This window comes from Myxococcus sp. AB036A, assembly GCF_006547355.1.
Lineage (GTDB): Bacteria > Myxococcota > Myxococcia > Myxococcales > Myxococcaceae > Myxococcus > Myxococcus virescens.
Genome location: NZ_VHLC01000022.1, coordinates 57,326 through 98,203, shown reverse-complemented (window position 1 = coordinate 98,203; position 40,878 = coordinate 57,326). Strand labels below are relative to the sequence as shown.

The following is a 40,878-nucleotide window of genomic DNA, read 5'->3' as shown; positions in this document are numbered from 1 at the left end:
GTGGGGTGGGCCCATGCGCGGGGGCAACAACCTGGTGCTGGACACGGTGCACGCGAGCGACGCGCAGGTGCCGGTGCGCATGGCCCCCATGGTGCTGGTGGGGACGGTGCTGACGCACCTGTTCGGCGGCAGCGCGGGCCGCGAGGGCACCGCGGTGCAGATGGGCGGCAGTCTGGCGGACCTGGTGGCGCGGCGCTTCCGGGTGGGCCCGGACACGCGCCGCGAACTGCTGGCCGCGGGCATCGCGGGTGGGTTCGGTTCGGTGTTCGGCACGCCTGTGGCGGGGGCGGTGTTCGGGCTGGAGGTCGTGGTGGTGGGGCGCATGGGCTACGAGGCCCTGCTTCCCGCGCTGGTGGCCTCCGTGGTGGGAGACATGGTGACGCGGGGGCTGGGCATCCACCACACGCCGTATCCGGCGCCGGGGGCGCTGCCGCTGACGGTGGTGGTGTTGGCGAAGTGGCTGGTGTTCGCGGTGGCGGTGGCCGTGGTGGCGACGGTGTTCGTGGAGTTGATGCACCGGCTGAAGAAGCTGCTGGAGCAGCGCGTGCAGGTGTTGCCGCTGCGAATGGCGCTGGGCGGTCTGGCGGTGCTGCTGCTGTGGCTGCTGGCCGGTACGGATGACTACCTGGGCCTGGGGGTACCGGGCATCCAGCGGGCCTTCGAGGACCCGGCGCTGCCCATGTCGGCGTTCGCGTGGAAGCTTGCCTTCACGGTGGTGACGCTGGCCGCGGGATTCCTCGGCGGCGAGGTGACGCCGCTGTTCTTCATCGGCGCGTCGCTGGGCAACGTCCTGGCGCGGCTGTTGGGCCTGCCGTTGGATTTGGGCGCGGCGGTGGGCATGGCGGCCCTGTTCGCGGCCGCGGCGAACACGCCGCTGGCGCTGTCCATCATGGCCGTGGAGCTGCTGGGGGCGAATGTATTGCCCCACGTGGCGATTGTGGCCACGGTGGCGTACCTGCTCACGGGGCACCGGGGCATCTATCCGTCACAGCGGATTGCCCGGATGAAACACGGAGGGCCGCTGCTGGAAAAAATCGTGGCCCTGCGGGAGCTGACTCGCGAGGACCGCGCCCCGCCCTCAGGGCCTGAGGGACGGGGCGGAGGCTGAGGGCTACGGCTCCGGGAAGTGGTAGACGTGTCCGTCGTCGCCGACGATCCAGAAGTTCTCGGCGGAGCTCATGGCGATGTCGCGGAGGGGCACGTTTGGCGCGCTTGGAGCGAAGGCTGGAGCCTTGGCCCAGCCGTGCGGAGTCAGCCGGTGCAGTCGTCCCCTGTTGCCGTCATTGCCCATGACATAGGCAGTTTCGGTTCCCGGCGGCACGGCAACACTGACGTAATTGACCGCGGGTCCCGCAGGCGGAAGCACCCGCTCCCAGTCCCTCGATTGCGAACTTCCTTTCACCACCAAGCCGCCGTCGCCCACCGCGTAGATGAGGGTCGTGCTCGCGGCCCACACCGCACGCAAGCTCCCTTCATAGTCCGCCGTTCCCTGAAGGGTCTGCGCTATCGGCGCACTCCCTCCCTGGCGGGTGTGGAGATTCACCATCGGCGTCATTGGTGCCGATTCCTCCATCGAGCCCACGGCATACAAGGCATCCGCCCCCAGCGCGTGGAGCCCCCAATACTTGCCCGGCGAATCATGATGCAGCGGGTCAGCCTTCCACTCGTAAAGCGCTCCCCCAGTAGAGCTAACGAATATCTGAAGCGGCTCTCCCACGCCCACGATGCCCGCGAAGTCGTCGCTGGCTTCGGGAAGGTTGATTTGTTGGGCCCTGACGCACGAGTCCCCGTTGTGCTCGGCAAGCCAGCCGCCCTGGCCCGCGATGACGACAGCACCGTTGCCAGGGTTGACCCAGGCTGCATGCCAATTCAGGGAGTTTCCCGGGGGGCCACATCCGGTTGCCGTATCGGCGTCGTGGCTCACGAACGGCGCCTCCGCAGACATCTTCACCGCCAGCGTTCCCTCCAGTCCCGCGACCCACACCGGGTAGCCGCTCGGGTGCACCGCTACCGCCCTCCACTGGCGTCCTGTCAGCGCCGCGTCCGAGACCCCTCGCAACGAGCCGCAGGACATCAGTTCATCCACCTGCCCATCGCAGTCGTTATCGAGGCCATCGCAGACCTCGGTGGCTCGGGGGTTCGTGGCGCTGTCGTTGTCATCGCAGTCCATCCCGGTCGGCGACGAGAACGGCGGCGGCGTCTCTCCTGGACATACCGTCGCAACCAGCCTTCCATCCTTCTTGGCCATGCCATCGCCGTCCGCATCCTCATAATAGAACGTCGCACGAGGAGCCTCGCACACCACTGACATCTCTGAACGAAAGCAAACCATCACCCCAGGACATACATTCCCGCAGCGAGTACCAAGGGCGTACGGCCCCTCCCTAAACGTCTCGTCAGCGCGACCATCACAGTTGTCATCCCGATAGTTACACTTCTCCTCGGCGCCTGGATGGATTCCAGACTGCCTATCATCGCAGTCGCCTCGCACCGTGGCGAACCCGGCCGGAACAACATCACAAACCATGCGCGGTTCCGCATCGTCCGCTGCATACCCGTCCCCGTCCGAATCCTCATATGCCACCAGCGGAGTTCCCGTACCGCAGGGGCTCCTCTCACACACGGCTGAAAGACAGACCCATCCCTCCTCGCAGGGAATCACCTCACTGCAGGGCTTTGGACGTTCATCCTGGCATGCCGTGAATAACACCATCAGTGCCACGCTCCAGCGCATCATCTTGCCTCTCCCTACTGCATGGCGACGTGTCGACCTCTTCCACGGGAAACCAGGCCCTGAGGACCTGTTGCTCCGCGCGACCTGCGCAGCTACCCAGAACATCGGCCATCATCGCACTTCGTCGAACTCAGCCACGCTGCTCCACTTCCCACACTGCATCGGAAGAAACGTGCTGAGGAAGGTGCGTACGGGCTCAAGCAGGAATACTGACTGGCAATCATCATGAGCCAAACTGATACCGCCCCAGGTCCGCGATGATGCCCGTGTGCAGCGCAAGCACGTACTCAAGATCGTCATAGAGGCGCACGGCCTCCGCGACATGTCGTTCAAATTCGCTACTGGCTCTGGCCGCATGCGCTGGAATGACAACCGACAGGCATGCGGCAAGAGACAGGCACCACCTCCAGTTCATGGCAACAAGCATGCCTGGAGCTTAGTTTAGACAGACACCACCCCATCAATCTATGGCTGTGCGGAGGCAGACAGCTCCGGGAAGTGGTAGACGTTTCCGTCATCGCCGACGATCCAGAAGTTGCTTGAGGAGGTCATGGCGATGTCGCGGAGCTGCACGCTTGGCTCGCCCGTAGCGAAGGCTGGAGCCTTGGCCCATCCGTGTGGGGTCAGCCGCTGTAGCCGTCCTGCATTGCCCTCGTTGCCAATGACGTAGGCATTCATGGTCCCGGGCGGGGCGGCCACACTGACGTAGTTGAGCACGGGTCCCGCAGGCGGGAGCACCCGCTCCCAGTCCCTCGACTGGCCACTGCCTTTCACCACCAAGCCGCCGTCACCCACCGCGTAGATGTGCTCCGCGCTCGCAGCCCACACCGCCCGCAGGCCGCCGTTGTAACCTGCGATCCCCTGGAGGTTGTACGCGGCTGGAATGCCCCAGGCGGGAGTGGTGGTGCGGGTGTAGAGATTCACCACCGGCGTCAGCGGTGACGACTCTCCTGTCGAGCCCACTGCATACAGCGCATCCTGACCGAATGCATGGAGCCCCCAGTACCGACCGGGCGAGTCGTGGCGCTGGGCAGCGCCTGTCCACTCATACAACTGGCCCAAGGTGGAGACTGCGAAGACTTGAACTGGATTTCCTACTCCAACGACACTGGAGAAGTAATCGCTGTTGCCAGGGAGGTTGCTCTGAAATGAGGAACAGGAGCCTCCGTTGTGCTCGGCCATCCAGCCGTCTTCACCGACCACGAGGACATAACTATTATTGGGATTGACCCACGCCGCGTGCCAGTCCAGCGTGTTTCCGGCCGGCCCACACCGCGTCGCCGTATCCCCGTCGTGACTCACGAACGCCGAAGTCGCGTCCATCTTCACCGCCAGCCTGCCACCCAATCCCGCCACCCACACCGGGTAACCACTCGGGTGCACGGCCACCGTCCTCCAATTGCCCCCTGCAAGCACGGGGTCCACCACCCTCTTCAGCGAGCCGCAGGACATCTCCTCATCCACCTGCCCGTCGCAGTCGTTGTCCAGCCCGTCGCAGACCTCCGTCGCCTGGGTGTTCGTGCCAGGGTCAGCATCATCACAGTCCAGCGTGTTCGCCGCCATCATCGAAGGCAGCGGCGCGCCAGGACACAGCTCGCCCACCGGCGCGCTGTCCTTCTCGCCCTCTCCGTCGCTGTCCGCGTCCGCGTAGAGCGGCGTCGGAGGCGTGCCGACGCAGACAGTCCCCGTCTGCGCGTCGTTGCAGGCATACGTCCCGTTGCAGAACTCCGTGCACGCCGTCCCCAACGCCCCCGGCCCCTCCGTGAACAGCTCGTCGGCGCGCCCGTCGCAGTTGTCATCCAGGCCGTTGCACGCCTCCACAGCGTTTGGATGGATGTCGGCCCGCGCGTCGTTACAATCCCCCGTCACCTCGACATGAAGTTCACTCGGCGGGTCACAGGCCTCCGTGCCGGGCCCATTGAGTCCAAAGCCATCGCGGTCCTTGTCCAGGTACCAGACCTTGTTGACGACCCCCGTTTCAATCTGGCCGTCGCAGTTGTCATCCAGGCCGTTACAAAGTTCCGGCGCGCCAGGATAGGCCTCCGCGCGCGCGTCATCGCAGTCTCCCAGGGTTGTGGAATAGCCAGCCGGAACGGCGCCACAGAACACGCGCGAAGGCGCATTCACCGCTGCGAAGCCGTCCCCATCCGCATCCGCATATGCCACCGTCGGCGTGGTTGAGCCACAGGGACTCTCCTGACAGGCACCAAAAACACATACCTGTCCCGCCCCACAGGCATGCCGCGCATCACATGCCAGGGGACGTTCCCCTTGGAGTTCCTCCAGGCTCGGGACGGAGCACGCGGTGAACAGCAGCAGCAAGGCCATGCTCCAGCGCATCATCGTGCTCCCCCTTGCTGCGTGACAGCCTCGTCCCGCTCTCCCAACAGGAGCCAGGTCACCAGGGCGCCCGCCGCCGCAACCCCGGCCGTACCAAAGAGGACGTTGGCCGTTCTCGCGCTGCGCTGCGCACGGCCGTGACGCTCCACGAGCTGTTCGTGGAACCTTGCCTCCCGAGCGTCCGAGATATGTCCTCGAGAAGAGACGCCGAAGACGGTTCCCGTACCGGTTGCCGCGATGCCAGCGCCCAGCAGCACCAGACTGGCAAGCGGCACTTGCCGCCCCCCGATGCGCCGCCAGGAAGCGCTCGACGTTGCTGTCCTGGCTTGGACCTCCACTGGGCTCGAGGCCGTGGCCTGTTCGGTAGGCGTCAGCGCGGCGGGCAGCGCTGAAGAGGCGTCCGCAATCGACTCCGTTTCCACCTCGGGCTGCTCGACGCGCACCGCTTCACGCGTGGGCGAGTCCTTTCGCCTACGCGCCAGCTCAGCCTTCGCGAGCGCACGCTGGGCCTCGAACTCCCGTGAGACCTTGGGGGAAACGCGCAAGGGAAGGCGAGCATCTGGCTCCAGCAGGAGGGCTGAGCGGAACTCGTCACGCGCCACCTGCCACCGCCCGAGGTCCGCGCTGATGATGCCGCGATGCAACGCAAACGTCACTCGATCGCGCGAGCCTCGGAGGCTCCCTCGGGCACGATCCAGTTGCTCGAGGGCACGCTCGTATTCGAGTTCATCATAGAGGCGCACGGCCTCCGCGACATGACGCTCAAAATCGCCATCAGCTCTGGCCGCATGCGCTGGAATGACAATCCATATGCATGCGGCGAGCGACAGGCACCGCCTCCAGGTCATGGCAACAAGCATGCCTGGACACTAGGCTAGACAGACAGCCTGGGCAAAACCCTGCCAACTCCAACCCATCAACCTATGGCTGAGTGGAGGGTTACGGCTCCGGGAAGTGGTAGACGTTTCCGTCGTCGCCGACGATCCAGAAGTTGCTCTCCGAGGTCATCGCGATATCGCGGAGCGGCACGCTTGGCTCGCCCGTAGCGAAGGATGGAGCCTTGGCCCAACCGTAAGGGGTCAACCGCTGCAACCGTCCTACGCTACCTTCGTTTCCAATGATGTAGGCATTCATTATCTCCGGTGGGGCAGCCACACTGACGTAGTTGAGCACGGGTCCCGCAGGCGGGGGCACCCGCTCCCAGTCCCTCGACTGGCCATTGCCTTTCACCACCAAGCCGCCGTCACCCACCGCGTAGATGTGCTCCGCGCTCGCAGCCCACACCGCTCGCAAGCCGCCGTTGTAACCTGCGATCTCCGGGAGGTTGTACGCGGTTGGAGTGCCCCAGGCGGGAGTGGTGGTGCGGGTGTAGAGATTCACCACCGGCGTCAGCGGTGACGACTCTCCTGTCGAGCCCACTGCATACAGCGAATCATTGCCGTTCGCATGGAGCCCCCAGTACCGGCCGGATGAGTCGTGGCGCTGGGCCGCGCCTGTCCACTCATACAACTGGCCCAAGGTGGAGACTGCGAATACTTGAGCTGGGTTTCCTACTCCAACGACACTGGAGAAGTAATCGCTGTTGCCAGGGAGGTTGCTCTGGGCTGGGGAACAGGAGCCGCCGTTGTGCTCGCCAATCCAACCGTCTTCGCCGACCACGATAAGATAACTATTATTGGGATTGACCCACGCCGCGTGCCAATCCAGCGTGTTTCCGGCCGGCCCACACCGGGTCGCCGTATCCCCGCTGTGACTCACGAACGCTGAAGTCGCGTCCATCTTCACCGCCAGCCTGCCATCCAATCCCGCCACCCACACCGGGTAACCACTCGGGTGCACGGCCACCGTCCTCCAATTGCCCCCTGCCAACGCGGGGGCTTCCACCTTCTTCAGCACGCCGCAGGACATCTCCTCATCCACCTGCCCGTCGCAGTCGTTGTCCAGCCCGTCGCAGACCTCCGTCGCCTGGGTGTTCGTGTCGGGGTCAGCGTCATCACAGTCCAGCGTGTTCGCCGCCATCATCGAAGGCAGCGGCGCGCCAGGACACAGTTCGCCCACCGACGCGCCGTCCTTCTCGCCCTCCCCATCGCTGTCCGCGTCCGCGTAGAGCAGCGTCGGATGCGTGCCGACGCAGACCGTCCCCGTCTGCGTGTCGTTGCAGGCATACGCCCCGTTGCAGAACTCCGTGCACGCCGTCCCCAGTGCACCCGGCCCCTCCGTGAACAACTCGTCGGCGCGCCCGTCGCAGTTGTCATCCGAGTCGTTGCACTTTTCCTCGGCGGTCGGATGAACGTCGGCCCGCTCGTCGTCACAATCCCCCGTCACATCGACATAAAGTTCACTCGGCGGATCACAGGCCTCCGTCCCGGGCCCCTTGCGTCCGAAGCCATCGCGGTCGCCGTCCAGGTACCAGGTCTTGTTGACGGCACCCGTTTCCATCTGGCCGTCGCAGTTGTCATCCAGGCCGTTACAGAGCTCCGGCGCGCCAGGGTAAGCCGCCTCCCGCAGGTCATTGCAGTCCGTCCCCCGGTTCATCGGACCACCCGGTGGGACGAAGCCGTCACCGTCCTCGTCAGCGGTGTGCAGGTTCTCGAGCAACCACTCCTGCCGGCCCGCGGAGGCGAAGCTGAAGGTCCGCTTCCGCTCATCCACCAACTGCTCCTCCGCGCACCCCTTCTCGAAAACCTTGACGGTGATTTCGACGTCCCGCGCCCAGTCCGCCTTCCGGAAGACGGCGACGTTCAACACCGGGTCGTTGGAGTCGAACTGGGACTCCTTGAATTCCGCCCGCTCCGTCTCACCGGTGCCACCATGGGCCTCCACCGTGATGCAGCCCTTACTGAATTTCGGGTGGTGGCCAATCTTGACGTGAACCGCGGCCTGCTTCGTGTCCGGCTCTTTCGAGTCCTTCTTGCAGGCCAGCAACAACAGAGGCAGGAGGAGGATGGCGGATTGACGCATAGGGTGCACTCTACCCCAACCCCCGGTGTGACTTGCTCAGAAGCCGACTCACCCCAAAGTCCGCCCAATTGAAAGACCATGGACATCTCACAGCAAGGATGAACTTCGGCACACCCACGTGTGCCTTTGCCATCACGGCTGTGAGGCCAACCGCCCTGGAGGCACAGTCTCCGTCCCACGCCAACGCAACTCGGGGGACGCCACCGCGAACCCTTCCGGCAACATCCGGAGAATGCGCTCACGCCGGTGCTTGGAGCCTTCCAGCCGCCGCTCCAGCAAGGCCTTCTGCGCGCGAGTCTCCTTGTCCAGAGGCGCGGGGCGCGCCGCCAGCAACGCCAGCCGCGCCGTCACCTCCTCCACCTCCCGGTCGATGAGCACTGGCTGGATGTTCCGCGACTCATTTCGCGCCCGCCCCACCGCGTTGTTCTCAATCCACACCGGCAGCACCGCCACTTCCTCCAGGGCCACCGACACACCGGGCATGGGCCGCACGAGCGACAGCCGCAGCAACATCGAGTCCCGCCGGTCGCCCCCCGAGCTCTTCGCCCCCGCCTCGTGCCGGTAGAAGCGGTCCTGGTTCGCCACCAGGTTGCCCAGCGAGTAAGCGATGAGCCCCTTGCGCCCATCCACCGTCTGGTACGACTCCAGCGGCTGGAGCACGTGCGGATGGTGTCCGATGACCGCCCTCGCCCCCGCGTCCAGCAGTGCGCGTCCCAGCTCGCGGTCCTCGGGCCGTGGCTCCCCTTTGTACTCCGTCCCCCAGTGCGCCAGCACGATGAGCGCGTCACACCGCGCCGCCGCGGCGCGCACGGCTTCCACGACCTGTTCGGGCTGAATCCCCCGGTGCGCTTCGTGCCCCGCATAGGGCACCAGCGCGACGTGCGGCGCCTGCGCATCCTTCGGATTGCTGAAGCCATTCAGCATGCGTGTGAAGGACAGGAACCCCACCTTCACGCCGCGCACCTCCACGAAGGCGGGCTCCCACGCGGCATCCTTCGTCGCGCCCGTGCCCGTATGGCGGATGCCCGCCGCGTCCAGGTGCCGCAGCGTCTCCAACATGCCCGCGGGGTGCTGGTCCCTCGCGTGGTTGTTCGCGGTGGAGACCACCTTCACCCCGGCCGAGGCCAGCGCGTGCACCATGGCCGACGGCGCGTTGAACAAGAGCTCCCGCGCGACCGCCTTCTTGTTGTCGGTGACGGGCGTCTCCAGATTCACGACGCCCACGTCCGCCGTGCGCAGCACGTCCGCGATGGGCCCGAAGACGTGGTCCCAGCCCTCATGGTTGAGCGAGGGCGCCCGGCCTCCGTCCGGTGGCGGCGCCCCGGTGCGGGCGTGCAGCCTCGCGACCTCCTTCACCTCGCCATGGGGAATCACATCCCCACCGAACACCAGCTCCACGCGCGTGGGGGCGGAGGCACAAAGCAGGGGCAACAGCAGCAGGACGGAGGCGGACACGCCTCCACCCTAGTCCAGACACCCGGCATCCCTGGAAGGCCCCCCGGGAGCTGGCGGACCGTGCCGCTCAGGGCCTGCGCTCAAGCGCCACGGCGCCGGCGAGCCACCGCGCCCACCAGCAGCGCCACCCCCGCCGCGCCCAGCGCACCCGGCGCCGCTGCACAGCCATCGGAATCGCGGACGTCCCTGCACGTCACCTCCGCGCTGATGGCGAGCCGCTGGTCCACGCCGTCCACCTGCACCGTGTAGGACTGCTCGACGAAGCGCTCGCTCTCAGACTCCTCCCTGCCGAAGATGAAGCCCGCCTCGTCACCTGGCGCGAGCGCCTGGGTGCACACACTGTCCGAACAGCCCGACAACGGCCAGTCGACCAGCGTCACCGTCTGCGCACAGGCGTTGCGCACGTTGCTCAGCCCGCAACTGACGGACGCGCGGAAGATGAGGCACGGCACCTCGGAGACGACGCTCTGGTTCGACGTGGAGCACGCGCACGGCTCCGCCCCCGCCTGGGCGATTCCCGACAGTCCCAGCACACTGGCGCAGCCCAGCCAGGTCATCATGCGCCGGGCGCGAACAAGCATTCCTTGCATCACTGCACCCCAACCGATTGCGCCGGCCCCGTCCGCGGCGCGCATCCTGTCCCGGACACGGCCGCGCGCCAAGTCACCGTTGCCGGGTGAGGGGTATCTCCTCCACCGCGCTACTTGGTCCCGAAGAGCCGGTCGCCCGCGTCGCCCAGGCCCGGGTGGATGTAGCCGTGCTCGTCCAGCCGCTCGTCGATGGCCGCGGTGTAGACGTGGACGTCCGGGTGGTGCTCGCGCAGATTCGCCAGGCCCTCCGGGCACGCCAGCAGACAGACGAAGCGCAATGAGCCGGGCTTGCTCTTCTTCAGCCGCTGGAGCGCGGCCACCGCCGAGTTCCCCGTGGCGAGCATCGGGTCACACACCACCACGTCCCGGTCCGCGAGCTGGCCGGGCACGCGGTAGTAGTACTCCACCGGCGACAGCGTCTCCGGGTCCCGGTACAGGCCGATGTGCCCCACGCGCGCGGAGGGCACCAACTGCAACATCCCGTCGAGGATGCCCTGCCCCGCGCGCATGATGGCCACCAACACCAGCTTCTTGCCATCCAGCACTGGCGCCACCGTGCGCGCCATGGGCGTCTGGATTTCTTCCTCGCGCACCTTGAGGTCTCTCAGCGCCTCATAGGCGAGCAGCAGCGAGATTTCCTGGAGCAGCGCCCGGAAGGAGGCGGTGCTCGTCTCCACCCGGCGCATCTGCGTGAGCTTGTGCTTCACCAGCGGGTGGTCCACCACCGTGCAGTTCGGAAACTCCATTGCGTCCTCCCGTCAGAACACCGTGCCGTCACTGTCCACGCGGATGGGCGGCCCACCCCCGGGACGCCGCTCCGCCGCCACGCGCCGGCCCGCGGTCCACGTGCCGCCCTGGAGCACCTTCCCCAGCGGCAGCTCCTCCGCGCTCAGGCCCAGCCGGCCGCGCACCAGCGCCGCCACCCGGTCCAGCAGCGCCACCGTCAGCGCGCGCCACTCCACGATGGGCTCGTCACCCGGGTGGAAGGACTGCGTGAAGAGGCGCGGCTCCCGGGGAGACAGCACGCCCAGGTCCACCAGCAGGCCACCGTTGCGGTACTCGGGCAGGCCGGTGAGGCCATCCAGCTCCGTCACCACCACACCCGCCTCGGACAGTGGCTCCACCAGGGAATACGTCAGCCACTGCGACAGCTTGTGGAAGGGCACCAGCGCCTCCAGGCTCTCCACCGACCCCAGCGCGGGATGTGGCCACACGTCGCCCAGGTTCACCGCGTCCACCATCACCCGGCCCGGCCAGATGGGGCCCAGCACCTCCAACACCAGCCCCAGCAGCTCCGAGGCGCGCACGCTGCGCTGCTGCGCGGTGATGATGTCCAGCAGCGCCCCTGGCCGAGGCAGCACCTTCGCCAGCCCGTGCAGCAGGTGCAGCCGGCCCTCCAGCCCATCCACCGGGTTGGCATCCGTCACCTGCATGCCCTGCGCGAGCGCCTCGCGCGTGAGCCGCCCCAGCGCCTCCGCGTCCACGCGCAGCGGCCGGTCCGGGTCCGACGAGAAGCGCCCCTCCATGAACATGCGGAAGCTGGCCACGGCCAGCCCCTCGGAGCGCGCCCACGTCTTCCCGCCGGCCTCCTGGTAGCGCCACTGCGGGCCACTGCCCGCGTCCAGCAGCACGCTCACCACCACCAGGTCCAGCTTCGCGCGCGCCCGCTCTTGAAGCGAGGCGTCCTTCAGCCGCGCCTCCAGCTCCGCCAACCGCGCCACGCCGCCCACGTCGAAGTGGCGCCAGCGGCTGTGCAGCGGCACGTCCAGCGTGGGGTAGTGCTCGCGCGTCACGTGCAGCACCGTGTCCACGACGATGGGCAGCCGCGACGGCTCGACACGGAAGTGCTCCAGCTTGCCCGCCAGCCCCAGGTCCAACAACTGGTGGCATCGCTCGCGGATGGCGGACGGCGTGCGCAGCCACGCCACCGCGGGAGACAGGTCCGACCTGGCCAAGGAGGAATCAGACATCGAGGTCCCGCCCCTTCACCTGCGCAAGCCCCGCCGCGTCCGCCACAGGCCCTTGCGTGAAGTAACCCGCGGCCTTCTTCGCCTCCATCTCCACCTTGGCGTCGGCGGGGATGAGCTCGTCGGGGATGGGGACGCGCTCCAGGATTTCGATGCCTGAGCGCGTAATCGCGTCGTGCTTCATGTCGCTCATCGATACGAAGCGGTGGATGCGGGTGATGCCCAGCCAGTGCAGCACATCCGGCATCAGCTCCTGGAAGCGCATGTCCTGCACGCCAGCCACGCACTCGGTGCGCTGGAAGTAGGTGGCCGCGGAGTCGCCGCCCTCCTGCCGCTTGCGCGCGTTGTACACGAGGAACTTCGTCACCTCGCCCAGCGCCCGGCCTTCCTTGCGCAGGTAGACGATGAGCCCCGCGCCGCCCGCCTGCGCCGTGCGCACGCACTCCTCGATGCCGTGCGCCAGGTAGGGCCGGCAGGTGCAGATGTCGCTGCCGAACACGTCGGAGCCGTTGCACTCGTCATGCACGCGCGCCGTCAGCGGCACGTCCCGGTCCGCCAGCGTCTCGATGCCGCCGAAGACGTACAGCGTCAGCCCGCCAATGGGCGGCAGGAAGACGTGCAGGTCCGGGCGCGTAATCAGCTCCGGGAACATGCCGCCCGTCTGCTCGAAGAGGCCGCGGCGCAGCGCGCTCTCCGTCATGCCGAAGCGCTTCGCGATGCCCGGCAGGTACCACACCGGGTCCACCGCGGCCTTCGTCACCTTGATGTCGCCGTTGTCGCGCAGCAGGTCCCCGTCCGGCGTCAAGCGCCCGGCATCGATGGCGTCGCGCACCTCGGGGAAGTTGATGTGCGCCTTGGTGACGGCGATGGTCGGCCGGAAGTCGATGCCCTGCTCCGCGAAGGGCCGGAACGCCTGCGGCGCGATGGCGCCCCACGGGTCCAGCGAGACGATGCGCTGCGGGTCGCTCCACGACGGATGCGGCCCCACCTGCGCGGCGGGCGCGGTGTTCTTCAGGTCGGCCCGGTGGTCCTGCGGCAGCATGCCCGCGGCCACGGCCAGCGCGCGGTACACGGCATACGCGCCGGCATGCGTGCCGATGACGTTGCGGTGCCCGGCTTCCGTCAGCGTGGCGACGACGGGGCCGCGCCGCGTCGGCTCGCCGTCTCCCCAGCGGATGGGGACGCTGGGGACGTCGCCATCCGGGTGGGAAGTGAGGCGGATGTGATTGAGATTCTTTTTCTCGGCCATGGGAGCGCCCTCCTTGCGGGCGCGGGAGCAAAGTCGGGGTGCGGGGGGTGGTGCTTCGCGTCGTGGGGCGCGCTTCAGCTCATCCACGAGCCGTCGGTCCGGGCCGACCACTTGCGGGTGACCTTCTTCACCTGCGTCCAGAAGTCGAGGCTGGACGGCCCGGTGATGTCCCCGTGCCCGAAGCGCGAATCCCCCGTGCCACCGAAGGAGAACGGCTCACGCGGGACAGGGACGCCCACGTTGACGCCCACCATGCCGGCGCGCACGCCCTCCACCACCGTCTGCGCCACCCCACCGTTCGTGGTGAAGATGGACGCCGCGTTGCCGTAGGGCGACGCGTTCTCCACCGCCAGCGCCGCGGACAGCGTGGGCACCCGGACGATGGAGAGCACCGGGCCGAACAGCTCGCGCCTCGCGGCCTCCATCTCCGGACGCACGCCGTCCAGCAGCGTGGGACCCAGCCAGTTGCCGCCGGACCACGGCTCGCCCTGCGGCTTGTGGCCACGGCCGTCCAGCAGCACCCGCGCGCCCTCGGCCTCCGCGCGGGCAATGGCCGTCTCCAAGCGGTCCAGCGAGCCCCGGTCAATGAGCGCGCCCATGCCGGAGCCCAATTCCAGCTTCGCCGCGCGGCGGACGACTTCCTGGAGAAGGGGCTCCACGTTGCCCACCGCGAGCAGCACGCTGGCCGCCATGCAGCGCTGGCCCGCGCAGCCGGTGAACGAGTCCACCACCGCCTGCGGCGTCAGCTCCGGGTCCGCGTCCGGCACGACGATGAGGTGGTTCTTCGCGCTGCCCAGCGCCAGCACGCGCTTGCCGCGCTTGCAGCCCTCCGCGTACAGGTGGCGCGCCACCGCGGACGAGCCGACGAAGCCCACCGCCTGCACGTCCGGGTGCGCCACCAGCGCGTCCACCGCCTCCTTGCCGCCGTGCACGACGGAGAAGACGCCCGCGGGGTAGCCGGCCTCGCACATGAGCTCGCCCAGCGCGCACGCGGTCAGCGGCACCTTCTCCGACGGCTTGAGGATGAAGGCGTTGCCCAGCGTCACGGCGATGGGGAACATCCACATCGGCACCATGGCCGGGAAGTTGAACGGAGTGATTCCGGCGACGACGCCCAGCGGCTCGCGGCGGTACTCACAGGAGATGCCGCGGCTGACCTCCAGGTGCGCGCCCGTGTCGAAGTTCTGGAGGGACAGCGCGAAGTCGCAGACCTCCATGCCCTTGAGCAGGCCCGCGCGGGCCTCCGCCACCGTCTTCCCCGCCTCGCTGGCGGCCAGTTGGGCCAGGGCGTCCAGGTCGCGCTCGAGGAACTGGCGGAAGCGATACAGGTACTGCGTGCGCTCCCGCAGCGAGGTGTCCTTCCAGGACGCCGCCGCCGCCTTCGCGGCCTCCACCGCCTGGGCGACTCCGGATGCGGGCGTCAGGGGAACTCTGCCAATGACGGAGCCCGTATAGGGGCTCCGGACATCGAGGTGCGCCGCACCGGGCGGCACCTGCCAGCTTCCTCCAACGAGGTTACGGCACGAGACGACGCTCCGCGGAAGCTGGATGAAGGACACGCACACCCCCCAGGTGTCTGGCGTGAAGAAATGGCCTGCCATTGTAACCAGGGGAATGGACTGACATGCAACCCAGGGGTCCCCAGGGGTGCCTTCAGACACGCCCAATGGAAGACATCCCGGCGCTCATTCTGTCAGGTAGCGGACCCATCTCCCGGACGGATGTGAGGGATTGCGTTCAGCGGGCGTCAGGCGCCGCCAGCAGGCCGCGCAGCCGGGCGAGGGTGGCCGTGTCATCGGAATCCAGCGTGAGGCCCAGGGCCTGGACTTCGTCGTACAGCGCGAGCGCGTAGTGAATGCGGGAAGTGGCCGTGGCGGTGTCGCCCTGCTCGGCGATCAACTCTCCGTCCTCGGCGACCAGGCGCGCGAGCACCTTCACGCGCGTGGGGGAGCCCAGCAGTCGCGCGGTGGACACCGGGTCCGCCATCAGCAGCGCGGCGTACTCCATGCCCAGCGCGGACAGCGCCGTCTCCTGGATGAGGCGCTGGGCGTCCGCGAGCTTCTTCTCCCGGCGCGCCTTGATGATGCGGGCCAGCGCGGCGGCGAACTCCTCGATGAGCCGCTCGATGTAATCCTTGCGAAGGGACATGGCGGCCCGAAGGTAACCGCGGAGCGGGGGGCGTGCACGCCTGGGCCTTCCGTCGGCTCCCCCCGGCATCACGACTGTCTACCTACGCCCAACCGGAGATGGTGGCGGCGCTGGGCTCACCTGACAGGCGCCAGTGGTTCGCTGAGCGCGACGTCCCTGCGTTTGGGCATCTCGTGGCTCTTGGTCGGACTCCTCTTGTATTCCTGGCCTGGTCTCGCAGGAGCGCGCCCCGGAACCGGAGGACTTGGATGAGAGCGCATGCGGTCATCTGGCTGGTGCTGGCGCTTGCCGTCACAGGCTGTTCGACCACGCGACTCGTGCGCCTGGACACTGGAGACGGGCCTCCCATCGTCCACACGCCCTTCGCGGAGTACGGCGACGGGCCCGTGGAACTGGCCGACGATGAATTCGAGGAGACCATGGTGGCGCTCGCCCGGGGTGTGCGGCCCTTCGCCAATCCCCTGCGAGAGGCCCGCCGACTCTTCGGCGTTCCCGAGCGAAGCGGCGTGTACCTGTACGAGGGGCGCGGCCCCCGGCTCATCCCCCAGGACGGAGAGAAGGACCCAGGCGGTCCGCGTCTCCTGGAAGTCTACGCGGATGACGAACTGACGCGCGCCTATGGCCGCTGGTGCGAGCGCAAGTCGCAGCCCGGTGACTGCCTGCGCCTGTTGTCAGAAGGCCCGCTGCTGGCCAGCGACGGCAAGTACTCGCTGGCCATGGCCATCGCCATGGACTCGGTGTGGGAAGAGACTGCAGAAGCGCTGGAGGACATGACCGACCCACAGGCGCTGCTGGCGACGGTGAGTGCTTCGGTCAGCATGTACCTGCTCCTCTGGTCGCTACCCGAGCCAGTGAGCAAGGGACTGGCCGCCCTGCTGACAGCCTCGGCCATTGCCTACCTGGGCGTGGATACCGTGTGGCGCATTCTGGACGGGTGGATGGCGCTTGTGCGCGAAGTGGACCGGGCCACCACCTTCGAGCAACTCGGCGAGGCGGGCGAGGCGTACGGCGAAGTGCTCGGGGAGAACGCGGCGCGCGTCTTCGTCATGCTGGCCACGGCGGCGATAAGCCATACGGCGGGCCTGGCGGCGCAGTCCTCGAGACTGCCGGGCTCGGCGCAGGCTGCGCTCGCGGTGGAGACGCAGGCGGGCTATCAGTACTTGACCATCAGAAGCGTGCAGTCGGTGGCGATGACAGCCGAGGGCTTCACTGTCGCACTGGCGCCCAACGCGGTCGCCATGGCGGCCCAAGGCATGAGCGGCGGCCGCCCCGAAAACCACCACCTCGCGACGAACAAGAACGGCGTCTCCACCGTGCGCGGCGGGCCCTGGACGCCCCGGTTCAAAAGAATCTTCAAGAAGGCCGGGATGGAGCTGGAAGACCCTGAGAACATCGTGCCCGTAAAGGGCCACAAGGGCCCCCATCCCCAGAGGTATCATGAGCGGGTCTACGCACGCCTGGAGGAAGCGACGAAAGGCTGCCGGAAGATGACCGAGTGCCGGGAGGCCTTGGTCAACGAACTCAGACAACTTGCCAAGGAAGCCGCCGCCCCGGGCTCCGGCTTGAACAAGCTCCTCACTCGAACCGAGTGATACCGAGGCGCCATGATGGCCAAGAGGTACTTCCAGCTCGCCGACAACGTTTCCATTCCGGGCCGTTGGGAGTTGGGCCACCCCGGAGATGCGCAAGGTCACGAAGTAGACGACCCTTGGATGTTCCGGGAAGGCCATCCCGTGGAGGTGAGCCAGCGATTCACGGTTCCTATCGAGGAGCCCGGCAAGGCCCTTGATTTTTCTCTCGCGGGCTTCAGCACTCCCGTGGTCAGCGCCAGCGTGGCCAACATCTTCCTGGAGATGGCTCCCAAGGACGTGCAGCTCCTCCCCGTGGACATCCGAGACCACCTGGACCCGTACTTCATCCTGGTGGCCACGAGGCTCATTCGCTGCATCGACGACGCAGCATCGGAAGAGGTCCTTTACTGGCGCCCGGAGGATGGGCGGCCCGAGAAGGTGGGGCAGTACCGGGATGTCTACGGCATGCGCGTCGACCTCGCCCAGGTTGGCAACGCCCAGGTGTTCCGCACTTGGGGCTGGTCCATCGCCCTCATCGTCTCCGAGGACATCAAGCAGGCGTTGGAGCGTGCGAAGGCTACCGGCGTGAAGTTCACACCGGTGTAGTTCGCGCAAACGCCCCCCTGTCCCCTGCATCCCCACGGCTTCCGGGCCGAGGCCCCCCAGGGCCCCGACAGCGACGCGGAAGGCCGGGCGACGGAAGACATCCTGAGCCGGGGATCGGACGGCGGAAGGAGCTGAGCCGCTGAGAGGAGAGAGGCGCATGGGGAAGCGGGTTGGAGGGCTGCTGTAGGCGCCCCACGCACCAGTAGCAGCAGGTGTGTCAACCGTCGGGAACCCTCATGCACCCGCCAAGTCCCTGATTTCGCTTGAGTCCCTGGAGCGCCCGCGCGCCGTGAGGCCCTGGCCCCTGGTGACTTCCGCCAGGGGCGGTGGTCGCAGTCACCAGGCTCCGTCCGGCAGCCGTGCCGACATGCTGGCGCGCTAACGTAGCGGCCTTCTCGTCGTGGAGGGGATGCGGGACATGAGCCAGAACGGAAGCAGTGCCGAAAGCGCGCGCGTGCGCTGGCTGGTGGTGGGTGCCTTCTCCCCGTCCCCCTCGGGTCGGCGCTTCCCGCTCACGGTGAACACCTTCGGGGATGAGCTCACGCGCGCCGCCAGCGGGCTCCGCGTCACCGTGGCGGACCGGCTGGGCGCGGGTGACTCGCGCACCGTCGAGCTGTCCTTCGACCGGCTGCGCGCCTTCAGCTACGCGGACGTCATCACCCGCGTCCCAGAGCTGCGCGCCCTGCAGCACCTGCACGAATCACTGTCCACGTCCGACCCGCTGCGCACGCTGACGCCCGACGAGGCCGCCACGCGCGTGGCCACCGTCACCGGCCCGGGCCGCCTGCCGGACGCGATAGCCGAGGCCCTGCGCGCGGCCTCCACGCCGCCCGCCCCCACCGCGCCGGCCGCGCCCACCGAATCCGGCGAGGACCTGGTGGAGACGCTCCTCAGCCGCGCCGACGCGAGCACGCCCGCCGCCGCGTCTCGCGCGGTGGATGCCTTCCTGCGCGCCATCAATCCGCGCGTGCCCGCCACGCCCGCGCCCGTCGTCACGCCGGAGGCCGCCACCCGGCAGACGGCCCGGGACCTGGTGGAGGAAGCGCTGCTCCTCACGGCGAAGGACCTGCTCGGCGCCGAGCCCGTGGCCCACCTGGAGTCCGCGTGGCGCGGCCTCAAGTGGCTGCTGGACCAGGTGCCCGCGTCCTCGGGCATCTCCGTGGAGGTGCTGGACGTGGCGCGCGCCGGGCTGCTGGAGGCCGTGCAGGGCGCGCTGGGCGCCGAGCCCTTCGAGCGCCCTGACGCCGTCTTCGTCGTGGATGCCACCGACGACGTCGCCCTCCTGGGCAAGCTCGCGGCGATGGGCGAGCGCGCTCAGCTCCCGGTGGTGGCCGCCGTGTCCGCGCCGCTCCTGGGCGTGGCGCACGCGGAGCTGGCCGTGGCGCTGGAGGAGGAGCGCGAGCACGTCTCCGAAGCCTGGACGGAGCTGCGCCAGGACGAGTCCGCGCGCTGGCTGTGCGCCGTCATCAACCGCGCGGTGGTGGCCAGCGAGGGTCGCGGCATGGCCCGGCGCGTGAGCTTCACCAGCCCCGCGCTGGCGGTGGCGGCGATGCTGGCGGCCAGCTTCCGGGACACCAGCGCCTTCGCGCGCATCATGGGCCAGCAGGGCGGCCTGAAGGCGCCGGCCATGTGGGAGCTGCCCACCGGCCGCGATACCGGGCTGAGCATTCCCACCGAGCACTTCCTCCCCATCCGGGCGCAGGCGCGGCTGGAGGAGCGCGGCATCCTGGGCCTGGGCAGCGGGCGCAACGCGGACGCGGTGCTGCTGGCCGCCGCGCCCATGGTGTTCGGCGGAGGCTACGCGGTGCCGCTGCCCGCGCAGCTCCTCACCGGGCGCATCGTGCGCTTCGCCACCTGGGTACGGGACCAGTTGCCGGCGGGCACTGGCGGCGACGACGTGGACGCCATCTTCTCGCAGGCCGCGGAGGTGTTCCTCTTCCGGGGCGCCACGGAGAACGGGCAGCTGCGCGGCCAGTTGGTGGCCACGGACAACGGCCGCGGCGTGCACGTCACCGCCACCGTCCGCCCGGAGCACGCGGGCACGCGCTTCCAGCTCGCCTTCACCCTGCCGCTGCGCGGCTGAAGTCAGTCCTTCTTGAAGCGCAGCACGTAGCCTTCGAGGAACACCGTGGGCAGGTCCATGTCGCCCACGGGTTCGCGCACGAAGCCGCGCCGCTGGTACATGCGCCCCACGCCCTCCGCGCCCCTGCGGACGTGGAGGCACACGGCGTCCACGCCCCACTCGCGAGCCCGGGCCTCGGCGGCGTCCAGGAGGGGCTGGGCCAGCCCGGTGCCATGGTGGCTCACGGCGGTGGCCAGGCCGCGCAGGTCGGCGGCGTTGGGCAGCCAGGCCTCGGAGCCAGGGGCGCCGGGCTTGAAGAGCGCGACGGTGCCCACCACCTGTCCGTCCAACTCGGCCACCAGCACGGTGGCCACCTTGCGCCGGGACGCGACGTCCCGCAGCTCGCGCTTGCGCTCGTCGCCATAGACGACTTCCGGGAGCTTCTTCGCGTACTGGGTGAGGAAGGCCTCCACCAACAACTCCCCCACCACCGCGTCATCCTCGGGCCGCGCCTCGCGAACGAGGGCCCGCTCTACGACATGCCGGGTGTCCATGGCCCGGAACTCTACGGCCGGCCGCGCGCCCGCGCGATTTCACCCCGGCCAGCCCCGCTCATGTCTGCGAGCAGGCCGACACTGCGTCGGCGTCACCACGTGCCCAGGGTGCCAATCAGGTTGCCCGTCTTCGCGTCGAAGACATCCAGCCACACCCAATGCGGGACATAGACGCGCCCACCGTGCACCCTGATTTGGGACACCCCCGAGCCGCTCCGGGAGTTGGGAATGGGGACGTCCCACCCCACGCTCCCCTTCAGCAGGTCCCTACGAACGAGCTGCTCCCCGCCCTCCTTCAACGCGTAGACCATGAAGAGCGCGTCCTCGGAGAAGTCGACGACGTCCACCGTGGACTCCTTCACGTTCCTGGGGTCCATGTCGGCGACGTTCTCCGCCCACAGCGCGGCCTTCTCGCCCCGCCGGAACACCGCCACCATGGGCACCCGGCTCCCCGGGCTCCGTTCACCCATCGCGACGTCCAGGTCCTCGAGCTTGTAGACGTTCTCCGCCCGGAATCCGGGAACGGAGGGAGGGTTGCGCGGGCGCTCACAAGGGACGGGACTCTTCCTGAACACCGGAACGAAACAGAGATGGTGGCTCCACTTGACCGGCGCGCAGGGGGGCGGAGGCTCGATGGCGGGCCGGGCAGTCGCCGTCTTCGTGTTGAACAGGAGGTTCTGCCCATCCACCACCTCGACCCAGACGGACTCGGTGTCGCCCTCCGGGATGCAGAGCCTGCTGGGCTTGTCCGAGAGCGCCACCCGCCCGAGCGGCTTGCCTGTCTTCGGCTCGAGGAGATGCACCGCGCCCGGCTCACTCATCACCACACGGCCGCCCTGGTGAACGACGTGCACCGCGCCGGACAAGTCCGCGGCCGTCCCCTCGAGTTCCGCTTCCCAGAGCAGGTCGAACGACTTCCCATCGAACGCGGCAACCTGGTTGCGCGTCTCCGTCTTTCCGGGAACGAGACTGAGGCGACGGATACGGCCGATGATGTCGTCCGTTTCGTCACCGTTGAGGTCCACGGCGAGGGGAACCCCCTGGGAGTTCCATTGGAACTTCGCCTTCTTCTCCGGCACCGGTGACGGCGCCACGACGACGGGAGACGCCCCCGGGACGCGCGTTGGCGTGGGCCGCGCGGTGGACTCCGTGGCGGGGCCCAAGCTCAGAAAGACCACGAGCCCCGCCGTGAAACTGAGCGACACGATGCCCCCCACCACCAGGGCCGTCGTGTTCGTTCCCGTCCCCGTCACGGCCGGTGCCTGGTACTCGGGGCGCGGCGCCTTCTCGCCCTGCGTGTCGATGGAGGCGTTGCAGTAGCCACAGGTGTAGAGCACCCGGCCTTCCTCGAGGACGATGGGCGCATGACAGCGAGGGCAACGGGGCGATGTTGGACGGGCACGAGCCATGCCAGGTTTCTATCATCCAGCCCTGCACTGCTGCGTCAGAGATAGTTGCCGATGAACCACGGCAGCCGCTCGCCCAGCTTCTGCAAGAGCCCGCGCCGCTTCCACCCGCTCCAGTGGATTTCTCGAGAGTGGCGTAAATCTTTCTCAAAAGATGCGGCGAGCTGCGCCGCCAGCGCCGCGTCCTCCACCACCACCGAGCACTCCTCCAACGTCGTCAACGCCAGCGGGTCCATGTTGGTGGAGCCCACGACGGACAGGGAGTCATCCACGAGCATCGTCTTGGAATGCATCATCGACAGCTCGTACTCCCAGATGCGCACGCCGCCCTCCAGCAAGCGCGCATAGGACGCCCGCTGCGCCGCGTGCACGGGCCCCACGTCATGGTGCCGCCCGGGCACCAGCACCCGCACGTCCACGCCTTGCTTCACCTTCTCCAGCAACATGTCACTGATGGCGTCGGAGGGAATGAAGTAGGAGTTCGCAATCCAGAGCCGCTCCTTCGCCGCCGCGATGGTGAGCAGCGTCATCCGCCGCGCGTCCGACAGGAAGCGGTTGTCCGTGCTGGCCACGAAGCCCGCGCGCGCATCCCCCGCGTAGCGAGGCTCCGGGAAGTCCGTCGCCGGCAGGAAGTCTCCACCCGCCTCCTGCCAGTTCTGCGCGAAGGCGACCTGCATCTCCCGCACGGCCGGGCCCTCCACGCGGATGTTCATGTCGCGCCAATAATCCGCGCTCTGCGCATTGCCCATCCAACTCTTCCAGATGCCCCAGCCGCCGGTGATGCCCACCTCGCCATCCCGCACCACCATCTTCCGGTGGTTCCGCGCCCTCAGGCGGACCGCGTCCAGGGCCACGAAGTCGCCTTGGATGGGCCGGAAGTAGCGCGCGTCACAGCCGCTGGCCGCCAGCGCGGGAATCACCGCTTCGAAGTTGACGCTGCCCAATGGGTCCACGAGCACGCGGCACGCCACCCCGGGCCGCCGCGCCGCCAGCGCCCGCACCAGCCGGTCCGACGGCTCACCGGGCCGCCAGATGTAGCTGGTGATGTGGATGCTGCTGCGCGCGGCGAGAATCTCCTCCTCGATGGCGTCGAAGATGAAGCCGTTCTCCACCAACTCCACGCGGTGGCCCGGCACCAGCGCCACGCCCAATGACTGGAAGAACGCGAGCGAGCGCGCCTCCGGGCTGCTCCCCGGCAACGCGCGCAGGCGCAGGTCATGCCGGTGATTGGGAGCGTGGCACCCGGCGGCAATCAACACCACGGGCACGAGCCAGGCGAGCTTCACCGCCGGAAACTAAGCGCCCATGGCCCGCGGCGCACCTGCCGATGTCTCACGCAAGACACCCCGAGACGCGCGGCGGGCACATCTCCACCGTGAGGGTGGAAGCCACCGCCCCGCGTGCGCACCTTCGGGACACACCGCGTGTCGCCATGCCCAACGTGCCCTCACACCGACGCCCCATCACCGCGTGCACGCTGCTGCTGGGCTGCCTGCTGTCCGCCGTGAGTCACGCGGCGGCCGCGGACGCACCGCTGCGCGACACGCCACCTTCTGAAGCACGCTCCAGGTACCTGGACACGCCCGCCGCCCCTTCACTGGAAAAAGCAGCCGTGCCCACGTACATCGAACCGGAGGACGTCCCGCTCCCCAAGGGCGCATGGGTGGCGCACGGCGGGCTCGCGCTGCTTCCCGCAGCCGGCGTCTGGGGCGCCAGCCGCGTGGGCGGGGACACGCGCGTGGGTGCCACCGCGGCGGAGACGGCGGCGGGAATGCTCCTGGGCGCCATCCCCTCGCGGCTCCTCTTCTTCCGTCCCGCGGCGCCCAGCCCAGGACGGTGGATGGAGCTGGAGACCGTGGCCTTCGGCGGCGGCTTCGTGCTGACACCGCCCCTGACGGCGCTCGGGACGTGGGGCCTGGGCGAGCTCGCCTTTGGCGAGAGTCACCATCCAGGCCGCGCCTACCTGGGCGCGCTCGGCGGCGCGGCCCTGGGCACGCTGCTGGCCGTCATCGTCCACGAAGCCCTGGTGAAGCTGTCCAAGCCCAGCGCCCGCTTGAAGGGCGGCCGTCAGCTCATCGGCCTGGGATTCATCGGCGTGGGCGCGACGTTGGGCTATCAATGGACAGGCGGCGGACCTCGCCCAGACGAACACACGCGATAGTTCTGCTGCGTCTGTTTCCACACGCACGCGTTGTGCACCGCCCAAGTCCTTGCAGTCTCAGACGCAGTGCGTGTGACACGTGGGGCATTGTGATTGTCAGACCCGGGCTCCACACTCCGCCGCGCTGTACGGACACCGCTGTTGGAGAGACCGCAATGACTGCTCGCAAGCACCTCCGTATCGCCGTCGTCCTCACCGCCGCCGCCGCCGTGCTGGGCCTGGGAATCACCATGACGCCGGCCACCGCCGTCGCCGATGACTGCCAGCCGCCCTGCTACAAGCACCCCATCACCGGTGAGTTGATTTGCGGCACCCCGTGTCCGTAATCCCCGGACACACGTGCTGAAACACCTGGGGCCTCTTCCGCACCGCGCGGAGGAGGCCCCGTTTCATTCCCAGCCACCCTGCGGCACCGGCGTGGCGTCAATCCGTCCGCATGGCCTCCACGGGGTCCAGCTTCGCGGCGCGCGCGGCCGGGTAGATGCCGAACAGCAGGCCCACGCCGCTGCTCATGCCCAGCGACAGCATCACCGCCCAGGCCGGCACCTGCGCGGGCAGCCCCACCATCCACTTCGCCAGCTGCGCCAGGCCCATGCCCAGGCCCACGCCCAACGCGCCACCCACCAGCGACAGCACCACCGCCTCGATGGCGAACTGCGCGAGGATGCGGCGCTTCTTCGCGCCCAGCGCCTTGCGGATGCCAATCTCCCGGGTGCGCTCCGTCACCGCCACCAGCATGATGTTCAGGATGCCGATGCCGCCCACCAGCAGCGACAGCATGCACACGCCGAAGCTGGCCGCGGAAATCACCTTCGAGATGTTGTTGAACATCTCCGTGGCGCTCTCGTTGGAGAACACGAAGAAGTCATCCTCCTCCAGCGGCTTCAGGTTGTGGCGCCGCCGCATCAGCAGCGTCACCTCGTCCTGCGCGCGCTGGAGCATCTCCGCCGACTGGGCCTGGACGCTCACCCGGTAGTTGCGCACCCCGAACAGCGCCTTGTAGACGGACAGCGGCATCATCACCTGGTTGTCCTGGCTGCCTCCGCCCATGAAGCTGCCGCGGCGCTTGAGCGTGCCAATCACCTGGAAGCTGCGCCCCAGGATGCGGATGTTCTGCCCCAGGGGCTGCACGCCCGGGAACAACGTGTCCGCCAGGTCCTGGCCAATCACCGCCACGCGGCGGCCATCCAGGTACTCCGCGTCCGTGAAGGGCCGCCCGAACTCCACCACCACCGAGTTCGTCTGGAAGTACTCCGGCGTGCCGGCCCAGATGGTCACATTGGGACGCGACTCGCGCTGCTGCGTGGACACCTTCTGTCCACCCTTGGAGTCCTCCGCCGCTGCCAGCAACACCGACGGCTGCAGCCGGATGGCCTCCAGGTCGCCCTCGTTCAGCCGGGGCCGCCGCGCCAGCTCCGCCAGGGACAGGTTTCCGCCGAAGGGCAGCCGCTGCACCTGGAAGCAGTCAGAGCCCAGCTCGGACATGCTCTCGTTCACCTGGATGCGCAGGCCCTCGATGAGCCCCATCATCGACACCACCGTGGTGGCGCCAATGACGATGCCCAGCAGCGTCAGGAAGGAGCGCAGCAGGTTGGAACGGAACGTTCCGAACGCCAGCCGCAGGGTGTCCCAGATTGCCATCATCGCCGCCGTCTCCCGTCCGTCACTCGTGGCGAAGCGCTTCCACCGGGTCCAGGTTCGCCGCCCGCGCCGCCGGCCAGATGCCGAACAGCAGCCCCACCATCGCCGCGAACCCCACGCCAGCCACCACCGTCAGCGGCTCCACTGCCGCCGCCAGCGGCGTAATCAAGGACACGATGCGCGCCAGCCCCAGGCCCACCACCGTCCCCAGGGTGCCGCCCAGGGCGGACACGCAGGAGGCCTCCATCAGGAACTGGAGGATGATGGTGCGCTTGCGGGCCCCCAGCGCCCGGCGCACGCCAATCTCCCGCGTCCGCTCGCGCACCGACACCAGCATGATGTTCATGATGCCGATGCCGCCCACCAGCAGCGTGATGAGGCCCACGCCCATGGCCGCGCCATAGAGCGCCCCGGTGAGCTGCGCGTACATGCTGGCCAGCTGGTCCGGCCGGTTGATGGCGAAGTCGTCCGGCAGCCCCGGCGGCGTGTTGCGCTCCCGGCGGAGCACCGCGGTGAGCTTGTCCACCACCGCTGGCGCATGCTCCGGCGACGTGAGGGCCACCGCGATGTTGGGTGAGCGCTTCTTTCCGAAGTGCGCCAGGAAGGTGCCGGAGGGCACCATCACCACCAGGTCCTGGTTCTCTCCCAGGATGGTGCCCTTGGCCTCCAGGGTTCCCACCACGCGGAAGGGCTTGCCCTCGAAGAGGATGCGCTGCCCCACCGGATTCACTCCGGGGAAGAGCGAGCGCACGAGCTCCGCGCCGATGACGGCCACCTGCGCCCGGTTGTCCACGTCCGCGTGGGTGAGGAAGCGGCCCCGCTCCAGGGTGAACGAGCCCACCGTCGCGTAGTCCGGCGTGGTGCCCACCAGCAGCACCGAGCCGATTTTGCGGTCCAGGAAGCGGCCCTCCACGCGCTCGAAGAAGAGCGGCGCCGCGGCCAGCACGTGCTCGGACGCGTTGATGATGGGCGGCACCAGGTCCGCGCTCAGGTCCTTGCGGTTGCGGTACGACCACCAGTCGCCGTTGAGCGTCCAGGGGAACTTCGAGATTTGGAGCGTGTTGGCGCCAATGCTCGAAAGCTGGTCCTCGAAGGAGCGGTTGATGCCCTGGATGATGCCGACAATGGCCAGCAGCGTGCACACGCCCACGCCAATGCCCACCGTCGTCAGCACGGTCCGCAGGCGGTTGGAACGGAGCGAGAACAGCGCGATGCGCGCCCCCTCCCACACATCGACCCGGATGCTCACGTCAGATTCTCTCCGCTGCGTTGCACGTCGCGCTGGTTGGTACGGGCCTCGGAACGGGTGATTGCATGCGACATTCCCTCGGTGCAAATCCAGTGTGCTGGAAATCCGTCTGGGACCCCGCGCGAGGCCGTCCTCGGCCCGCCAGTGTAGGTTTCCCACTCCCAGGACGTGCCGGCCCCCACCCCCGGCATGCATCCGTGTCGCCACCCCTGGCCTCCACGCGAGGTGGGAACGGAAGGCCGCTGGGACACCGCGCCAGGACGGCGGCACGGTGTCCCGGGCCTCATGATTATGGGACCACGGTCACGGAATCGCCCTGGATGCGGACGTTCAGGATGGCCTCGTTGGGGAGCACGTCCGCTTCCTCGATGATGTCCTGCTCATCCACGCCCACTCGCAGGGAGTACGTGCCGTCCGTCAGGTCGGTGATGTCAATCCACTGGCAGGGGATGTCGGCGACGTAGATGTCCGCCCAGCCGGCGGAGATGCTCATTCGGTCCAGCGGGAAGTGGAAGGGCGCCGCGTCATCGCACTGGCGCTGGTAGTCGACCAGATAGAAGCCCTGCTTGCGGCCCTCCACGACCTCGTTGCCCTGCGCGTCCCGCAGCACGTACTGGGCGAAGTTGGTGAGGTGTTCGTGGCCGTGGCACTCGTCCCAGACGTAGAGGTCCGGCCGCTCGTCCATGTTGGGCACCGAGGCCGCCGCCGCGCCCAGGTTCTGGATGGAAGTGCTGAAGCGCAGCAGGCGCCGCTCACCGGGCGCGGGCACGCAGCCCTCCAACATCTCACAGGAGTCCGCGGCGAAGGTGCGGCGCTCCACGTACAGCGTGCGGGCCAGCACGTCCGCGTCCACGGAGAGGTCCGGCTTGCCGTGCGCCGGGTCCAGCGTCAGGCCACAGCCCGCCACGGGCGGCAGGTGCGGCGCCGTGGCCGGCTCCGCGGGCACCTGGCCACCGCCGAAGATGACGACCCGGCCCCCCGGCCCGTCGACGAGCCCTGGCGAAGGCGCAACGCCCGCCACCAGGTCATCGAAGCGGTCGCCGTTCAGGTCTCCCGGCGCGATGACGGTGAAGCGGTGGAAGCCTTCGTACCCCTGCGGCAGGGCGTCCGCCCGCGGCCAGGACCACACGGGGCTCAGCGCCGAGGACACCCCCTCCGCCGGCGAATAGAAGTACAGCCTCCCCTCGGAGCCCGCGACGAAGTCCTGGCGCTGCCCATCCCCGTCCACGTCCCCTACCGCGGTGATGGTGGCACCGAAGTTCGCGAAGACGGGGTCACCCATGGCGGTCCACGTGGGCGCGGAGGCATAGCCGCCGCCCGCCTCCGACAGGTGGAGCCGCACCGTGCCACCGCCCGGCCCCGTGAAGCGCTCTGGCACCCCGTCCCCATTCACGTCTGGGAAGAGGCTCAGCGTCCGGCTGTCCACCGTCCAGAAGGGTTGCGCCGCGAGCCCGCCGTCACACGGCCCGGAGCTGCCGGCCTTGCAGCCATGGAGCAGCGAATAGACGTCTCCCATCGAATCCAATAGCAGGAGGTCCTGTGCGCCATCCCCGTCCACGTCGCCCGCGCGATAGACAGCGCCGGTGTAGAGCGGCTCCGTGCGCTCCACCAGGGTGAAGGGCCCTCCCGGCGCGCCGGGCGTGGCCAGGAAGACGGACAGCGCCAGCCCCTTCACGCTGACCACGTCATCCAGGCCGTCCCCGTTGACGTCCGCGAAGACGGCGTTGTTGTACACGCCGCCGCCGGGCACCACGAACGCGGGCTCGGTGAAGACACTGGCCAGGTCCGTCTGGCCCTTGAAGACGAGCGCGCCGTACTGGCCGGAGACGAGCACGTCCGCGGAGTCATCCCCGTCCACGTCGCCCGTGCTCACCGTCATCCGGGTGCCATTGGTCCGCGAGTTCGCGTTGCGCCAGTCCATCACCGCCGTCACGCCCTGCGTGGAGAAGTACGGCGCCTCGCCCGCGAAGAGCGACACCCGGCCGGGGTCTCTCGTGAGCGAGAGGCACGGAGGCGCGGCGACGACCAGGTCCTTCTGGCCATCGCCATTCACGTCGCCCAGCGCGATGGAGCGGCCGAAGCAGCCGGTGGCGTGCGCGGGGTCGTGCTCCACCTGCCAGAGCGGCACCTCGGAGAGGAACGTGCCTCCGTCCCCGGCTCCCGCGTCGCCTCCGTCGGGCTGCCCGGCATCCGGCGTTCCCGAATCAGGGTCCCCTGGCTCCACGGGGTCATCACATGCGCAGAGTGAAACGGCCAGCAGCGAGGTCAGGGCGACAGCGCTAATGCGTTGCATGGGGTGTGGTCCGGGAAATGCGTCGCGGGCCGGTCCCTCGCGACGTCTGGGATTGGACGTCCGCAGCGTAGACCGTTCACTTCACCCAGCGCGAAGTGCTTGCCCGGTGCGGGGCATCTCCCGGCGCGCGCCCCCTCGCGGCACCGGAACGGGCGCAATCTTGCCGCCGCACGGAAACAGCTGGTGCCGCAAAGGGACTCGGCCGGTGGCCGTCTGGTAGGAACATCCCCACCTTTCCCCTGGCGCCCCCTGACCCGGGAGCCACCGCGACACATGGCCCCGTCCGCCGCTCCCGCCACCGACGATGCGCCGCCCGCCTTCCCGGCGTTCACGCGCTCCCAGAAGGTCTTCACGCTGCTGGGCGCGGTGCTGGGGCTGTTGCTCGCCGCGCTGGACCAGACGATTGTCGCCACCGCGGGGCCAGCCATCCAGGCGGACCTGCGAATCCCCGCCTCGCTCTACCCGTGGCTCACCACGTCGTACTTCGTCGCGTCGACGACGATGGTGCCCGTGTGGGGCAAGCTGTCGGACCTGCTGGGCCGGCGCGCGGTGTTGGCCGCGGGCATCCTCATCTTCCTCGCGGGCAGCTTCCTGTGCGGGGTGGCGCGCTCCACGGTGGCGCTCATCCTCTTCCGCGCCGTGCAGGGGCTGGGCAGCGCGGCGCTGTTCACCGCCGCGCTGGCGGTGGTGGCCGACCTCTTCGAGCCCCGTGAGCGCGGCAAGTACCAGGGCCTCTTCGGCGCCATGTTCGGCCTGTCCAGCGTGGTGGGGCCGCTGGCCGGTGGGTTCATCACCGACCACCTGGGCTGGCACTGGGTGTTCTTCATCAACCTGCCCGTGGGCGCGGTGGCGCTGGCGCTGGTGCTGTCGCGCATGCCGCGGCTGAAGCCCCAGCGTGAGTCCCGGGGCGGGCTGGACCTGGTGGGGGCGTTCGCGCTCGCGGTGGCGCTGGTGCCGTTGCTGCTGGCGCTCAGCCTGGGGCAGACGGACGGCGGCGACTGGGCCTGGACGTCGTGGCGCATCCTGGGACTGTTCGCGCTGGCGGCGGTGGGCCTGGTGGCCTTCCTCTGGGCGGAGCTGCGCGCGCCCGAGCCGCTGCTCGACCTGACGCTGTTCCGCCTGCGGGCCTTCAGCGCGGGCAACGCGGCGGTGTTCATCGTCGGCGGGGCGTTCCTGTCGGGCATCGTCTTCCTGCCGCTGTTCATGGTGAACGTGGTGGGGCTGTCGGCGACGCGCTCGGGGCTGACGGTCATGCCGCTGACGCTGGGCGTGGTGGCGGGGAACGTGCTGAGCGGGCAGCTCGTGTCCAGGGTGGGCCGCTACAAGGCGCTGCTGCTGGGCTCGCTGGTGCTGCTGATGGCGGGCTTCGCCGTCATGGCCTTCACGCTGACGCCAGACTCCACCCAGGCCGAGGTGACGGCGAAGATGGTGCTGGTGGGCCTGGGGCTGGGGCCTTCGATTCCGCTCTACACGATGGCCATCCAGAACGCGGTGCCGCCGGACCAGATTGGCGTGGGCACCGCGGCGGCCACGTTCTTCCGGCAGTTGGGCATGACGTTGGGCGTGGCGCTGCTGGGGACGGTGTTCGCTTCCACGCTGTCCTCGGAGCTGGAGGCGCGCATGGCGCAGGCCACCTCGGCGCTCCCGGACTCCGTGAAGGCCGAGGTGACACGCGCCGCGCCGGGCGTCAGTGGCGAAGGCGGGCCCACCGGGCAGGTGTTCCGCGCGGATGAGGTGAAGGCGCGGGTGCGCGCGGAGTTCGACGCCGAGCGGCGCCGCGCGGAGACAGCGGCCACTCCCGAAGTCCGGGCGAAGGTGGACGCGGACGAACGGCAGGCACTGGCGGCGGTGGACGCGGCGGACCGGGCGCTGAAGATGGCGTTCACTCGCGGCGTCTCCGCCGTGTACCACGTGGCCCTGTTCATCGCCGGCGCGGCGCTGCTGGTGACACTGTTCCTTCCGGAGCAGGACCTGCGCCGCAAGCGCCGGCGCATCGAGTCGCGTGCCAGCGCCCCGGAGCAGTAGAGTCGCGGCATGGCTCACGACGCGGAACAGCCACCCGCGCTCACGGACGCGGAGGCCGCCGAGCGCATCCACGCGCGCTTTCCCTCACTCGCGACGGCGCGGGTCGTCCGTCTGGGGGAAGGCACGGACCATCAAGCCTTCGAGGTGGAGGGGCGCTACGTCTTCCGCTTCCCCAAGAGCGACGAAGCCGCCGAGCACCTGAAGTGGGAGGCGCGCCTGCTGGCGTGGCTCGAGCCCCGGCTCCCCCTGCCGGTCCCCGACTACCGTTTCCTCGCGCCCCCTGCCGCCGACCTCGCTGTGGGCTTCGCGGGCTACGCGAAGCTCCCAGGGACGCCCGCGCTCCTCGTCGAGCCTGAGCGGCTGGACCTGTCGGGCCTCGGCCGCAGGCTCGGCGCCTTCCTGGGAGCGCTCCATGCGCTCGACCCCGCCGAAGCCGATGCGCTCGGCGTGCCGGCGGACGACGACCCGGAACTCGAAGCGTGGTCGGCCGCCGCCGTGGACGATTTGCGGCTCGCCGTCGAACACCGTCATGTGGAGCCGCACCGGGCGGCGGACTGGGAGCAGCGGCTCAGGGTGCGCCCCACGGAGGGACGCGGCGTGCCCCGGCTGGTCCACGGAGACTTCGCCGCGGAGCATGTCCTGGTCGATGCCCACGGTATTCCCACGGGGGTCATCGACTGGAGCGATGCCTGCGTCGGAGACCCCGCGAGGGATTTCGCCGGACTGCTCCACTGGGGCGGAGCGCCCATGCTGACCGCCGCGCTGGAGACGTATGGCGCGGTCAGCCCCGCCGTCCTCACGCGGGCGCGGTGGTTCGCCGCCTGCCGCGCGGTGGCCGACATCGCCTTCGGCCAGACACAGGGACGGCCGGAGTACATCGCCGCCGGGCAACGGGCACTCACCGGGCTTGGGGAGCACCCGCCCTTCGACGCGTAACGCGCGGCTCAGGTGCCGCTGCAACGAACCTGGATTGGATGGCTCTCCAGCACCACGCACTCGCCGCTGCTGCACTTGAACAAGTCACAGATTTCCGGGGACTGGACACAGCGGATTTCGGGGCCCGCGCCCAGGTTGAACGAGGCGCAGGAGAGGCCCTCGGGGCATTGCTTCTGCTCCCCGGTACACGCCGGGCCGAGCACCTGGCCCTCCTTCAACGACAGCCTGGACTCGGTCTCCGTGGGCACCTCGCCTTCGGCGCCACGACAGCCCGCCAGGATGAACGCGGCGATGACCCACTTCAGCCCTGGAACACGCGTGCCTTGCTTCATCATGAATGTCCTCCGACCTGCATTGAGCAGGCACAGACAAAGCAAGACATACGCCACGAGGCGAGGCGGCCGGCACACCCCGGGGCGTCCACCGTCGCCTGCGTGATGCAGGCCCGCTGACGCATCGGAAGGAACCGCCGACAGTAGCCCGCACGGCATCCACAGCGCCCCTCGGAAATCCGAGGGGCCGCTCGGAAGCACCTCTCAGTTCCCTGAGGTCTTCGACTGCTGCGCGGGCGCGGTTACTGGCGCGGGCCCACGTGGTGCCGGCGCCTCGGGGCGCGTGAGCGTGCCGGGCATCTCCGCCAGCGCATACGTCATCCACGCCACGGCGGCGGTGCTGCGCGCCAGGTCCTGCGGGTCCACCTTGTCCAGCGTGTCCGCCTCCGTGTGGTGCACGTCGAAGTAGCGGCTGCTGTCCACCTCCACGCCGAAGAAGGGCACGCGCGCGGGCATCAGCGGGCTGATGTCCGCCCCACCCGCCTCGCGCGCGGAGAACTGCGTCACGCCCAGCGCCGTCAGTGGCGGCAGCCACGGGCGCAGCAGGTCCTGCCCGCCCTCGCCCGCGCGCACGCTGACGCTCACGGGCCGCCCGCCGCCCGCGTCCATCTCCAGCGCGCCCACGTGCCGGGGCAGCTCCGCCGCGTGCGCCTCCGCATAGGCCCGCCCGCCACGCAGGCCGTTCTCCTCGTTCATGAAGAGCACCACCCGCACCGTGCGCCGGGGCGCCTGCGGCAGCTTCGCGATGAGGCGCGCGGCCTCCATCACCATCACCACGCCCGCGCCGTCGTCATGCGCGCCCGTGCCCACGTCCCACGAATCCAGGTGCGCGCCAATCAGCACGATTTCCTGCGGCTTCTCCCGGCCCCGAATCTCCGCCACGACGTTGGAGGAATCCGCGTCCGGCAGCTCGGAGCTGCCCAGCATCAGCTTCACGCGCATCGGGCCGCCCGCCAGCAGCCGGTGGAGCAGGTCCGCGTCCTCCGTGGCCACCGACGCCGCCGGAATCCGCGGCCCCTCACTGGGGAAGTACGTCGAACCCGTGTGCGGCGTGCGCAGCGACGCCGTGGCCAGCGAGCGCACCAGCGCGCCCACCGCTCCGTGGTTCGCGGCGGCCAGGGGGCCTCGCGAGCGCAGCCCCGCGAAGCGCCCGTAGTCCGCGGCCACCGTCATGGTGTGGTTGAAGAAGACGAACTTCCCCTTCACCGCCGCGCCCAGCGACTCCAACTGATCCAGCGACGTCACCTCCACCACCTCGGCGGTGAGTCCCTCGGGCGCGGTGGGCGGGCTGCCGCCCAGGGCCAGCAGCGCCAGGGGGTGCCCCCGCGTGCGCTCGGAGGCCAGCACCTCGCCGGACGCCTCGCCTCGCACCCAGTGCGGCACCTTCACCGGCTCCAACCACGCCTTCACCCCATCAGCCTTGAAGGACCGCAGCGCCCACTGCACGGCGGCCTCGGCGCCCGGCGAACCCGACAGACGCGGGCCAATGCCGTCCGTCAGCTCGGCGAGCCGCGCATAGGCATGGCCATCCGTGAGCGCGGGCCCAATGAGCTTCTCCGCGGTCGCCTGCGCGTACACGGGCGCGGCACGCTTCGCGGTGGCGGTGGGCTTCGCGGGGACGGCCTTGGGCGCCGACTTCGCGGCGGGTGCGGCTCCCGACAGCAACTGGAGCGCGAGAGAGGCGGGCAGGATGAAGGTGGCGACGGGCAAGGGGCCTCCAAGGGGAGGCGCTCACTCTCCGTCGAGCCCCTGGGCCTCGCAAGCGACGGGGAGCGTCACCACCGACGAAGCGGATGACGCCCGTGCGTCATGCAGGCATGGAACCGAGGGGCGAAACGAGAATCCCAGGGGCCACCGCGCGCCGAGAGGGGGAACGCGGCGCGCGGGGCTCAACTGGGACTTCCACGACGGTGTCGCTTTTGGGGGAGGCAATCACCGCCGCCGCGTCTCACTCCGAAGAGGAAACGTGGACGGCATGTTGAAGGGCGAGCGAGCGCCCGTCAAGCACGCGCCCCCTCCGAGCCCATAATCGAACATTCACACCCGGTGAACACAGACGATTCCACTGTCACTGTCCAAATCAGGAGTTCCCCGAGAGCAGCCACCGGAAGGCGGGCATCCCGTGCGGGGCGTGTTACAGGCCGGACAGAGGTAAGCGCATGCAATCCACCCTGACGCGGCGGCCCCAGGCGACGGCATTCAGCATCGAGGACCTGCTGGACCGCGTCCGGCGAGGTGAGGTGCGGCTGCCCCACTTCCAGCGGCCCCTGCGCTGGGAGGCCGGCGATGTGAGGGATTTGCTCGACAGCGTGTACCGCGGCTATCCCATCGGCACGCTCCTCTTCTGGAAGCGCGAGGCTCCCGCCGCCAGCGTGAGCTTCGGCCCGGTGCGCATCGACGCGCCGTCCCACAGCCAGGCGCTGTGGGTGGTGGATGGGCAGCAGCGCATCACCGCGCTGGCCGCGGTGCTCCTCCACCCGGAGCAGGAGCCCGCCGCGCGAGACGGCTTCACGCTCTTCTTTGACCTGGACACACACGAAATCGTCCAGCCCGCGCACGGCGAGCCGACGCCTCCGCACTGGCTGCCGCTCAACCGGGTGCTCGACAGCGAGCAACTGCTGGGCTGGCTGGACCGCTACCCGGGGCGCGAGAAGAACCCGGAGCACGTGCGCGCGGCCATCCGTCTGGGCAAGGCGGCGCGCGAGTACCAGATGCCCGCGTACGTCGTCGAAGCCGCGGAGGAGAAGACGCTGCGCATCATCTTCAAGCGGCTCAACACCTCCGGAAAGCCGCTCACCGACGACGAGGTCTTCAACGCGCTCTACGGCGGCACCGCGGGCTCGCGGCTGCCCAACCTGAAGGCGCTGGCCACCAGCCTGCTGGAGCTGGGCTTCGGCCGCATCGATGAATCCCTGCTGCTCAAGGCCGTGCTCGCGGTGCGTGGCCTGGACTTCACCCAGGACTTCCAGAAGCAGCTCCGCGAGGAGGACGACCTCACGCAGACGCTGCTCCAGACGGAAGCGGCCCTGCGCAGCGTCATCGTCTTCCTCAAGCGCGACGCGGGAATCCCCCACGGGCGCCTGCTGACGAACCCGCTCTACTTCGTGCTGCTCGCGCGCTTCTTCCACCTGCACCCGGAGCCGTCGCCGCGCACGCGGGATTTGCTCGCGCGTGGGTTCTGGCGCGGCAGCCTGGTGGACAGCTTCCTCGACAGCCGGGCCCTGTCGCCACAGGAGCTGCTGGCCGCCATCGGCCCCGACGAGGAGCAGTCCGTCCAGTCCCTGCTGGCGCAGGTGCGGCCCCTGTCCGACGAATGGCTGGCCCAGCACGCGCAGCCCGCGACGTTCGGCCTCGCGCTGCGCTCGCGGGGCATGGCCCTCAATGCCTTGTACGCGCTCCAGCCGCGGCACCTGCGCACCGGCGCCCTGCTGGAGCCGTCCCAGCTCTTCAGCGACACCGACCCCGCCAGCCTCAGCCCCGTGCTCAAGTCCCTCACCGTGCAGGAACCCGACGCCGAGCTGAAGCTGGACCCCGCGCTGTACCGCTCCTTCCTCTACACCCCCGCCAACTACCTGATGCACCCGCCCCTGCCCGGTCAGCCCCTGCTGGACGTGCTGCGGGACGAGCCCGCGCCGCCACCCGAGGTCCTCCAGAGCCAGGCCATCACCCCCGCCATGCGCGACACGCTGCGCGAGGGCGGCACGCTCGAATTCCTCATGCAGCGCATGGAGCTCATCGATAGACACATCATCGAGTTCCTGCGGGCCCGCACCCGCTACGAGGAGTCGGACCGTCCGTCCCTCCAATCGCTGGTCGTCGAGGAGGAGGACTGACTTGGAGCCCACCCGCACCACGGCCGGAATCCTCGACGTCCACCTGGGCGACGTCCACGTCGGCACGCTGACGCTCCTGGAGGACGAACGCATCGAGTTCGTCATCGCGGAGGAGTACCGCCAGCGCTACCCACGCCCGGTGCTGGGACAGATTTTCGAGGACGACCTCTCGCGCCGGCACGTCAGCCGCCTGCGCCTGCCTTCGTACTTCTCCAACCTGCTCCCGGAAGGCTCACTGCGCGAGCTCATCGCCGAACGCGAGCAGGTGGCCCGCCAGCGCGAGTTCTTCCTCATCGCGCGGCTGGGTGAGGACCTGCCCGGCGCCATCGTCGTTCGGCCCGCCAGCGTGCTGTCACTCAGCGGAATGGAGCCGCTGGAGGAGCCCCAGCCGTCCCACGCGCCGCAGGAGCAGGAGCCGCTGCGCTTCTCGCTCGCGGGCGTGCAGCTCAAGTTCTCCATGCTGCGCCGGGACAAGGCGATGACGCTCCCGGCGGGCGGACGCGGCGGCAACTGGATTGTGAAGCTGCCGGACAACCGCTACGACCGCGTCCCGGAGAACGAGTTCTCCATGATGACGTGGGCCCGCGCCGCCGGCATCACCGTCCCCGAGGTGGCGCTGCTGGACGTGGCCGACATCCAGGGCCTGCCCGAAGGCATCACCCTGCGCGAGGACGTGGCCTACGCCGTGCGCCGCTTCGACCGCCCCGAGCCCGGCCGCCGGGTCCACATGGAGGACCTGACGCAGGTGCTGGGGCTGTACGCGGATGAGAAGTACAAGAAGTACAACTACGAGACGGTCGCCAACGTCATCTACAAGGTCGCCGGACTGGACGCGCTGCACGAGTTCCTGCGGCGGCTGGTGTTCATCACCGTCATTGGCAACGGGGACGCGCACCACAAGAACTGGTCCCTGCTCTACCCGGACGGCACCCGCGCCACGCTGTCACCCGCGTACGATTTGGTGTCCACGCTCCAGTACATGCCGGCGGACACGCTCGCGCTCAACTTCGCGAAGTCGAAGCGCTTCGAGGACATCTCCCTGGGCAGCTTCGAACGGCTGGCGCGTAAGCTGGCGCTGCCCCCCAGCGACGTGCTGCCGGTGGTGACGTCCGCGGTGGAAGCGTCGCTCGACACCTGGTCCTCGCTTCACGCGCAACTGCCCTTGCCGGATGAGAGCCGGCGCCGCATCGAAGCCCACTGGAAGCGCGTGCCCCTGCTCCAGGGGCACTGAACCGGAGCCCGCCATGAGCGAAGACGCCTTCTTCACCGTCTATGACAACCTGCCCCGTCACGGCCCTGGCAGCGACGACTGCACCCGGGAGGCCCTGCGACGGCTACCTCCGCTGCCACCGCACCCGCGCGTGGTGGACCTCGGCTGTGGCGCGGGCGCGCAGACGCTGGTGCTCGCCGAGGCGCTGCGCACCCGGGTCATCGCGGTGGACCTGCACAGGCCCTTCCTCGACCAACTCCAGGCGCGGGCGCGCGAGCGGGGCCTGGACGCGTTCATCGAAATTCAGCAACAGGACATGGGCGCACTGTCGCTGCCCGAGGCGTCCTTTGACCTCCTCTGGTCCGAAGGCGCCATCTACCACCTGGGCTTCGGTCCGGGACTGCGGCGCTGGCGCCCGCTGCTCGCGCCCAGCGGCCTGGCTGCCGTCACCGAATGCACCTGGCTGACCGATGAGCGCCCCGACGAAATCGCGCGCTTCTGGGGTGAGGTCTACCCCACCATGGGTACGGTTTTGGAGAACCGCGCCGCCGCGGAAGCCGCGGGCTACGAGGTGCTCGACACCTTCACCCTTCCCGCCTCCGCATGGTGGGACACCTACTACACGCCCCTGCTTCAGCGCGTCGCACACCTGCGCGCCCACGGTGACGCGTCATTGGAAGACGCGCTCTCGGCCGCCGAGCAGGAGACCCGCCTCTATCGCCAGTACGAACACACCTACGGCTACGTGTTCCATCTGTTGCGCAACCCGTCAGCGCTTTGACTCCGCGTATGAGCGGCCCCATCCACAAAATCAGGACATGCAATTTTTCCACAAATAGTGTCTATGTCCTGGAAAGCGCAAAGGCGTCTACGAACACCTCGCATGCCATGACCCGGCCTTCCCCCCAAGCCGGCGTTGGCTGCGCCCTGGCAACCCAAGGGAAGCATGTCGACCGAGCAGTGGGCCCACCGCTTCTTCGAGCTGTCCACGGAGCCCTACGTCATCCTGGGCCGTGATGGCGTGTTACTCGAAGCCAATCCTGCCTTTGGCCACCTGGTGGGCCTGTCTTTGACGTCACTGCGTGGCATGGCCTTGCAGGATTTCATCCCCATCGAAGACGCCGCCCGCCTGTTCGCGCATCTGGGTTCCACAAGCCCCACCTCGCTCACCTGTCGCTGGCGCCGGCCGGATGGGTCCTGGCTGCCTCTGTCCTGGCGCATCACCGCCGCTTCGGAGTCGGAGCCGCTCTACTGCACGGTGCAGCAGGCCAAGGAACCATCCGCCGCCCCCTGGCCGGAGAGTGATTACCTGCCCTTCGGCCTCTACCTGGTCGACATCCGCACGCGCCGGGTCCACTACGTCAACCACCGCTTCTGCCAGCTGTGGGGCATCACCGCATTGGAAGGCGCCATCCAGCGGGGTGAGGTCTCCCATGACGAGGTGATCCACCACTGCCTCAAGGCCGGCGACGCGGCGGAGTTCCTGCGCCTGTGCGCGGCCCCGGACCAGGACTGCGTGCCGGGCCTGGTGGAGGACGAAGCCAGGATGTCGGATGGGCGCACCCTGCGCCGGCTGTCCACGTCCTCCTCGGTGGCGGGGGACGCCATGCGCTACCGGCTGTTCGCGTTCGAGGACGTCACCGAGAGCAAGCGCACGCAGGAGGCGCTGCGCCGTTCAGAGGAGAGCTTCCGCAGGCTCATCGACCGGGCGCCCGAAGGCATCTTCGTGCACACCCAGCGGCGCTTCATCTACGCCAACCCCACGCTGCTGCGGGCCCTGGGCTACGACGACCCGGCCGAGCTGATGGCCAAGCCCATCTGGAGCATCGTCCATCCGGATGACCTGGAGCTCGTGAAGGACCGCGTGCACACCGCGGCCGTGAAGGGCGCGCTGGCCCCGCTGCGGGAGGTCCGCTACCTGCGGCGAGACGGCACCTGGTACGACGCGGAGAGCGTGGGCATCCCCATCGAGTTCGACGGGCACGAGGCCGTCGTGGTGATGGCGCGCGACATCACCGAGCGCAAGCAGGCCCAGTCGCAGCTCCTGCAGAACGACCGCATGGTGCTGGCCGGCACGCTGGCGGCGGGCGTGGGGCACGAAATCAACAACCCGCTGACCTACGTCATGGCCAACCTGGCCTCGGCCCTGGAGTCCGTGAGCCGCCTGGGCGTGGAGCTGACGCGGGCCGGAGAGCGCGGTCCCAGCAGCGTGGCGTGGCCCGCGACGCTGCATGACGCGGAGGCCCTGCTGAAGGAGGCGCAGGAAGGCGCCATGCGCGTGCGCAACATCGTGCGGGACCTGAAGTTCATCTCCCGTCAGGATGAGGAGCGGCGCGAAGCGGTGGACGTGCGGCAGCCGTTGGACTTCTCCATCAACATGGCCGCCAGCCAGCTGCGTCACCGGGCGCGGCTCATCAAGAAGTACGAGTCCGTCCCCCGAGTGTACGCGGACGGCTCACGCCTGGGCCAGGTGTTCCTCAACCTGCTGGTGAACTCGGCGCAGGCCATTCCCGAAGGCAACGCCGAGGAGCACCACATCACCGTGTGGGTCCGCGCCGGACCGCCGGGCAGCGTGCTGGTGGACGTGAGCGACTCCGGCTGCGGCATGACGCCCGCGGTGCTCTCCCGCGTCTTCGACCCCTTCTTCACCACCAAGCCCGTGGGCAAGGGCACGGGGCTGGGGCTGTCCATCTGCCACAGCCTCATCCGCAAGCAGGGCGGTGACATCACCGTCCGCAGCGAACTGGGCCAGGGCACCACCTTCACCGTCACCCTGCCCACGGCGCCGGACACCGTCCCCACCCAGGCCGCGCCGGTGGCGCCCGCGCCCCACGCCGAGCGGCGGGGACAGGTGCTGGTGATTGACGACGAGCCCGCGGTGGGCCGCTCCCTGGCGCGCATCATCGGCATGCGGCACCGGGTGACGGTGGTGAACAACGGCGAGGACGCGCTGGCGGTGCTGACGTCGGGCGCGCCCTTCGACGCCGTCTTCTGCGACCTGATGATGCCGGGCATCTCCGGCATGGACGTCTACGAGCGCGTCCGTGAGCGCGGGGATGGCATCGCCGAGCGCTTCATCTTCATCACCGGCGGCTCGTACACCACGCGGGCCCGTCAGTTCCTGGAGCGCGTGCCGAACCTGCAGATTGAGAAGCCCTTCGACGTGGAGTCGATTCATCAGGGCCTGGGACAACTCCTGGGTGCCTCTCGTGGTAGCGAATGACGCCGGGCGTCCTCCCGGCCCAACTGTGAAAGGAGTCCTCGGGTGATTGACGGCAACTTCGTCATCGATGCGGTGACACACGCCTACAACCTCCATCCCACGAACTACCGCGCCGGCAAGTACGCCGAGTCGCTCGCGGGGCTCATCTGGGGGCTGCACAGCGGACTGTCCGGGGAGACGCACCGCGTCCCCACGGCGGAAGGCTTCCTGAAGAACTGGTCCGTGCAGGAGCTGGCGCACCTGCTCTTCGTGGAGAGCGGCGTCGACCTGGCGGTGCACCACGTGCTGCCGCTCCAGACGCTGTACCACGACGGCCTGTGCTCCTATGAGAA

Annotated in this window: 33 protein-coding genes and 1 pseudogene (1 of these 34 running past the window's edge); 13 read left to right on the top strand and 21 right to left on the bottom strand. The window is 69.0% G+C overall.

Annotated features, from left to right (window positions below; translation table 11 throughout):
* On the top strand, positions 1-1,108 hold a 1,108-nt coding region (locus FL344_RS12090; protein WP_141618625.1), incomplete at its 5' end, for a chloride channel protein.
* 3 nt (positions 1,109-1,111) lie between these two features.
* On the opposite strand, the gene FL344_RS12085 is transcribed toward FL344_RS12090, so the two are convergent.
* From FL344_RS12085 to FL344_RS12035, 13 genes and pseudogenes are all read right to left on the bottom strand, one after another.
* The gene (locus FL344_RS12085; protein ID WP_228564972.1) at positions 1,112-2,248 is read right to left on the bottom strand and encodes a MopE-related protein; all 1,137 of its coding nucleotides are present in this window, start codon (positions 2,246-2,248) and stop codon (positions 1,112-1,114) included.
* A gap of 156 nt (positions 2,249-2,404) precedes the next feature.
* Positions 2,405-2,527 (bottom strand): annotated as a pseudogene (locus FL344_RS39005) (putative metal-binding motif-containing protein); the annotation flags it as partial.
* A gap of 430 nt (positions 2,528-2,957) precedes the next feature.
* Positions 2,958-3,149, bottom strand: a complete 192-nt coding sequence (locus FL344_RS38475) for a hypothetical protein (protein WP_228564971.1) — start codon at positions 3,147-3,149, stop codon at positions 2,958-2,960.
* A gap of 50 nt (positions 3,150-3,199) precedes the next feature.
* Entirely contained in the window at positions 3,200-5,077 is a 1,878-nt protein-coding gene (locus FL344_RS12080; RefSeq protein WP_141618623.1) for a putative metal-binding motif-containing protein, read from the bottom strand.
* Positions 5,074-5,922, bottom strand: coding sequence for a hypothetical protein (locus tag FL344_RS12075; protein ID WP_228564969.1), 849 nt, complete (start codon positions 5,920-5,922; stop codon positions 5,074-5,076). The genes FL344_RS12080 and FL344_RS12075 overlap by 4 nt, the downstream gene beginning before the upstream one ends.
* 91 nt (positions 5,923-6,013) lie before the next feature.
* A complete protein-coding gene (locus FL344_RS12070; protein ID WP_228564968.1) occupies positions 6,014-8,035 on the bottom strand; it encodes a putative metal-binding motif-containing protein in 2,022 nt (673 codons plus the stop codon).
* Between the two features lie 132 nt (positions 8,036-8,167).
* Positions 8,168-9,490, bottom strand: coding sequence for a CapA family protein (locus FL344_RS12065; RefSeq protein ID WP_141618620.1), 1,323 nt, complete (start codon positions 9,488-9,490; stop codon positions 8,168-8,170).
* An 80-nt stretch (positions 9,491-9,570) separates the two neighbouring features.
* Entirely contained in the window at positions 9,571-10,050 is a 480-nt protein-coding gene (locus tag FL344_RS12060; protein WP_141588478.1) for an MXAN_0125 family MYXO-CTERM protein, read from the bottom strand.
* 140 nt (positions 10,051-10,190) lie between these two features.
* Entirely contained in the window at positions 10,191-10,826 is a 636-nt protein-coding gene (gene upp, locus FL344_RS12055; protein WP_141588359.1) for a uracil phosphoribosyltransferase, read from the bottom strand.
* Between the two features lie 12 nt (positions 10,827-10,838).
* The gene (locus FL344_RS12050) at positions 10,839-12,050 is read right to left on the bottom strand and encodes a DUF1688 family protein (RefSeq protein WP_141618619.1); all 1,212 of its coding nucleotides are present in this window, start codon (positions 12,048-12,050) and stop codon (positions 10,839-10,841) included.
* Positions 12,043-13,296: a GTP cyclohydrolase II gene (locus FL344_RS12045; protein ID WP_141588357.1), complete on the bottom strand. Its 1,254-nt coding sequence runs from the start codon at positions 13,294-13,296 to the stop codon at positions 12,043-12,045. Before FL344_RS12045 ends, FL344_RS12050 begins: the two co-directional genes overlap by 8 nt.
* Before the next feature lie 74 nt (positions 13,297-13,370).
* Positions 13,371-14,897, bottom strand: a complete 1,527-nt coding sequence (locus FL344_RS12040) for a CoA-acylating methylmalonate-semialdehyde dehydrogenase (RefSeq protein ID WP_141618618.1) — start codon at positions 14,895-14,897, stop codon at positions 13,371-13,373.
* Between the two features lie 136 nt (positions 14,898-15,033).
* On the bottom strand, positions 15,034-15,444 hold the full coding sequence (locus FL344_RS12035) for a hypothetical protein (protein ID WP_141618617.1): 411 nt from the start codon (positions 15,442-15,444) through the stop codon (positions 15,034-15,036).
* A 248-nt stretch (positions 15,445-15,692) separates the two neighbouring features.
* On the opposite strand from FL344_RS12035, the gene FL344_RS12030 reads away from it, so the two are divergent.
* The 3 genes from FL344_RS12030 to FL344_RS12015 all read left to right on the top strand — a co-directional run bounded on the left by FL344_RS12030 (position 15,693) and on the right by FL344_RS12015 (position 19,704).
* Positions 15,693-17,036: an AHH domain-containing protein gene (locus tag FL344_RS12030; RefSeq protein ID WP_141618616.1), complete on the top strand. Its 1,344-nt coding sequence runs from the start codon at positions 15,693-15,695 to the stop codon at positions 17,034-17,036.
* 12 nt (positions 17,037-17,048) lie between these two features.
* A complete protein-coding gene (locus FL344_RS12025; protein WP_141618615.1) occupies positions 17,049-17,621 on the top strand; it encodes a DUF1629 domain-containing protein in 573 nt (190 codons plus the stop codon).
* 418 nt (positions 17,622-18,039) lie between these two features.
* Positions 18,040-19,704 carry a type VI secretion system contractile sheath large subunit gene (locus FL344_RS12015; protein WP_228564967.1) on the top strand — a complete coding sequence of 555 codons (1,665 nt, stop codon included), beginning with the start codon at positions 18,040-18,042 and terminating at the stop codon, positions 19,702-19,704.
* A 2-nt stretch (positions 19,705-19,706) separates the two neighbouring features.
* On the opposite strand, the gene FL344_RS12010 is transcribed toward FL344_RS12015, so the two are convergent.
* From FL344_RS12010 to FL344_RS12000, 3 genes are all read right to left on the bottom strand, one after another.
* The gene (locus FL344_RS12010) at positions 19,707-20,237 is read right to left on the bottom strand and encodes a GNAT family N-acetyltransferase (RefSeq protein WP_141618613.1); all 531 of its coding nucleotides are present in this window, start codon (positions 20,235-20,237) and stop codon (positions 19,707-19,709) included.
* Between the two features lie 92 nt (positions 20,238-20,329).
* Entirely contained in the window at positions 20,330-21,574 is a 1,245-nt protein-coding gene (locus tag FL344_RS12005) for a PQQ-binding-like beta-propeller repeat protein (protein ID WP_228564966.1), read from the bottom strand.
* A 107-nt stretch (positions 21,575-21,681) separates the two neighbouring features.
* Entirely contained in the window at positions 21,682-22,929 is a 1,248-nt protein-coding gene (locus FL344_RS12000) for a phosphatidylserine/phosphatidylglycerophosphate/cardiolipin synthase family protein (protein WP_141618611.1), read from the bottom strand.
* A 146-nt stretch (positions 22,930-23,075) separates the two neighbouring features.
* On the opposite strand from FL344_RS12000, the gene FL344_RS11995 reads away from it, so the two are divergent.
* Together FL344_RS11995 and FL344_RS38470 are read left to right on the top strand one after the other, a co-directional pair.
* Positions 23,076-23,804 carry a hypothetical protein gene (locus tag FL344_RS11995; protein ID WP_228564965.1) on the top strand — a complete coding sequence of 243 codons (729 nt, stop codon included), beginning with the start codon at positions 23,076-23,078 and terminating at the stop codon, positions 23,802-23,804.
* Positions 23,805-23,959: 155 nt separating this feature from the next.
* Entirely contained in the window at positions 23,960-24,130 is a 171-nt protein-coding gene (locus FL344_RS38470) for a hypothetical protein (RefSeq protein ID WP_194858196.1), read from the top strand.
* A 97-nt stretch (positions 24,131-24,227) separates the two neighbouring features.
* Here the strand turns inward: FL344_RS38470 and FL344_RS11990 are convergent, their stop codons facing one another.
* The 3 genes from FL344_RS11990 to FL344_RS11980 form a co-directional block, all read right to left on the bottom strand.
* On the bottom strand, positions 24,228-25,448 hold the full coding sequence (locus FL344_RS11990; protein WP_141618609.1) for an ABC transporter permease: 1,221 nt from the start codon (positions 25,446-25,448) through the stop codon (positions 24,228-24,230).
* Between the two features lie 19 nt (positions 25,449-25,467).
* A complete protein-coding gene (locus FL344_RS11985; RefSeq protein WP_141588346.1) occupies positions 25,468-26,694 on the bottom strand; it encodes an ABC transporter permease in 1,227 nt (408 codons plus the stop codon).
* A gap of 289 nt (positions 26,695-26,983) precedes the next feature.
* Entirely contained in the window at positions 26,984-28,987 is a 2,004-nt protein-coding gene (locus FL344_RS11980) for a lysyl oxidase family protein (RefSeq protein WP_228564964.1), read from the bottom strand.
* A 273-nt stretch (positions 28,988-29,260) separates the two neighbouring features.
* Here FL344_RS11980 and FL344_RS11975 point away from each other — a divergent pair, with 273 nt between their 5' ends.
* Both FL344_RS11975 and FL344_RS11970 read left to right on the top strand, forming a co-directional pair.
* Positions 29,261-31,012, top strand: coding sequence for an MDR family MFS transporter (locus tag FL344_RS11975; protein ID WP_141618608.1), 1,752 nt, complete (start codon positions 29,261-29,263; stop codon positions 31,010-31,012).
* A gap of 9 nt (positions 31,013-31,021) precedes the next feature.
* Positions 31,022-31,948 (top strand): phosphotransferase family protein, encoded by a 927-nt coding sequence (locus FL344_RS11970; protein ID WP_141618607.1) that lies wholly within the window; start codon positions 31,022-31,024, stop codon positions 31,946-31,948.
* Positions 31,949-31,956: 8 nt separating this feature from the next.
* On the opposite strand, the gene FL344_RS11965 is transcribed toward FL344_RS11970, so the two are convergent.
* Complete coding sequence (locus FL344_RS11965; RefSeq protein ID WP_141618606.1) at positions 31,957-32,283, bottom strand: hypothetical protein; 327 nt, start codon at positions 32,281-32,283, stop codon at positions 31,957-31,959.
* Between the two features lie 201 nt (positions 32,284-32,484).
* The gene (locus tag FL344_RS11960; RefSeq protein WP_141618605.1) at positions 32,485-33,990 is read right to left on the bottom strand and encodes a M20/M25/M40 family metallo-hydrolase; all 1,506 of its coding nucleotides are present in this window, start codon (positions 33,988-33,990) and stop codon (positions 32,485-32,487) included.
* Positions 33,991-34,439: 449 nt separating this feature from the next.
* Here FL344_RS11960 and FL344_RS11955 point away from each other — a divergent pair, with 449 nt between their 5' ends.
* The 5 genes from FL344_RS11955 to FL344_RS11935 form a co-directional block, all read left to right on the top strand.
* Positions 34,440-36,113 carry a DUF262 domain-containing protein gene (locus FL344_RS11955; protein ID WP_090491067.1) on the top strand — a complete coding sequence of 558 codons (1,674 nt, stop codon included), beginning with the start codon at positions 34,440-34,442 and terminating at the stop codon, positions 36,111-36,113.
* A 1-nt stretch (position 36,114) separates the two neighbouring features.
* A complete protein-coding gene (locus FL344_RS11950) occupies positions 36,115-37,344 on the top strand; it encodes a type II toxin-antitoxin system HipA family toxin (protein ID WP_141618604.1) in 1,230 nt (409 codons plus the stop codon).
* Between the two features lie 13 nt (positions 37,345-37,357).
* Positions 37,358-38,104 carry a class I SAM-dependent methyltransferase gene (locus FL344_RS11945; protein WP_141618603.1) on the top strand — a complete coding sequence of 249 codons (747 nt, stop codon included), beginning with the start codon at positions 37,358-37,360 and terminating at the stop codon, positions 38,102-38,104.
* Between the two features lie 165 nt (positions 38,105-38,269).
* Positions 38,270-40,546, top strand: a complete 2,277-nt coding sequence (locus tag FL344_RS11940) for a PAS domain S-box protein (protein WP_194863087.1) — start codon at positions 38,270-38,272, stop codon at positions 40,544-40,546.
* A 42-nt stretch (positions 40,547-40,588) separates the two neighbouring features.
* Positions 40,589-40,878 carry the beginning of an amidohydrolase family protein gene (locus FL344_RS11935; protein WP_141618601.1) on the top strand. The gene runs 787 nt beyond the window's last position, so 290 of the gene's 1,077 nt are visible here — the first part of the coding sequence; the start codon lies at positions 40,589-40,591; its stop codon lies beyond the right edge, outside the window.

What these genes read in the sequence shown, in the direction of transcription:
- FL344_RS12085 (WP_228564972.1), bottom strand. Translation starts at nt 2,248, where the DNA reads ATGGCCAAGAAGGATGGAAGGCTGGTTGCGACGGTATGTCCAGGAGAG.
- FL344_RS38475 (WP_228564971.1), bottom strand. Translation starts at nt 3,149, where the DNA reads ATGAACTGGAGGTGGTGCCTGTCTCTTGCCGCATGCCTGTCGGTTGTC.
- FL344_RS12080 (WP_141618623.1), bottom strand. Translation starts at nt 5,077, where the DNA reads ATGATGCGCTGGAGCATGGCCTTGCTGCTGCTGTTCACCGCGTGCTCC.
- FL344_RS12075 (WP_228564969.1), bottom strand. Translation starts at nt 5,922, where the DNA reads ATGACCTGGAGGCGGTGCCTGTCGCTCGCCGCATGCATATGGATTGTC.
- FL344_RS12070 (WP_228564968.1), bottom strand. Translation starts at nt 8,035, where the DNA reads ATGCGTCAATCCGCCATCCTCCTCCTGCCTCTGTTGTTGCTGGCCTGC.
- FL344_RS12060 (WP_141588478.1), bottom strand. Translation starts at nt 10,050, where the DNA reads ATGATGACCTGGCTGGGCTGCGCCAGTGTGCTGGGACTGTCGGGAATC.
- upp (WP_141588359.1), bottom strand. Translation starts at nt 10,826, where the DNA reads ATGGAGTTTCCGAACTGCACGGTGGTGGACCACCCGCTGGTGAAGCAC.
- FL344_RS12050 (WP_141618619.1), bottom strand. Translation starts at nt 12,050, where the DNA reads ATGTCTGATTCCTCCTTGGCCAGGTCGGACCTGTCTCCCGCGGTGGCG.
- FL344_RS12045 (WP_141588357.1), bottom strand. Translation starts at nt 13,296, where the DNA reads ATGGCCGAGAAAAAGAATCTCAATCACATCCGCCTCACTTCCCACCCG.
- FL344_RS12040 (WP_141618618.1), bottom strand. Translation starts at nt 14,897, where the DNA reads ATGGCAGGCCATTTCTTCACGCCAGACACCTGGGGGGTGTGCGTGTCC.
- FL344_RS12035 (WP_141618617.1), bottom strand. Translation starts at nt 15,444, where the DNA reads ATGTCCCTTCGCAAGGATTACATCGAGCGGCTCATCGAGGAGTTCGCC.
- FL344_RS12030 (WP_141618616.1), top strand. Translation starts at nt 15,693, where the DNA reads ATGAGAGCGCATGCGGTCATCTGGCTGGTGCTGGCGCTTGCCGTCACA.
- FL344_RS12025 (WP_141618615.1), top strand. Translation starts at nt 17,049, where the DNA reads ATGATGGCCAAGAGGTACTTCCAGCTCGCCGACAACGTTTCCATTCCG.
- FL344_RS12015 (WP_228564967.1), top strand. Translation starts at nt 18,040, where the DNA reads ATGAGCCAGAACGGAAGCAGTGCCGAAAGCGCGCGCGTGCGCTGGCTG.
- FL344_RS12010 (WP_141618613.1), bottom strand. Translation starts at nt 20,237, where the DNA reads ATGGACACCCGGCATGTCGTAGAGCGGGCCCTCGTTCGCGAGGCGCGG.
- FL344_RS11995 (WP_228564965.1), top strand. Translation starts at nt 23,076, where the DNA reads ATGCCCAACGTGCCCTCACACCGACGCCCCATCACCGCGTGCACGCTG.
- FL344_RS38470 (WP_194858196.1), top strand. Translation starts at nt 23,960, where the DNA reads ATGACTGCTCGCAAGCACCTCCGTATCGCCGTCGTCCTCACCGCCGCC.
- FL344_RS11990 (WP_141618609.1), bottom strand. Translation starts at nt 25,448, where the DNA reads ATGATGGCAATCTGGGACACCCTGCGGCTGGCGTTCGGAACGTTCCGT.
- FL344_RS11980 (WP_228564964.1), bottom strand. Translation starts at nt 28,987, where the DNA reads ATGCAACGCATTAGCGCTGTCGCCCTGACCTCGCTGCTGGCCGTTTCA.
- FL344_RS11975 (WP_141618608.1), top strand. Translation starts at nt 29,261, where the DNA reads ATGGCCCCGTCCGCCGCTCCCGCCACCGACGATGCGCCGCCCGCCTTC.
- FL344_RS11970 (WP_141618607.1), top strand. Translation starts at nt 31,022, where the DNA reads ATGGCTCACGACGCGGAACAGCCACCCGCGCTCACGGACGCGGAGGCC.
- FL344_RS11965 (WP_141618606.1), bottom strand. Translation starts at nt 32,283, where the DNA reads ATGATGAAGCAAGGCACGCGTGTTCCAGGGCTGAAGTGGGTCATCGCC.
- FL344_RS11955 (WP_090491067.1), top strand. Translation starts at nt 34,440, where the DNA reads ATGCAATCCACCCTGACGCGGCGGCCCCAGGCGACGGCATTCAGCATC.
- FL344_RS11945 (WP_141618603.1), top strand. Translation starts at nt 37,358, where the DNA reads ATGAGCGAAGACGCCTTCTTCACCGTCTATGACAACCTGCCCCGTCAC.
- FL344_RS11940 (WP_194863087.1), top strand. Translation starts at nt 38,270, where the DNA reads ATGTCGACCGAGCAGTGGGCCCACCGCTTCTTCGAGCTGTCCACGGAG.